The sequence below is a fragment of the Tenacibaculum sp. TC6 genome (assembly GCF_050606265.1).
Lineage (GTDB): Bacteria > Bacteroidota > Bacteroidia > Flavobacteriales > Flavobacteriaceae > Polaribacter.
This window is the reverse complement of sequence record NZ_JBOCUK010000001.1, coordinates 288,358-331,645: the sequence shown is the minus strand read 5'-3', so window position 1 is coordinate 331,645 and position 43,288 is coordinate 288,358. Positions and strand designations below refer to the sequence as shown.

At 31.1% G+C, this 43,288-nt stretch carries 44 protein-coding genes (1 of these 44 cut by a window edge); 19 read left to right on the top strand and 25 right to left on the bottom strand.

Annotated elements, in window-relative coordinates; genetic code table 11:
* Nucleotides 1-151 precede the first annotated feature (151 nt).
* From ACQY1Q_RS01510 to ACQY1Q_RS01500, 3 genes are all read right to left on the bottom strand, one after another.
* A complete protein-coding gene (locus tag ACQY1Q_RS01510) occupies nt 152-421 on the bottom strand; it encodes a hypothetical protein (protein ID WP_431003509.1) in 270 nt (89 codons plus the stop codon).
* Between the two features lie 5 nt (nt 422-426).
* Nucleotides 427-1,008, bottom strand: a complete 582-nt coding sequence (locus ACQY1Q_RS01505; protein ID WP_431003508.1) for a hypothetical protein — start codon at nt 1,006-1,008, stop codon at nt 427-429.
* Between the two features lie 116 nt (nt 1,009-1,124).
* Nucleotides 1,125-1,871, bottom strand: coding sequence for a hypothetical protein (locus ACQY1Q_RS01500; protein WP_431003507.1), 747 nt, complete (start codon nt 1,869-1,871; stop codon nt 1,125-1,127).
* 333 nt (nt 1,872-2,204) lie between these two features.
* On the opposite strand from ACQY1Q_RS01500, the gene ACQY1Q_RS01495 reads away from it, so the two are divergent.
* The 3 genes from ACQY1Q_RS01495 to ACQY1Q_RS01485 all read left to right on the top strand — a co-directional run bounded on the left by ACQY1Q_RS01495 (nt 2,205) and on the right by ACQY1Q_RS01485 (nt 7,136).
* On the top strand, nt 2,205-3,407 hold the full coding sequence (locus ACQY1Q_RS01495) for a DUF4856 domain-containing protein (protein WP_431003506.1): 1,203 nt from the start codon (nt 2,205-2,207) through the stop codon (nt 3,405-3,407).
* 102 nt (nt 3,408-3,509) lie between these two features.
* Nucleotides 3,510-4,616 (top strand): imelysin family protein, encoded by a 1,107-nt coding sequence (locus tag ACQY1Q_RS01490; RefSeq protein WP_431003505.1) that lies wholly within the window; start codon nt 3,510-3,512, stop codon nt 4,614-4,616.
* Nucleotides 4,617-4,709: 93 nt separating this feature from the next.
* Nucleotides 4,710-7,136, top strand: a complete 2,427-nt coding sequence (locus ACQY1Q_RS01485; protein WP_431003504.1) for a TonB-dependent receptor domain-containing protein — start codon at nt 4,710-4,712, stop codon at nt 7,134-7,136.
* A gap of 59 nt (nt 7,137-7,195) precedes the next feature.
* On the opposite strand, the gene ACQY1Q_RS01480 is transcribed toward ACQY1Q_RS01485, so the two are convergent.
* The 3 genes from ACQY1Q_RS01480 to ACQY1Q_RS01470 all read right to left on the bottom strand — a co-directional run bounded on the left by ACQY1Q_RS01480 (nt 7,196) and on the right by ACQY1Q_RS01470 (nt 10,959).
* Nucleotides 7,196-8,254, bottom strand: a complete 1,059-nt coding sequence (locus tag ACQY1Q_RS01480; protein WP_431003503.1) for an imelysin family protein — start codon at nt 8,252-8,254, stop codon at nt 7,196-7,198.
* A 4-nt stretch (nt 8,255-8,258) separates the two neighbouring features.
* Nucleotides 8,259-9,656 (bottom strand): di-heme oxidoredictase family protein, encoded by a 1,398-nt coding sequence (locus ACQY1Q_RS01475; RefSeq protein WP_431003502.1) that lies wholly within the window; start codon nt 9,654-9,656, stop codon nt 8,259-8,261.
* A gap of 82 nt (nt 9,657-9,738) precedes the next feature.
* Nucleotides 9,739-10,959 carry an imelysin family protein gene (locus tag ACQY1Q_RS01470; protein WP_431003501.1) on the bottom strand — a complete coding sequence of 407 codons (1,221 nt, stop codon included), beginning with the start codon at nt 10,957-10,959 and terminating at the stop codon, nt 9,739-9,741.
* Between the two features lie 206 nt (nt 10,960-11,165).
* On the opposite strand from ACQY1Q_RS01470, the gene guaB reads away from it, so the two are divergent.
* Entirely contained in the window at nt 11,166-12,641 is a 1,476-nt protein-coding gene (guaB, locus tag ACQY1Q_RS01465) for an IMP dehydrogenase (RefSeq protein ID WP_431003500.1), read from the top strand.
* 519 nt (nt 12,642-13,160) lie between these two features.
* Nucleotides 13,161-13,577 carry a type II 3-dehydroquinate dehydratase gene (aroQ, locus tag ACQY1Q_RS01460; protein WP_431003499.1) on the top strand — a complete coding sequence of 139 codons (417 nt, stop codon included), beginning with the start codon at nt 13,161-13,163 and terminating at the stop codon, nt 13,575-13,577.
* Here the strand turns inward: aroQ and ACQY1Q_RS01455 are convergent.
* The 3 genes from ACQY1Q_RS01455 to ACQY1Q_RS01445 form a co-directional block, all read right to left on the bottom strand.
* Nucleotides 13,558-14,742, bottom strand: a complete 1,185-nt coding sequence (locus ACQY1Q_RS01455) for a DUF4105 domain-containing protein (RefSeq protein ID WP_431003498.1) — start codon at nt 14,740-14,742, stop codon at nt 13,558-13,560. The two genes, aroQ and ACQY1Q_RS01455, sit on opposite strands and share 20 nt — an antisense overlap.
* Before the next feature lie 2 nt (nt 14,743-14,744).
* Nucleotides 14,745-15,812 carry a PorV/PorQ family protein gene (locus ACQY1Q_RS01450; RefSeq protein ID WP_431003497.1) on the bottom strand — a complete coding sequence of 356 codons (1,068 nt, stop codon included), beginning with the start codon at nt 15,810-15,812 and terminating at the stop codon, nt 14,745-14,747.
* Nucleotides 15,813-15,893: 81 nt separating this feature from the next.
* On the bottom strand, nt 15,894-16,868 hold the full coding sequence (locus tag ACQY1Q_RS01445) for a YheT family hydrolase (protein ID WP_431003496.1): 975 nt from the start codon (nt 16,866-16,868) through the stop codon (nt 15,894-15,896).
* 92 nt (nt 16,869-16,960) lie between these two features.
* Here ACQY1Q_RS01445 and ACQY1Q_RS01440 point away from each other — a divergent pair, with 92 nt between their 5' ends.
* The gene (locus ACQY1Q_RS01440; RefSeq protein WP_431003495.1) at nt 16,961-17,701 is read left to right on the top strand and encodes a CDP-alcohol phosphatidyltransferase family protein; all 741 of its coding nucleotides are present in this window, start codon (nt 16,961-16,963) and stop codon (nt 17,699-17,701) included.
* Between the two features lie 57 nt (nt 17,702-17,758).
* Here ACQY1Q_RS01440 and ACQY1Q_RS01435 read toward each other — a convergent pair whose 3' ends face one another.
* A complete protein-coding gene (locus ACQY1Q_RS01435) occupies nt 17,759-19,045 on the bottom strand; it encodes an exo-beta-N-acetylmuramidase NamZ family protein (RefSeq protein ID WP_431003494.1) in 1,287 nt (428 codons plus the stop codon).
* A 5-nt stretch (nt 19,046-19,050) separates the two neighbouring features.
* Here ACQY1Q_RS01435 and ACQY1Q_RS01430 point away from each other — a divergent pair, with 5 nt between their 5' ends.
* Both ACQY1Q_RS01430 and ACQY1Q_RS01425 read left to right on the top strand, forming a co-directional pair.
* Nucleotides 19,051-20,286 (top strand): ABC transporter permease, encoded by a 1,236-nt coding sequence (locus ACQY1Q_RS01430; protein WP_431003493.1) that lies wholly within the window; start codon nt 19,051-19,053, stop codon nt 20,284-20,286.
* Between the two features lie 49 nt (nt 20,287-20,335).
* The gene (locus ACQY1Q_RS01425; RefSeq protein ID WP_431003492.1) at nt 20,336-21,694 is read left to right on the top strand and encodes a pyridoxal-phosphate dependent enzyme; all 1,359 of its coding nucleotides are present in this window, start codon (nt 20,336-20,338) and stop codon (nt 21,692-21,694) included.
* A gap of 230 nt (nt 21,695-21,924) precedes the next feature.
* Here the strand turns inward: ACQY1Q_RS01425 and lipA are convergent, their stop codons facing one another.
* The 7 genes from lipA to ACQY1Q_RS01390 form a co-directional block, all read right to left on the bottom strand.
* Complete coding sequence (gene lipA, locus ACQY1Q_RS01420; protein WP_431003491.1) at nt 21,925-22,794, bottom strand: lipoyl synthase; 870 nt, start codon at nt 22,792-22,794, stop codon at nt 21,925-21,927.
* A 43-nt stretch (nt 22,795-22,837) separates the two neighbouring features.
* A complete protein-coding gene (locus ACQY1Q_RS01415) occupies nt 22,838-24,055 on the bottom strand; it encodes an Nramp family divalent metal transporter (protein ID WP_431003490.1) in 1,218 nt (405 codons plus the stop codon).
* Between the two features lie 93 nt (nt 24,056-24,148).
* On the bottom strand, nt 24,149-24,712 hold the full coding sequence (locus ACQY1Q_RS01410) for an RNA polymerase sigma factor (protein WP_431003489.1): 564 nt from the start codon (nt 24,710-24,712) through the stop codon (nt 24,149-24,151).
* Nucleotides 24,709-25,809: a glycosyltransferase gene (locus ACQY1Q_RS01405; RefSeq protein ID WP_431003488.1), complete on the bottom strand. Its 1,101-nt coding sequence runs from the start codon at nt 25,807-25,809 to the stop codon at nt 24,709-24,711. Before ACQY1Q_RS01405 ends, ACQY1Q_RS01410 begins: the two co-directional genes overlap by 4 nt.
* Before the next feature lie 16 nt (nt 25,810-25,825).
* Complete coding sequence (locus tag ACQY1Q_RS01400) at nt 25,826-26,029, bottom strand: membrane or secreted protein (RefSeq protein ID WP_431003487.1); 204 nt, start codon at nt 26,027-26,029, stop codon at nt 25,826-25,828.
* 288 nt (nt 26,030-26,317) lie between these two features.
* Nucleotides 26,318-27,325 carry a UDP-N-acetylmuramate dehydrogenase gene (gene murB / locus ACQY1Q_RS01395; RefSeq protein ID WP_431003486.1) on the bottom strand — a complete coding sequence of 336 codons (1,008 nt, stop codon included), beginning with the start codon at nt 27,323-27,325 and terminating at the stop codon, nt 26,318-26,320.
* 1 nt (nt 27,326) lies between these two features.
* Nucleotides 27,327-28,517: a pyridoxal phosphate-dependent aminotransferase gene (locus tag ACQY1Q_RS01390; RefSeq protein ID WP_431003485.1), complete on the bottom strand. Its 1,191-nt coding sequence runs from the start codon at nt 28,515-28,517 to the stop codon at nt 27,327-27,329.
* A 156-nt stretch (nt 28,518-28,673) separates the two neighbouring features.
* On the opposite strand from ACQY1Q_RS01390, the gene ACQY1Q_RS01385 reads away from it, so the two are divergent.
* Nucleotides 28,674-29,999 carry a PDZ domain-containing protein gene (locus ACQY1Q_RS01385; RefSeq protein ID WP_431003484.1) on the top strand — a complete coding sequence of 442 codons (1,326 nt, stop codon included), beginning with the start codon at nt 28,674-28,676 and terminating at the stop codon, nt 29,997-29,999.
* Nucleotides 30,000-30,034: 35 nt separating this feature from the next.
* Here the strand turns inward: ACQY1Q_RS01385 and ACQY1Q_RS01380 are convergent, their stop codons facing one another.
* From ACQY1Q_RS01380 to ACQY1Q_RS01370, 3 genes are all read right to left on the bottom strand, one after another.
* Nucleotides 30,035-30,694 (bottom strand): pyridoxamine 5'-phosphate oxidase family protein, encoded by a 660-nt coding sequence (locus ACQY1Q_RS01380; protein WP_431003483.1) that lies wholly within the window; start codon nt 30,692-30,694, stop codon nt 30,035-30,037.
* A gap of 10 nt (nt 30,695-30,704) precedes the next feature.
* Nucleotides 30,705-31,226, bottom strand: coding sequence for a GNAT family N-acetyltransferase (locus ACQY1Q_RS01375; protein ID WP_431003482.1), 522 nt, complete (start codon nt 31,224-31,226; stop codon nt 30,705-30,707).
* Nucleotides 31,227-31,331: 105 nt separating this feature from the next.
* Nucleotides 31,332-31,850 (bottom strand): DinB family protein, encoded by a 519-nt coding sequence (locus ACQY1Q_RS01370; protein ID WP_431003481.1) that lies wholly within the window; start codon nt 31,848-31,850, stop codon nt 31,332-31,334.
* An 81-nt stretch (nt 31,851-31,931) separates the two neighbouring features.
* Here ACQY1Q_RS01370 and ACQY1Q_RS01365 point away from each other — a divergent pair, with 81 nt between their 5' ends.
* The gene (locus ACQY1Q_RS01365; protein WP_431003480.1) at nt 31,932-33,413 is read left to right on the top strand and encodes a PLP-dependent aminotransferase family protein; all 1,482 of its coding nucleotides are present in this window, start codon (nt 31,932-31,934) and stop codon (nt 33,411-33,413) included.
* A gap of 23 nt (nt 33,414-33,436) precedes the next feature.
* Here ACQY1Q_RS01365 and ACQY1Q_RS01360 read toward each other — a convergent pair whose 3' ends face one another.
* From ACQY1Q_RS01360 to ACQY1Q_RS01340, 5 genes are all read right to left on the bottom strand, one after another.
* A complete protein-coding gene (locus ACQY1Q_RS01360; protein ID WP_431003479.1) occupies nt 33,437-33,628 on the bottom strand; it encodes a hypothetical protein in 192 nt (63 codons plus the stop codon).
* Between the two features lies 1 nt (nt 33,629).
* Nucleotides 33,630-34,004, bottom strand: coding sequence for a hypothetical protein (locus ACQY1Q_RS01355; protein ID WP_431003478.1), 375 nt, complete (start codon nt 34,002-34,004; stop codon nt 33,630-33,632).
* Nucleotides 34,005-34,042: 38 nt separating this feature from the next.
* On the bottom strand, nt 34,043-34,372 hold the full coding sequence (locus ACQY1Q_RS01350; protein ID WP_431003477.1) for a hypothetical protein: 330 nt from the start codon (nt 34,370-34,372) through the stop codon (nt 34,043-34,045).
* 322 nt (nt 34,373-34,694) lie between these two features.
* Nucleotides 34,695-35,540, bottom strand: coding sequence for a peptide chain release factor N(5)-glutamine methyltransferase (prmC, locus tag ACQY1Q_RS01345; RefSeq protein ID WP_431003476.1), 846 nt, complete (start codon nt 35,538-35,540; stop codon nt 34,695-34,697).
* A gap of 18 nt (nt 35,541-35,558) precedes the next feature.
* Nucleotides 35,559-36,050: a GNAT family N-acetyltransferase gene (locus ACQY1Q_RS01340; RefSeq protein WP_431003475.1), complete on the bottom strand. Its 492-nt coding sequence runs from the start codon at nt 36,048-36,050 to the stop codon at nt 35,559-35,561.
* 189 nt (nt 36,051-36,239) lie between these two features.
* Between ACQY1Q_RS01340 and ribD the strand changes: the two genes are divergently transcribed.
* The 9 genes from ribD to rpsA all read left to right on the top strand — a co-directional run.
* Nucleotides 36,240-37,283: a bifunctional diaminohydroxyphosphoribosylaminopyrimidine deaminase/5-amino-6-(5-phosphoribosylamino)uracil reductase RibD gene (gene ribD, locus ACQY1Q_RS01335; protein WP_431003474.1), complete on the top strand. Its 1,044-nt coding sequence runs from the start codon at nt 36,240-36,242 to the stop codon at nt 37,281-37,283.
* Complete coding sequence (locus ACQY1Q_RS01330; RefSeq protein ID WP_431003473.1) at nt 37,276-37,884, top strand: HAD-IA family hydrolase; 609 nt, start codon at nt 37,276-37,278, stop codon at nt 37,882-37,884. The genes ribD and ACQY1Q_RS01330 overlap by 8 nt, the downstream gene beginning before the upstream one ends.
* Nucleotide 37,885: 1 nt before the next feature.
* Nucleotides 37,886-38,746: an EamA family transporter gene (locus ACQY1Q_RS01325; protein ID WP_431003472.1), complete on the top strand. Its 861-nt coding sequence runs from the start codon at nt 37,886-37,888 to the stop codon at nt 38,744-38,746.
* Nucleotides 38,746-39,360 (top strand): IMPACT family protein, encoded by a 615-nt coding sequence (locus ACQY1Q_RS01320; protein WP_431003471.1) that lies wholly within the window; start codon nt 38,746-38,748, stop codon nt 39,358-39,360. The genes ACQY1Q_RS01325 and ACQY1Q_RS01320 overlap by 1 nt, the downstream gene beginning before the upstream one ends.
* A 99-nt stretch (nt 39,361-39,459) precedes the next feature.
* Nucleotides 39,460-41,154 (top strand): TrkH family potassium uptake protein, encoded by a 1,695-nt coding sequence (locus ACQY1Q_RS01315; protein WP_431003514.1) that lies wholly within the window; start codon nt 39,460-39,462, stop codon nt 41,152-41,154.
* A 10-nt stretch (nt 41,155-41,164) separates the two neighbouring features.
* On the top strand, nt 41,165-41,851 hold the full coding sequence (locus tag ACQY1Q_RS01310; RefSeq protein WP_431003470.1) for a potassium channel family protein: 687 nt from the start codon (nt 41,165-41,167) through the stop codon (nt 41,849-41,851).
* A 191-nt stretch (nt 41,852-42,042) separates the two neighbouring features.
* Nucleotides 42,043-42,528 (top strand): hypothetical protein, encoded by a 486-nt coding sequence (locus ACQY1Q_RS01305; protein WP_431003469.1) that lies wholly within the window; start codon nt 42,043-42,045, stop codon nt 42,526-42,528.
* A 12-nt stretch (nt 42,529-42,540) separates the two neighbouring features.
* Nucleotides 42,541-42,927, top strand: a complete 387-nt coding sequence (locus ACQY1Q_RS01300; protein ID WP_431003468.1) for a pYEATS domain-containing protein — start codon at nt 42,541-42,543, stop codon at nt 42,925-42,927.
* Nucleotides 42,928-43,119: 192 nt separating this feature from the next.
* A protein-coding gene (gene rpsA / locus ACQY1Q_RS01295) for a 30S ribosomal protein S1 (RefSeq protein ID WP_431003467.1) crosses the window boundary here: on the top strand, nt 43,120-43,288 show its 5' end (the start). Its footprint extends 1,601 nt past the window's final position; only the first 169 of its 1,770 coding nucleotides appear in the window; its start codon is at nt 43,120-43,122; its stop codon lies beyond the right edge, outside the window.

The following is a 43,288-nucleotide window of genomic DNA, read 5'->3' as shown; positions in this document are numbered from 1 at the left end:
TTGTAATCACATTGTGTGCGCTTTTTCTTGTGTGGACTCGTATTCATAAAATAAGTCTAATTTGTGTCAACTTATTTTAGGACGGGACAATAACACAAAAAAGGTCACTATAAATTAGTGACCTTTTTTTTCTATAAATCAGATTGTATAACTATATTACTTTTGTAGCTAATTGAACTAGAAAATTAATTCCGTTTTTAACAGAATTTATAGCTAAAGCTTTACTGTTGTTACTAATGGTTGCATCATCTATTATTTTAAGCACCTTAATAGCGTTAGCATTTGTTATGTTACTTTGCTTAATAAAAGCGTCAACATCTGAAAGATTTAAGCTAGTTAAACTAGCAAGTTGTGAATTAAATTCAGCATCGGTTTGTTTTGCAGCTTCATTTGCTATTTGATCCCAATCTATTGCACCCATATTTTTTATTTTAATGATTTTTCAAAAGGTTTTAGTTTGTTAAATATATTAGAAGTTTTGCCTAAAAGACTATCTAATTCATTTTCTATTGCATTTAGATTAAATTTATTGTGAGTAATATTATCAACAGATTGAATAATATTTTCTTCCGAGTCATTTACTTTAGTAGCAGAACTTATTAAATTTTGAAGAGAGTTTGAAGCTCTTGTAAACTTTTGATAGTTAGTGTTTAATTGTGAAATAATTTGTTTTTCCTGATTGTCCAATATAGTATTTAATGAATCTTTTTTTGCTTCAATAACGGGAATTATACTTGTAATAATATTACCTAATTCTTTTTTATAATTTATGGTATCGGGTAGTAGCTTTTTATATCTTTCAATTAAACTAGGCGTATACTTATTGGTTATAAATGTATTTAAGCGCTGTTTTCGTTCATTAAAAAGCTGTTGAACTAAGCTAATATTTAAATTATGCATATTGTTAGTTTCTTCAGCCATTTGCTGTGTTAGGATATTTGTAGATTTTGGTATGGTTACACAAGCACTTGTTAACATGCAAAGAAAAAAAAGTTTTATAAATTTCATTTTGTATTATTTTATTAAAAATAAGGGTAGATACTATTTAAAACCGTAGAGAAAACTCTTGTAAATAGAAGTGTTAGTTTTATTTGTACCTACCCATTCCCCTAAAAATATTTTTATTATTTGATAATTGGCGTTGTAAAAAACGATTTAACTCTGTCTATAATTCCTTGTAAAACACTAAAAATAGCATCAGAAGAAAAACCTCCAATTAAAGCCAAAACGCTTTTGCTAAATAAATTAATATCTTGTGGATTACTAGAATAAAAAGAAATAATTTCCGACATAATTAACCCTGCAATAATTCCGAGTAAAATTTGTGCAGTATAAGAAATAAACTCTTCCTCAACCAAAGTGCAATTTTGAATAGAATCAGTTACTTTTTTTAATAAATAAAACAAAACCCCTAATCCTGAAACAGAAGAAAGAAATGTTAGATTTAATAGTAGTGAAAGGCCATTATTATTTAAAATACCTTCACTTAAAGAATGATTATTAACCTTAGGTGACAAACCGGTAATGATAAAAAGAATTAAAAAGATAACAGCAAGTAAGATTAAATTTCTTACTAAAGGTAGTTTATTAAATATAGATCTACCTTTTTCACCATCTCTTAGTTGTTTGGTATACTCAATAGATTTTGGCGTAGCCGGAGCAACATTTTTGGCTAATAAATTATGAGCATTTATTAAATCATCTACACTACTGTTTTGGATTAAGCCATTTACTTCTGTATTAATTATAATACCATTATAAACAGCATACGATAACATGTTGTTAATTTCTTGGCTTAATTCATTAATAACCTCTCCGGAAATTCCATTAGGATTCGAGGTAGTAGTTTTTTGATTGTCAGTTGTTTCCATAGTTTTAAGTTAGTTAGCTTGGTTTTTAAAGCTATTAATATAAGAGTTTTAATGCATAATTTTTTCCTTCTGCGTACTAAAATAGTAGCTAAGTGTAAGTATTTAAATTATGAAATTAGAGGTTTTTATATTGATGTTGAGTATTTAAACAAAATATGGTTTTAGTTGTAATCTATTTTAAATCAGCTTGTAAAAACAAATAAGGATGTAATATGTATGAGGAAATAAATATAAAGGTAATCTTTATTTAAAATAAATCCAGATAAAATTTGTAAATGTATTATACTTGATTACATTTGCAATGAAATTTATTAAAACTAAATCTAAATAAAAATGAAAAGGGTTGTATTATCCATGTTAGCTGTTTCAGCAATATTATTCACTTCATGTTCTGACGATAATGAAAATGTGGAACCAACGGTTGAAGCTCCTGCAACTTATACTTTTGAAAGAGGAGGTAATTCAACAGTAAGTTTTACCGGACAAACGATTAGAATTAAAATGGCTGAAAAGTTAATTACAGCTATGAAAGACAACTCAAAAACAGAAGTTGAGTTAGATTCTATGTTTGCAAGAAAATTAACTACTCATACTTATTTTAACGATCCTATTTTAGACGGATCTGATAAAAATGTTCGTAGTAAAGTTGCTGCATCGTATGACTATTTTAATCAAAACTCAACAGAAGCTAATGAAATTAAAGCTACGTTAGATGGTTATATAGCAAAGCAAGTAAGCGAAGTATTTCCAAACTGGAATGTAGATGCTGTAGCCGGAACAGCCGGAAAAATTCAGCAAGCCGGAGGAGGAACTACTCGTTATGTAAATGCTAAAGGATTAGAATATAACCAAGCATTAGCAAAATCGTTAATCGGAGCTTTAATGATGGATCAAATGCTAAATAATTATTTAAGCACAACAGTTTTAGACGGAGTGAATAACATCAATAGAAAAAATAATGATGCGGATGTTTTAAGCGATGGTAAAAACTATACTGAAATGGAGCACAAATGGGATGAAGCATACGGGTATTTATATGGAAATGAAGCTGACCCTGCATCACCAACTCTTGATGTTGATCCTTTTTTAAGCGAATATGTACTTAAAGTAGATGAAGATGCAGATTTTAAAGGTATTGCAAAAGATATTTTTGAAGCGTTTAAATTAGGTAGAGCAGCTATTGTAGCAAAAGACTATCAATTAAGAGATAAACAAATAGCTATTATAAAAGAAGCAATATCAAAAGTTATTGCCATTAGAGGTGTATTTTATATACAAAAAGGTAAAGATTTAGTTACTTCTGCAGATAAAGCATCAATGTTCCATAGTTTATCTGAAGGATACGGATTTATTTATTCTTTACGTTTTTCACAAAACCCACAAGGAACACCGTATTTATCAACAACAGATATTAAAGGATTCTTAGATACATTAGAGAATGGTAATGGTTTTTGGGATGTGAAAGAAGCGGATTTAGACAATATTTCAACGAAGATAGCAACAGCATTCGGATTTACTGTTAACCAAGTAAAATAAAACGATTTGTTGATTTTAAAACACACCAAAAAGTAGCTGATTTTCGGCTACTTTTTTTATATTTGCAAAAATTTATTTAGAATAAATAGAAATAACAAAAAAATGAAAAGAACTTTGTTTATACTGATGTTAACGGTATTAGTAGGTGCTTGTAGTTCAAATTCTGACACATCCGGTAACACAACTGATGATAACTTTGATAGAAGTAAAATATTAGTTAACGTAGCAGATAATATATTAATTCCGGCATTTAAAAACTTTGAAAATAAACTAACAGTTTTAAAAGAAAAAACAATCGGGTTTACCAATACACCGGAAACGGCAACTTTAAATGAAGCAAGAACTGCATGGAATGAAGCTTACAAAGCTTGGCAACAGGTAGCAATGTTCAATATAGGTAAAGCAGAAGAGTTGGAGTTTACTAACTTTTTTAATATTTACCCTTTAACCTCAGCAGATGTTGAAGCTAATATTACAAACGGTACTTACGATTTAAATCATCCGAATAATCATGATGCGCAAGGATTTCCGGCTTTAGATTATTTGTTTTACGGTGTAGGAAATAACGAAACAGAAATATTGGAAAAATATACCACCAATGCAAATGCGGCAGGTTATAAAAAGTATGTTTCAGAGGTTGTAGCTAAAATGAATGAGGTAACTAAACAAATTATTAACAACTGGGAAAGTGGTTATAGAGATGCATTTGTAAAAAGTACCGGAAATACAGCTACAAGTTCATTCAACAAATTTGTGAATGACTACATTTATTTTTATGAAAGAAGATTAAGAGCAGAAAAAATAGGAATTCCTGCGGGTAACTTTTCTGGGGGTAGTGTTTTACCTGAAAAAGTAGAAGCTTTTTATAAGAAAACAATTTCAAAAGAGTTGACTTTAGAAGCACTAAAGTCTATGAAAAATTTGTTTAACGGTACTCATTATGGCACCGGAGCTACAGGTACTGGTTTTAAAGCTTATTTAGAAGCGTTAAATAAAAGTGATTTAGCCGTAAAAATTAACAATCAATTAGCCACAGCTACAACAGAATTAGAAGGTTTAGATGCCAACTTTTATCAGCAAATACAAACAGATAATGCTAAAATGACGAAAGCTTACGATGAACTTCAAAAAGTAGTTGTTTTATTAAAAGTAAGCATGCTGCAAGCCTTTAATGTTAATGTAGATTATGTAGATGCTGACGGAGATTAGGCTTCTATAAAACAAAATCATAAACTGTCTGTTCCTGCAGACAGTTTTTTTATATAAACCCTCTAAATATTAAGTTGATATAATTCTTACACAATGAAAATAAAAAGCTATAGACTTTGTTTGCTTTTACTAATACTAACTACTTCAGTATTTTCACAATATAAAGTATCGGGTAGTATTACTTCTGAAAATAAAAAAGCATTAAATAAAGTAGAAATTTACGATAATACGGGTGGATTACTAACGCAAACTAATGCAGAAGGAAAATATTCTTTTACTACCGCTAAAAAAGAAATCAATCTGTTATTTTATGTAGATAATTTTCAACTACAGGAAAAGAAGATTACGTTACAAGAAGGAGAAAATAAATTAAACGTAGTACTGCATTCATTCACAGAAGAATTAACAGAAATTGTTATTCAATCACAAAAGAAAAAAGTTTTTGAATTAGCCCGATTAAAAGATGTTGAGCAAACAGCTATTTATGCTGGTAAAAAAACAGAAGTAGTGTTGGTTAATCAAGCAACAGCTAATTTAGCCTCTAACAATGCCCGTCAAATATACAGTCAGGTAGTTGGGTTAAATATTTTTGAAAATGATGATGCCGGCTTACAGTTAAATATCGGAGGAAGAGGATTAGATCCAAACAGAACATCAAACTTTAATACAAGACAAAACGGGTATGATATTAGTGCAGATGTTTTAGGGTATCCGGAAAGTTATTACTCACCACCGGCAGAAGCTATTGATGAAATTCAAATCGTAAGAGGAGCCGCTTCTTTACAATACGGAACCCAATTTGGAGGATTGGTAAATTTTGTATTAAAAAAGCCAAATCCTAATAAAACATTAGAAATTGTAACAAGAAATACGGTAGGCAGCAATGCCCTGTTTACTAATTTTACAAGCGTAAGTGGTACCAAAAATAAGTGGAGTTATTTGGGCTATTACAATTATAAAAGAGGAGATGGTTTTAGACCCAACTCTGAATTTGAGTCCAAAAATGCTTTTTTTCATGTAGGTTATGAATTTTCATCAGAAACTAAAATAGAAGCAGAGCTAACGTATTTAAACTATTTAGCACAACAGGCAGGAGGATTAACAGACGCTATGTTTTATGAAAATCCGTACCAAAGTAATCGTGCCCGAAACTGGTTTGAGATTGACTGGTTATTATACAATGTAAAGTTTTCACATCGTTTTTCTGAAAACACAAATTTTACATTTAACTTTTTTGGATTAGATGCTAAGCGTAAAGCTTTAGGGTTTAGAACCAATAGAGTAAGTCAGGAAGATTCAGGAGAAGAAAGAGACTTAATTACAGGCGATTTTAAAAATTTTGGTTTTGAAGCAAGAGTATTAAGCACGTATAATTTGTTTGGAAAAAAAGCAACGTTCTTACTAGGCGGTAAGTTTTATAAAGCTAATAACACATCTATTCAAGGACCCGGAACTAACGGGAGTGATGCTAATTTTTCATCGGCATTATCACAATACCCTAACTATACTAATCAATCAAACTATAAAAACCCGAACTTAAATATGGCGGTTTTTGGTGAAAATATATTCTATTTAAATGATCAATTATCAATAACCCCGGGGTTTAGACTTGAATATATTAAGACGGAGAGTGATGGGTTTTATAAAAACATCAACCTTGACGGGGCAGGGAACGTTATTTTTAGTGAAACTATAACCAGTAAAGATGACAATACTAGATCATTTGTTTTATTAGGTTTAGGTACTAGTTATAAACCCAATACGTCGTTAGAAATTTATGGTAATGTATCACAAAACTACCGTTCGGTTACGTTTTCAGATTTAAACATTGTGAATCCTTCCTTTCAAATTGCAGACGATTTAGGAGATGAGAAAGGTTTTACAGCAGATTTAGGAGCCAGAGGAAACATACACCGATTACTATCGTATGATGTGGGGGTTTTTGGACTGTTTTATAACCGAAGAATAGGTTTAGTACAAAAAGACTTACCGGATGGAAGAGTTATTCAAGAAAGAAGAAATGTAGGAGATGCCAGAATTTTAGGCGTTGAAAGTTTGCTTGATTTTAATTTGCAAAAGTTGTTTGATTTTTCTGCTGATTATAGTTTAAACTACTTTGTAAATGCATCTTTTATTACCTCTAAATATACCAGATCTGAAATACCGGGAGTTAAAAATAATCGCGTAGAGTTTGTGCCGGATTTGAACTTAAAAACAGGTGTAAGGTTTGGATATGATAACTTTTCTTCAAGCATTCAATATACCTATTTATCAGAGCAATTTACAGACGCTTCAAACTCTAAAGAACCAAGTTTAAGCGGAGTAAACGGAATGATTCCTAGCTATGATATTTTAGATATATCAGCCTCGTATAAATACAAAATATTTAAGTTAGAAGCCGGAGCTAATAACGTATTAAATACTCATTATTTTACCAGAAGAGCTACCGGATATCCTGGACCGGGTATTATACCTTCAGCACCCAGAACGTACTATGTAACTTTAGAAATTAAGTTTTAGTAGAAGAAAAAAATATAAGAAAAACAAAAAACTCGGTTATATAACCGAGTTTTTTGTTTTTAATCACCATCATTGTCTGTAACAGTAATTGTTACGGATAAACTATTAGAAACATCGACCTTAATTAAAATTAAGAGGTTTCGTATATGACTGTACAAGTCTTTAACTTGTTCGTTTTGGTTATAAATAGCTTCTTTTAAAGGAACTATTTTAAAATCACTAATACGTTCTTTAATAGCCTTTATTTCTTTTCGTATTTCCTGATTCAATTCATTGTTTTTGGTTATTGAGAAGATATAATCATCCAATCCATTATCCAACCCAAAATATAGATGCTCAATACTTTTTATATTCTTTTGGATAAGCACTAATGAATAGCTACTTTTTTCCGCTTGTAATAAGGAAGCATCAGCTGTCACTATTTTTTCAATGGCTGCAGGTTGCCCAATTTTAAAGCTTTTAACATCCTCTAGCAAAGCGTATAATTGATTAACTACTTGGTTAATACTTCCGTTTACTCCGGTTGCCTCATTTTCAATAAAAGAGTTTCTGTAATTTTCCCATAGTGAAGTATAGGTAGCTGCTTTAGAAACCAGGTTTTTAGCAAGAGACACTAAATAATCAACTCTTCTCGGGTTGGTAAAGCTTTGTAGAGTAGCTTCCTCAGTACTTTCAAATACTAAATATTCTATAGCACTTAAGCCTCTGCTATTTGTAGGTAAATTATTAATAGCCTCCTCTGTAATACTATTGCTAGAACTAATATAATCTTCAATAGCCGTTTCATTAGCTCCCCAACTGTAAAAAGCAGTCTGAATATTAGTGCTTTTAATCTCACCAAAATTAAACACTTCAATTGAAGAGTAATTTTTTGCAGCGGTTTTCCACGCTGTTTTTACCAAGTCTAAATTTTTCTTGGTAACTGAACTAGATAGTTGAACTATGGTACTATGTAGGTCATTTATACTTTCAGAAAAAGCCTGAGTCGTATTTTTTTCAAGAGTATTAATTACATCTGAACGAAGTTGTTTAACATCGTACGGAGGTTCAGTATCTGTATGATTACTACAAGCTGCCAAAAGCAAGGCAGCCGTAATAGACGTAATTATTTTTTTCATATTCTTATAATGAGTTTATAAATGCTAAAACAGCTGTTCTTTCTTCTTTTTTAAGTTGTTTGTAAGCTTCTTTACTTTTTTCAGCTTCACCACCATGCCATAAAATCGCTTCTTCTACCGTTCTGGCTCTACCATCATGTAATAAAAAAGTATGTCCGTTTACTTCGTGTATTAAACCAATACCCCATAAAGGTTGAGTTCTCCATTCTTTACCGGTAGCTTTAAAATCAGGTCTGTTATCTGCCAAGTCCTCACCCATGTCATGAAGTAAAAAGTCAGAATAAGGCCTAACAGTAATATTTTGCAGGGTAGGATTAAAAGGATAAGTAGTAGAAGTGGTAAAAGTTTCTATATGGCAGCTGGCACATTTTAAATCGTTAAACAATTGCTTACCTTTTAATACATTTTCCTCTTTATAGTTTCTTCGGATAGGTACTGATAATGACGTAGAATAAATCATAATATCATTAAGAGATTCATCGGTTACCTCAGGAGTACCCCCATTTACAGAGTTTTGACAATCTTGTTGTGGTGAAGGGCAGTTTTGATTTGGAAATAAAGAGGTTGTAAGACCCATATCACCGCTAAAAGCTCCTGCTACCTGCTGTTTTAAATTAGGTTGATTGGCTTTCCATCCAAACCTTCCTAACTCGGTTTGTTGTGTTACTACATTCCAAACATAATTTGCTCTTCCTGAAATTCCATCGTTATTCTTATCGGTTTCGTCCTCATTAGCTAATAAATCTTCGTTGCTTATAGCATCAATAAGACCAAGTCCTATTACTTGTTGCCCAACTCTTGGAGAAGTTAAAACTCCTTGTAAAGAACCAAATTGCTCATCTTGTATGGTATAAATAGGTTTACGAAGTTCGTAAGACTCTCCGTCAGCAAAAGTACCGGTAAACGTTTCAAATCGTACCGTAACTTTAGCTTCATAAGGAATACCTAAGTTGGCGTGTTCTTGTATTTGATCTCCATATTCAGGCACCGGATTTGGGCCACCATGTATGCCAACACCTTGCGTGCTGATTCTCATTAAAAAGCCGTTAGAAAATTCCTGACCTTCTTCTAAAGGTTTTCCTCTTCCGTCTCGGTTATGACAGGCACTACATGAACGCGCATTAAATGTAGGTCCCAAACCATCTCTTGCTGTTGTTGAAGCAGGAGCACTTACCCAATTTTGACGGAATAAAGAATTTCCAACAAAAAACAATCGGCTGTGTGCTGTTGATAAATTAGGAACTTGTTGATCAAAAGCATTAGCACCTAAAATAGTAGTGGTTAATTTTCCTGCAGATAACTCTTCACCTTCTTCATAATGATAAATAGGAATGTATTCTTCTTTTTTATTACAGGCAACAAGAAAAAAGACAAGCGTAAAACAAAAAAATATCTTATTCAATTTGTTAGTTTTTAGTACTGAAAAACCAAACCAAAAAACAATAAAGTTTTGGTTTGGCTTAAATTATTGTTACATAAAATTTTTATACAGACGGATCTATATTTTTTCCGGTTATCGACTTTCCGGCTTGTGCTAATTCGTCACCTTGTTTTTCCAGTGATGATACTGCAGACATAATAGGTTTTTGTGTATTATCAATAGTTTCACCCAGTATTTGATAATCGAAAAACTGTGCGTTTGAAATAACACTAACTTTAGTCATAACTGTACCGGAAGTACTTTTTAAAGTAGCACTTTCAGAGGTACTTACTAAAGCTAAAACATCTAATAACGAAGTACCAGAGATAGTAGAACCATCTACTTTTTTATACGTTCCGTTAATAATGTTATTGATAGACTGTGCATTTAAGTAAATATCTCTATGCGTGTTGTCAGAAAAACAAGAATGTTCATCTTCCTGATTTTGATTTTTTACAGCTACAGTCATTCTTTCTCCGGCTAATTCTCCTTTACTTAGTTTGGCAGCACCGGTTAAAATTTTATCAATAGCCTCATTGCTGGCTAAAGCAAGAAATTCTTTTCGATAGGTAGCACCTGATTTCCATTGATTAGCAACAGAAGCTAAATCTTCCACTAAAATTTCAGTAGCCAGTTGTAAATATTGCTTTCTTCTATCAGCATTTGCCGCAGTAGTATAATCTGTATAAGCTCTTTGACCTGCTTTTTTTTCTGAAGGAGCGGTATTATCTTGTCCCCATAATAAAAACTCTATCGCATGATATCCCATGGTAACATTTGATTCGTTATCGTTATATCCTGAAATATTTCGTAGTACTTCTTTAGTAAGCGTAGGATATTTAGCAGTGTTGTTCACTATATTTTGTCGGTCATCAGAAGTTTGTTGTCCTCCGGTACCGGTAGCCACATAATCAATTAAAGCTTCGTCTAAAGGCCAAGCATTAATATAGCCTTCCGGTTCGCCATTATCACCATCTATAGGACCGTTATAAAAGCGAAAAGCTTCTGTTTGACCATAAGGCTCACGGGCAGCCAACCAAGCTTTCTTAGCTTCTTCTAACTTTGCAGCATCAGGTGCGGCAACAAAAGCATTTACAGCGGTTTTTAACTCTTCAGATTTGCTTAAAGCATCATTATAACTAGCTTCAACTATAGCAACGTAGTTATTAACAAATTTACTTTTAGCTACTTCAAGTTCGTTAGTAGGGGTGTTACTTACCTCATCATCTGAACAGCTTATCAACATTAGGGTAGCTAATAAGGATAGGGCAAATGTTTTATTCATTTTTATTTAGATTTAATTTAATTAAAATGCAAATGAAACTACTTTTTACAAAAGATGCAATTTTTATTTAGATTTATTTTAACTAAGTAGTATGGCTTAACCTTAACTTAAACTTAAAGTTCATAATACAAATAATTATGCTATATTTGCACGTAATTAATTTTTAACAACTAAACACTCTGCCTAAGAGTAAATTGATTACATATATGAATGCTCACCAATCAAAATTTGTAGGAGAAGGCTTAACATATGATGATGTTTTACTAGTTCCTGCATATTCGGAAGTACTTCCCAGAGAAGTAAATATTCAAACAAAATTTACCAGAAATATTACAATCAACATTCCTATTGTGTCTGCGGCAATGGATACTGTTACTGAATCGGATATGGCGATAGCTATTGCAAGAGAAGGAGGTATTGGTGTTTTGCATAAAAACATGACAATTGAAGAGCAAGCTCAAGAGGTGAGAAAAGTAAAAAGAGCAGAAAGCGGAATGATAATAGATCCTATTACATTACCACTTACTGCTATAGTATACGATGCAAAAATAGCTATGCGTGATCATAAAATAGGTGGGATTCCTGTAGTAGATGAGAATGATAAGCTAATGGGAATTGTAACTAACAGAGATTTACGTTTTGAAAAAAATAATGAGCGTCCTATTGTTGAAGTGATGACTTCAGAAAACTTAATCACTGTAGCAGAAGGAACTTCTTTAAAAGACGCAGAAGTTATTTTACAAGAAAATAAAATTGAAAAACTACCGGTAATCAATAAAGATGATAAATTGGTAGGGCTTATTACGTTTAGAGATATTACTAAATTAACCTTAAAACCTATTGCTAATAAAGATAAGTACGGTAGATTACGTGTGGCAGCAGCATTAGGGGTTACCGGTGATGTTGTTGAAAGAGCTGAAGCCCTTGTAAATGCAGGAGTAGACGCGGTAATTATTGATACGGCTCACGGACATACTAAAGGGGTAGTAACTGTTCTTAAAAAAGTAAAAGAAAGATTTCCTGAGTTAGATGTTGTAGTTGGAAATATTGCCACTCCTGAAGCTGCTAAATATTTAGTAGAAGCCGGAGCTGATGCTGTAAAAGTAGGAATAGGACCGGGATCTATTTGTACTACACGTGTAGTTGCCGGAGTAGGTTTTCCACAATTTTCAGCAGTATTAGAAGTTGCTGCGGCCATTAAAGGTTCCGGAGTACCGGTGATTGCAGATGGAGGAATTCGTTACACAGGAGATATTCCTAAAGCAGTAGCAGCCGGAGCAGATTGTGTAATGTTAGGTTCGTTATTAGCCGGAACTAAAGAATCACCGGGTGAAACCATTATTTATGAAGGAAGAAAATTTAAGTCATATAGAGGAATGGGGTCTGTAGAAGCTATGAAACAAGGATCTAAAGACCGTTATTTCCAAGATGTTGAAGATGACATTAAGAAGTTAGTTCCGGAAGGAATTGTAGGTAGAGTTCCTTATAAAGGTGAGTTAGTAGAAAGTATTCATCAGTTCATCGGAGGGTTACGTGCCGGAATGGGGTATTGTGGAGCTAAAGATGTAGAAACCTTGAAAAATACAGGTAAGTTTGTTCGAATTACAGCTTCAGGTATCAATGAAAGTCATCCGCATGATGTTGCTATTACTAAAGAAGCACCTAACTATAGCAGAAGATAATTTTATAATGTATAAGCATTAAAACCGTTGATTTTCAACGGTTTTTTTATTTATAGAAGTGTATAAATTCGCATTATTTATAAAATATACACTTGAGCATATACAATTCTATCCTGCAGCATGCCTAATACAATTTGATGTATACAATTTCATCCTGCAGCATGTCTGATGCAATTTAATGTATGCAATTCTATCCTGCAGTATGCCTGATGCAATTTAATGTATACAATTCCATCTTGCAGCATGTCTGATGCAATTTAATGTATACAGTTCCATCCAGCAGCATGCCTAATACAATTTAATGTATAAAGTTCTATTATACGGTATGTTTAATGCAAACTATTGGGGTATGTATTATTAATTTTTACCTATAATAGCATAAGGCTATACATACAGAGCATAGGTTTTTGAGCTTGGAAATAAAAATAAAGAAATGCAGACGAAGAAAATTTATAAAAAATTAAAAAACGTATGAGTACTTCAAAACAATTCCTAACTTTACTTTTTATTAAACAAACAATGAAAAAAATACTAGTAATAAACGGTCCCAATTTAAATTTATTAGGAAAAAGAGAGCCTACCGTATATGGTAATCATAGCTTTGAAAGTTATTTTAATGAGTTAAAAGAAAAGTTTACAACGGTAACTTTGAGCTATTACCAATCAAATATTGAAGGAGAAATTATTGATAAATTACACGAAGTAGGGTTTACCTATGATGGTATTGTGTTAAATGCAGCTGCTTATACACATACCTCAGTTGCTATAGCAGATGCTATTAAAGCTATTGAAACTCCTGTAGTTGAAGTACACATTTCTAATGTATATGCCAGAGAAACGTTTAGACATAAAAGTTTTTTAGCACCTAATGTAAAGGGTATTATTACCGGGTTTGGTTTACAAAGTTATGAGTTGGCTATTCAGAGCTTTTTATAGTTCTTAACAAATACCTATAACGCACTCCTAATAGAACATAAAAAGGAACGAGTGTATAAGGGAATAATTGAACTTTAAACAACCAAATAAAAGGGATTAGTGCTAATAAAACTAACAAAAATTGAACATAAGTATACATCCACTTCGGTGGATTTTTTTTATGCACAAGAAAAACCAGTAGCAGGTTAGGAGCAAAGGCCCATAAAAAGTTAAAATTGTTTGGCGCAGTAGAATGGTTGGTAAAAAACCAAAGAAAAACAATAAGTACCCCAAAAATTCCGGTTACACTAAATAGCAAAGTATCTAACCATCGCGCTCTGAAATGACGTTTGTAATCTTTATAAGTAAGATAACTACCTATAAGTAAGAATATACAAAATACAAGTAGAGGACTTATAACGTCTGAGGTAGGTTTCTTTTCAGGATATTCCAGTAAGGTATTGGTTTTTAACACCAAATTTTCTTCTTTCCCGTTCACAATGATTTTAGAATCGGCTAACGTATAAAAAACATAATCCGGTAAAAACATATATTCGTTTGGAGAGGCTATTTGATCAAGTCTATTACCTAAAGCAATATTAATACCTAAGCTTCCCCAAGTGTTAGGATGAATTTCTTTATTCATTAACTGTCGAATCGATTGCTTTTCCTTAATAAAATCACTTTTAAATACTACAGAATCTCCTAAAATGTCTTTAATAATATCTCTGGGTTTGCTAGAGCAATTATTAAAAAACGGATCGTAAAAATAACTGGCATTTTCGGGAAGTGCATTGTTTTCTAAATAATAGAAAAAGGTATTTCGTTGGGTTTCTGTTAAATTTAAAACTTGTTCTTTTACCCATCTGTAATCTTCATTGTACATCCTAAGAGAAGGAGGGAAAGAGTAACGGGCTAATTTGTATTTCATAAACCCTTTGGTAAAGTTTACATAAAAATTAGCTTCAGAAAAATCAAAAATCCCATAATTGTAGATCAAGTCCATTTGTACCACAGGGTCTTGAATTCTAATAGCTGTATGACCAAATTTTTCATATAAGGCATTTCCCGGGCCGTAAGTAATAACGCTTATCTTAGAATATGTTGAGAGCTGTACATTTTGAGCTAAAATAGCTATTGAATAAAAAGTACTTAACAGCAACGTAAAAAGATATTTTTTTATCATAGTTATTGTCTAAAGAAACGATAGTCAAATTTAACAGAAAAAATATTAGAATACAGTGCATTTCCTACGCTTCCTATGTTGGTTAATGCATAATCTATTTGAATTCCTCTATAACTAAAACCAACACCAAAATTAGGTTGTACAGAGGTAGATTTGCTACCGTCAAATTCTGTGGTACGTTGAATATTACCCACACCTACACGTAGAAAAGCCATTTTTTCAAAATCGAGTTGCAATCCGACAGAAGGATCAATACTTACAAAGTCTGAGGCAATAATATCGTTAGTTTTAGCAAAACGCATGTTCAAATCCACTTCAGCAAGTACCGTAAATGAGCGATTAATATTAAATGCTCTGGCAACTCCTAGTTGAACTTTAGGCTTGGTAATTTCTGTAGTTTCCGGAAGTTCCTGATTTTGTCCGGGAATCGCATTTTTAATTTTTTCAAATTCTACCTCATTAATAGCCCAAGTGTTAAAAGTAGTGGTTATATCACGTACCATTAATCCGAATTTCCAATTATTTCTTTCAAACTGAATTCCGGCATCTAAACCAAATCCCCAAGAAGAAGCAAAATCACCAATAATTCTGCGTACAATTTTAGCATTAACTCCAAACTGAAAACCATCTAAAATCATTTTTCTGGCATATCCGATGTTGAAAGCATAATCGGCAGCAGAAAATAAACTAATTCTATTATAGTCAATATTTCCATCGCTATCAATTAATTCAGTGGTATTCAAAATATCATCAACACCAAATCGAATAATGGCTAAGCCTAAAGCACTCTTTTGGTCAACAGGCATAGCAAAACCGGCAAAATTATAACTGGCAATTCCTGCAAAATATGAGGCGTGCATTAACGAACCTTGATAATCTTCAACAGCCGTTAGTCCGGCCGGGTTCCAATAAATAGAATTTACATCTTTACTGGTAGCCACCACAGATTTACTCATTCCTAAAGCAGCGGCATCAACCCCAATATTTAGAAATTCGTTAGAGTAATTTCTAAACTGAGCTTGTAAATTAACAGATAGCAGGGTAATAATAAATAAAAGACGTGTTTTCAATAGTAAAAGCTGATTGATGTACAAATATCTAAAATACAATGAACATAACTATTATTTTAACAAGTTATTGCTGTCAGACTTTTAGCAAAGCTCGACTTTATCTTTTATAAAATGAATAATCTTTTCTTCAAGCCATGTATTTTCAGCATTTGAAAAAGACGATAAGAAACCTACATGTCCGCCATAATCAGGAGTTAACAGATAAAAGTTAGCAATGTTTTGGGCCTCATCATATGGATAACACTCTTTAGATAAAAAACTATCGTCTAAGGCATTGATTAATAAAGTAGTGTGTTTTATGTTGGGAATGTAAGGCTTAGAACTGGCTTTTATCCAATAATCTTCAGAGCTTTCAAAGCCAAAAACGGGTACTGTATATTGCTTTTCAATATGTCTGAATCGAGTAGCTTTAAGCAGTAATTTTTTATCCAACTGAAACTCCGGAAACTTTTCAGCTTTTTGTAAAAGTTTCGTTTTCATGGTTTTTAAAAACTCAGTTAAGTAAATTTTATTTTTCAGCTTGCATAGTTCAGCTTGAGAAGTAGTTAAATCAATAGGAACAGAAACTGCAACTGCTCCCTTAACTAAGCTGGGTATATTGTTATATTCGCCTAAATATTTAAGCGTTAAATTACCTCCTAAACTGAACCCTACAATAATAATATTTTGGTAATTGTATTGATTATTTAAGTGATTGATTACAAAATCAACATCATCCGTTTTTCCGCTGTGATAAGTACCCAATAACAAATTATCTTCTCCGCTACAGCCTCTTAAATTCATGCAAACGGTATCAAAACCTTCGTCGTTAAGTTTTTTAGAAGTGGTAACCATGTAGCTTGATTGTGAGCTTCCTTCCAGCCCGTGAATCAAGACAACTATTGATGTAGATCCGGTGAAAGAGAAGTCTAAATCTAAAAAATCATGATCCCAAGTAGTAATTCTTTTTCTTTGGTAATTAATCGTATCTTTTACAAACAAAGGTCTGTAAATAGTATTAAAATGCCCAATATTAAAGGGGAATGAAGGAGTAAAAGTGTTTTCTAGTATTGGCATGATATAGCTATTTATACAAATATGATAAAAAAACACGAAATAGTAAAACTGACAAAATGATTTATTATTTTCGCTGTAAATTCTATAATACTATGAATATTAAAAAATACATTCCGAACTTAATTACACTTGGAAACTTATTATGCGGAACAATAGCTGCTATTTTAGCCGTTAAAGGAGATTTTTTTGGAACTGCCATTATGGTAATGGTAGGAATTGGTTTGGATTTTTTAGATGGCTTTGCTGCACGATTGTTAAAAGTGCAAGGAGAGCTAGGAAAACAGTTAGACTCTTTGGCAGATATGGTAACAAGTGGTGTTGTACCGGGAATTGTTATGTTACAACTACTAGTAAATGCTATTGATATTGATGCTGTAGGGTATTTTGGGGTTGATGAATATGGAAGGTCGGGAAGTAATTTACCGTATGTAGGATTAATACTAACGTTGGCTGCCGGTTATCGTTTAGCTAAGTTTAATATTGATGAAAGACAAAGTGATAGCTTTATTGGGTTACCAACACCGGCAATGAGTTTGTTTGTTGTTTCATTACCGCTGATTAATGAGTATGCTCAAAACCAGTTTTTTAGTAGCTTGATTCAAAATAGTTACTTTTTAATAGCAATTATTATAGTATTAAGTTTTTTAATGAATGCAGAAGTGCCTTTATTTTCATTAAAGTTTAAAGACTATTCATTTAAAAAGAATATAGTTAAGTACGTGTTTTTAATCACTTCTATAGCGTTATTGGTTTTCTTCAAAGTTATGGCGATACCAATGATTATATTACTGTATGTTGTAGTTTCGTTACTACAGAATTTAGCGAAAAAGTAAACATATACAGCAAGTAAAATAAACCCCCGAATTAAATGTTTAATTCGGGGGGGTATTTTATGGATAGATTAAATACTTGCTTCTTATTTTTTTGAAATTAGCAAGATCTGCTTCCCAACTTTTTCTAATGGCTTCTTCAGAGAGCTCTTTTTCTATTTGTAGTTGTAATTTTTCAGTACCTGCCAGTTTGGTAAAAAACGGATTAAAGAATTCTTTTTCTTTAGAAAAGTTTTTATGCCCGTGGTAAAAATCAAGCAACCATTTTAACTCAATTTTTGAAAGATGTGATTCTTCACTTAAATCATAACCATAACATACTTTGTTAAGATGTTTTGGGTTTTTAGCTCCTTCATTGGGTTGTGGTGTAAAATTATACGCATGTCTTTTTAATCGGTGAAAAGGACTACCAACTACCTGAAATTGTTGAGAGGTTCCTCTACCTACCGATACATTTGTTCCTTCAAAAAAACACAAGCTAGGATATAAATTAATTGATTGATCATTAGGTAAATTGGGTGATGGTTTAACGGGCAAACTATAACTAGTTTGATGGGTGTAGTTTTCAATAGGAATAACTGTTAAATCACATTGAATCCCGTCTTTTAACCATTTTTCACCGTTAATCATTTTACCATACTCACCAATGGTCATTCCGTAAACAACCGGAACAGGATGCATTCCTACAAAACTTGTATGTTTCATTTCTAATGTAGGTCCGTCTATATAATGAGCATTAGGGTTTGGGCGATCTAAAATTAAAAGGGGAATGTTTGCTTCGGCGCAGGCTTCCATTACATAATGTAGCGTTGAAATATACGTGTAAAAACGAACTCCTACATCCTGAATGTCAAAAACCACTACATCTACATCTTGTAGTTGTTCCGGAAAAGGTTTTTTGTTTTTTCCGTATAACGATATAATAGGCACTCCCGTTTTAGTATCAACCCCGTCAATAACTGTTTCACCTGCATCTGCTTTCCCTCTGAAGCCATGTTCAGGAGCAAAAACTCTTTTTACAGTAATGCCTCTATAATCATGAAGGTAATCAACCAAATGTTTAGTAACCAATTCAGCTCCCATTACATTAGGTGAAATTTCTTTTCTTTGTAATACATGTACAATAGATGTTTGATTGGCAACAATAGCTACATTTTTATTAAGTAGTTGAGAAAGATAGAGTTCAACCCTGTCTGCGCCGGGTTTTACCGTTTTAGTAGCCGCTTTTTCAGGCGTAGCCGTATGATTCTGATTTTCTTTTTGAGGATGTTGTGCACATGAAACAAGTTGAAAACAGATAGTAAAAACCAATAATAAATATGTACTTTTGGAGTACGTTAAAACCATAATCTTTGAATTTCGAATTATTTATAGCCAAGCGAATTATTGCTGGTAAAGGGTATAAAAATAGTATATCGTCGCCAATAATAAAAATTGCAACCATAGCCATAACGTTAGGAATTACAGTTATGTTAATTGCTGTATCTATCGGATCCGGATTTCAAAAGAAAATTCGAGATAAAATGTCAGGTTTTAAAGGACACATTCAAATTGTTAATTATGATAATAATAATTCAGATGTTTCGGTAGTTCCTATAAACAAACATCAAGATTTTTACCCTAAGTTTCATAATGTAGAGGGGATTAAAAATGTGCAGGTTTTTGCTAATAAGTTTGGAGTTTTAAGAACAGAAAATGATTTTGAAGGTGTTATTTTAAAAGGCGTTTCTGATGATTATGACTTTAGCTTTTTTAATGAATATTTAGTAGAAGGTAGATTGCCTGATTTTAGTTTAGACAGAAACAAAGAAATTTTAATATCACAGTCTATAGCGAATAGATTACATCTTAAGATTCATGATACTATTCAGGTAGTGTTTAGTGCCGAAAAAAGAAAAAATCCTTTTGCAATACGTAAACCTATAGTGGTAGGCATTTACAATACAGGTTTTGAACAGTTTGATAAAACCATGCTGATAGGTGATATTAGAGAGGTACAAAGATTGAATAGTTGGGATTCTACAAAAGTTGGCGGTTTTGAAGTGTTATTAGATGATTTTGATGCTTTAAAAGAAAAAGGTGATGAAGTGTACAGATCCATAGGAGCAACGCTAAACAGTGCTACAATAGCAGAAAACTACCCTTTAATTTTTAATTGGCTAGATATTTTAGATAATAACGTATGGGTTATTATTGGTATCATGATTTTAGTAGCAGGAATTAATATGGTTACGGCTTTGTTGGTGTTAATTTTAGAACAAGTACAAATGGTAGGAGTTTTAAAAGCGTTAGGAAGCACGAATTGGAGTATTAGAAAAGTATTTTTGTACAATGCTTCTTACTTAATTTTAAAAGGACTGTTATACGGGAATAGTATTGGTTTGTTGTTTTTATTGGCTCAGAAATATTTTAAACTCATAAAATTAGATCCTGAAAACTACTATGTATCTACCGTTCCGGTATCAATAGATTTTTTATCTATCATCTTATTAAATGTAGGAACTTTGGTTTTATGTTTTCTAATGTTAATTGTTCCTTCTTATATCATAACCAAAATACAACCTTCAAAATCTATTAAGTTTGCTTAAATTCATCATAAGATTTCGTTTCTTTGTAGGACAAAACTGATAACTTATAATGAATTACGCTAAAAATATACTTGAAACTATAGGAAATACTCCTTTGGTAAAGTTAAATTCGGTAACCAAAGAAATTGATGCTTTGGTATTAGCCAAGGTTGAGACTTTTAATCCCGGAAACTCTGTTAAAGACAGAATGGCATTAAAAATGATCGAAGATGCGGAGGCTGACGGACGCTTAAAACCTGGAGGAACTATTATAGAAGGAACCTCAGGAAATACCGGAATGGGATTAGCTTTGGCTGCCATTGTAAAAGGGTATAAATGTATCTTTGTAATTTCAGACAAACAGTCTAAAGAAAAAATGGATATTTTGCGTGCTGTGGGAGCAGAGGTAGTGGTTTGTCCTACCAATGTTGAACCGGATGATCCTAGATCTTACTATTCGGTATCAAAAAGGTTAGGAAAAGAAATTCCTAATTCATGGTATGTAAATCAATATGACAATCCGTCAAATGCCATTGCTCATTACGAGCAAACTGCTCCGGAGATTTGGGAACAAACTGAAGGTAAAATCACACATTTTGTGGTAGGAGTGGGTACAGGAGGTACTATTTCAGGAACGGCTAAGTATTTAAAAGAGAAAAATCCGAACATAAAAATTTGGGGTATAGATACGTACGGTTCTGTATTTAAAAAGTACCATGAAACCGGTGTTTTTGATGAAAACGAGATCTATCCGTATATCACAGAGGGTATTGGTGAAGATATTTTACCTAAAAATGTAGATTTTAGTTTAATTGACGGATTTACCAAAGTAACTGATAAAGATGCAGCAGTATATACACGTAAAATAGCTAAAGAGGAAGGAATTTTTGTAGGGAACTCTGCCGGAGCAGCTATAAAAGGATTGTTACAGTTAAAAGACGAGTTTAAACCGGATGACGTTGTTGTGGTGTTATTTCACGATCATGGAAGCAGATACGTTGGAAAAATGTTTAATGATGATTGGATGCGTGACAGAGGTTTTTTAGAGGAAGAAATTACAACAGCTGAAGATTTAGTAAAGTCGCATATTGATAAGCCTTTAATTACAGTACAAACTGAAGAATTAGTATCACATGCCATTGAAAGAATGAGAACTTTTAAAATTTCTCAAATTCCGGTAAGAGATATACATGGTTTTGTAGGCTCTGTAGATGAATCAACTCTATTGCATAGTTATTTAGAAGATAAAAACATTGCTGAAAAACCTATTAAAGATATTATGGGAGCTAAGTATCCTGTTGTAGAAAAAACTACTTCTATCGATAAAGTTTCTAAGCTAATCACTAAAGAGAATCAAGCAGTATTGGTTGATTTAGGTGATAGTACATATCATATTATTACCAAGTACGATATTATTAGTGCTATTTAATTTTAAACGCACACCATAGTATAAAACCAAAAACCCGCTCTAGAGCGGGTTTTTGTTAATCAACTAATTCAAATAATTTACACAATGAAAACAAAACTTATTGTTTACACAATACTAGTTTCAAATTCTGTGCCAAAATTATGAATATTTAAAATATAAATTGTTGATTTTTGTTTATTTTACAATTAATTAACACTTGATTGTTAAAAGGTTAATAAAAGTATAAAATTTTAGCTGGCATGTTTGTGTGCTTTGTATGATGAACGTACTAAAGCCCCGCTTTCAACATACATAAAGCCCATTTCTAAACCAAGCGTTTCATATTTTTTAAACTGATCCGGTGTTATAAATTGTTTAACAGGTAAATGGTTTTTAGTAGGTTGTAAGTATTGACCAATGGTAATAATATCTAAACCAACAGCTCTTAAGTCTTTCATAGTTTGAATTACTTCTTCTTCTGTTTCACCAAGTCCTAACATAATTCCTGATTTGGTTCTCATACCGTTATCTTTCAGGTATTTTAAAACCCCTAAACTTCTATCGTATTTAGCTTGAATACGAACTTCACGAGTTAAACGTTTTACCGTTTCCATGTTATGAGAAACTACTTCAGGGTGTACTTCAATAATTCTGTCTAACAATTTTTCATTTCCTTGAAAGTCCGGAATTAACGTTTCTAAAGTAGTATTAGGATTTGCTCTTCGTATAGCTTCTACAGTTTCAGCCCAAATAATAGAACCGCCATCTTTTAAATCATCTCTATCTACAGAGGTAATTACAGCATGTTTAATATTCATTAATTTTATTGAGCGAGCAACTTTTTCAGGTTCGTCCCATTCAACGGTTTCCGGTCTTCCGGTTTTAACTCCGCAAAACCCACAAGAACGAGTACAGATATTTCCTAAAATCATAAATGTAGCCGTTCCTTCACCCCAACATTCTCCCATATTAGGACAGCTACCACTGGTACAAATGGTATTTAACTTGTATTTATCAACTAACCCTCTTAACTCGGTATACTTTTTACCTACCGGTAACTTAACACGTAGCCATTTAGGTTTCTTTGGTCTTTCAGGTAAAACTACAGATTCGTTTGCCATTTTTAGTAACTAAATTGAAATAGCAAATTTACGAAGAAAAGATTTAGAAATTAAGTAAAAACCATATACTAAACAGAATTAAGAAGGCAATTCCGGCTAAACTTAGTAATTTAAGTCCTTTACCGGGCCTGTATTTTTCAGGAGTGTGTTTACCGGTAATTAAAATATAATTTAAAATGGCGTAAAAAGGAGCTGTTAAAAAAGATAGAATGGTGGCTATTTTTATAAGGAAGCCCATATCTGATAAGAAGTATTTTAAAATGATATAAGTACCTACGGCTAAAATTAATAACCATAACCAGTATGAAAGTTTTATTTTTCTATTTAAAAGTAATGAAGAGGTTTTTTCCATAGCTCTGGGAGAAGCATCAAGGGTGGTTAGCGTTGTGCTAAACATAGTGGTAAAAGCCGCAATGCCAATAAAAATATGAGCATATTCTCCTAAGTTTTTTGTGTATAATGTAATCAATTGAGAAGCAAAAACGGTTCCTTTACTGGAAAACGTTTGTCCGGATTTATACATTACCATGGCTCCTAAAATAACAAAGCAAACTCCTAAAAAGAGAGTTCCTATATAACCTACGTTAAAATCAAAGATTGCTTGTTTAGGCTTTATTTTTTCAAAGGTAGTTTTGTTTTTTTCTACAGACCATAATGAATGCCAAATAGAAATATCAAGAGGAGCAGGCATCCAGCCTAAAAAGGCTATTAAAAAAGTAATTTCTGCAGCTCCTGAAGGAATAATTTGAGTAAATGTAAATCCTTTATTAGTGTTAAAAATAGCTACAAGTACCGTGATAACCGTACTTACCGTTAAAATAATAACAATGTATTTCATTAGATTATCAAGTACTTTATACTTCCCAAAAAGTAAAATACCAAAACTTATCAGCGTTATAATTCCCGACCATATGACTAAGTCATTAGTAAATCCAAACAAGTGTGAAGCTAAGCCAGCTGTAACTATGGTAACAGCCGCTTGTATGGTAAACATAGTAGCAAAATTTAGAATATAATAACTGATTAACACTCCTTTTCCAAGTCTTTTATATCCATCGAGCAAAGTTTCACCGGTAGCTGTGGCATACCTGGGACCGTACTGAAAAAAAGGATATTTGAAGAGGTGTACTAAAACCAATGCCCAAAGCAATCCAAATCCGAATTCGGCACCGGCACGCGTAGATTGAACTAAATGAGAAACACCAATGGCTGCACCTGCAAACAGTAAACCGGGTCCGATAGAAGAAAATGCTTTTTTCATGATTTTAATAAGGGGATTGAAAAATCACGATAAATTTAAATAAAAAAAATAATTATTGTTAAAAATATGTGCTAGGTTATGTTTTATTTCTTTTTAAGAACCATTAATTATTTCCGCTAAAAGTTTTTTAGCTCGTAATAGCTTCACTTTAACATTGTTTACAGGCTCATTAATTTGTTGGGCTATTTCTTTATAACTTAACTCCTGAAAATAACGCAAGTTTATAACTTCTTGGTATTTGGGTTTAAGTTGTTTTATATCACGAAGTAATTTGGCTAAATTTTGTTCTGTAATAATAATATCTTCCGGTGAAGGAGAATCATCAATAACATAAAAAGCTTCTTCTTCTTTTTCTTTGATTGTTTTTAAAGATATTGAGGTGTTTTTCTTCCGAAGAAAATCAATATATACATTTTTAGAGATAGCGATGAGCCAAGTATTAAATTGGAAGTCTTCATTAAAGGTATCTATTTTTTCAAAAGCCTTAGAAAAAGTTTGAATCGTAATATCTTCAGCGTCATTATCGTTTTCAGTCTTTTTAAGTTGAAAGTAATACACACTTCCCCAAAAATGATCTAATAAAAAGTTAAACGATATTTGATTTCCTTTTTTAGCTCCCTGTATATGTTGTAGTATGATTTCTGAATCTATTTTCAAAGTGTAGGTTTAGAAATTGTATTCGAAATACGGGTATAAATTACAAAAAAAACATAACAGATATCTAAAATTGGTAAAAAATAAAGTAATTGAGGCTCTTTTAATCTGCTGATGGCTTTACCTGCTAATATATATTGAAAAATAAAATAAAATACAACAACAGGAAGCGTTATGGTCCAATTAAAAAAGCTAAGAATAACCGCTAAAAAAATAAAAAGTATTTTAGAAAGGTTAAATATTGATAGTACTATTTTATTTTTTGTAGTATACAATGAAAACAGTTTAGCTTGTGTTTTTTGTTGAGAAACAAATTCGTGTAAGCCTACAATTTTTTTACGAGTAACAAAACTATTAGGTGAAATAAGTACTGCTGTGTTTTCGGAAGTTGCTGCATCTTTTAAGAATAAATCACTTTCTCCTGAAGAAAGTTTTAAGTGATTAATAAAACCTTTTACATTAAAAAAAAGCTCTTTAGAATACGCAAAATTACCTTGATGTGCTTTATAAGGACTGCCTAAATTAGCAAGAGTAAATGTTTTTAAAGCGTTTAAGGTGTGTACAAAACGAATAAAAAGATTACTGGCAGAATATTTTTTTCCTATTAATTTTTGATACCCTATAACAATAGTTTTTTTGTTGGTAAACTTTTGCGAAATTTCTTCAATCCAATAATTAGAAAAAGGTTTTGCATTTATATCAGCAAAAATAAGATGCTTATTAGCAGAGGCTTTAATAGCCAATGTTAAAGCATATTTTTTATTATCCCAAAATGTTTCCTGGTTTTCAACATTAACAATTTTTATGTTCGAATGTTTCTGTTGAAAATTAGTCATGATTTCTAAACTAGCATCGTAAGAAGCGTGATTAACCAGAACAATTTCAAAATTGCTATATTTTTGATTAATAATAGCCGGAAGGTTTTGTACTAATTCATCAGCATTATTTTTGATGTAAACAATTACCGAAATACCTTTACTTTCTTTAGTTTCTTCTTTAAGAAGTTTACTTTTAAATGGTAATAAAGAGAATAATAAATAGTATATAAATTGAATAACCGTAACCGCTACAAAAATGTAGAAAAGCACAGTAATAAGCATATAAGGTTTTTAAAAATTAATTATGTTGAGGCTCACTACAAGAGTCAAATTGATCCGGAGTTTTTCCGCAAAATCCACAAGGCTCTCCGGATTTGTTTAACATTGGGTTTTGACTAGCGCAAGTTCCCCCAAATTCTCCATCTTTTTTAGCCCAAATTTTTATAGCAATTCCTGCAAAGGCAAGTGCTAACAACCCAATTGTAACAAAAACTAATTTCATGCTTACCAAATTAAAATGCAAAGATACTAAAACTAAAAATTAGGAAAATTAAATAGTGTTAAAAATGATTGCCTTTATAATGATACAGGTGTATATCATTAGGAATCAATTGTTTTTAATTTAAGAAGTGACTTTATTATAAGAGTGGTGTCTTAATAAACGTATTAATCCCTTAAAATGAATATAAATGAAATTGTTAACTTCTATTTTCACATTCATCTTTTTACCTTTTCAAAATAAAGTAGTTTTAATTCCTGTTAAGGTTGAAGATAAGAAACGAAGAATGTTTTAAATAACATTTACTTCTATTTCTAATGGTATTGAAAACTTATCTAAAATTGTTTTTTGGATAAGTTTTGCTAGTTGGTATATTTCTTCACCCGTAGCTCCTCCGTAGTTTACTAATACTAAAGCTTGTTTATTGTGCACTCCGTAATTGCCTATGCGCTTTCCTTTAAAACCACTTTGCTCAATTAACCATCCTGCAGGAACTTTAACTTCTGTTTCTGAAATACCATAACAAGGAATGGTAGGGAATTTTTCTAAAAGAGTTTCATAGTGTTTTTTAGAAATTACCGGGTTTTTAAAAAAGCTTCCGCTGTTTCCAATCTCCTTAGGGTCGGGTAGTTTAGATTGACGAATGGCAATAACAATATCAGAAATATCTTTTATAGTAGGTGTTATAATTTTTTTAGCTTCTAATTCTTTTTCTATAGCTCCGTAGGTAGTATTAAGGTTGTGGATATTTTTAGTAAGCTTAAAGCTTACTGAAGTAATAATATATTTTCCTTTAGCTTGATTTTTAAAAATAGAATTTCGATACCCAAACTCACATTCTTCATTAGTAAAAGATACTAATTTTCCGGTCTTTATTTCAACAGCATTTACTTTAGTAATTACATCTTTAACTTCCACACCATAAGCACCTATGTTTTGAATAGGACAGGTGCCTACATTTCCGGGAATTAAAGAAAGGTTTTCAATACCTCCATAGTTTAAAGAAATACACCACAAAACAAACTCATGCCAATTTTCACCGGCATTAACTGTTAAGTCTACAAACCTTTCTTCTTCGTTATCTATAGAAATGCCTTTTAAATTAAGATGAACAACTAAAGCTTCAATATCTCTAGTTAATAGCATATTACTACCACCGCTAATAACAAAAAGCTCTTGTTCTTGTTTTAAAAGTTGCTGTAAGTTATATAGAAAGTCAATAGAAATAAAACGTTTGGCATTAACATCAATGCCAAACGTATTATAATCTTTTAAGGATATATTATGTTGTATTTCCAAATTAGCTATTATATTGCTCTAAAGCGATTTTTAAAATTTCTACACAACGTTTTAAATCTTCTTTGTTTAAAACATAGGCAATACGAACTTGGTTTTTTCCTTCTCCTTCAGTAGAATAAAACCCTTCTGCAGGAGCAACCATAACCGTTTCATTATTGTGTTGGAAATTTTCTAAAATCCACTGAGCAAAATCTTCTGAACTTTCTACCGGTAATTCAGCAATACAGTAAAAAGCTCCTTTAGGGTTCGCAACTTTTACGCCTTCTACTTTTTGTAATTCAGAAATTAAAGTGTTACGTCTTTCTTGGTATTCTTCAATAACTTCATCAAAATAACTTTGAGGAGTTTCTAATGCTGCTTCACTTGCTAATAAAGCATAGGTTGGCGGGCTTAAACGCGCCTGAGCAAATTTTAAAGCAGTATTGATAAACTCTTTATTTTTTGAAACAATACAACCAATTCTAGCTCCACACATACTATAACGTTTAGATACAGAGTCAATCATAATTGCATGTTGCTCTAAACCTTCTAAAGACATTACAGAGTTGTGTTTTTCTCCGTCATACGTAAATTCACGGTAAACTTCATCTGCAATTAAAAACAAATCGTGTTTTAAAACAATTTGTTTTAATTTTTCTATTTCTTCTTTACTATATAAATAACCTGTCGGATTTCCGGGGTTACAGATTAATATAGCTTTGGTTTTTGGAGTAATTAATTTTTCAAAATCTTCAATGGCAGGTAATGCAAAATTGTCTTCAATTTTAGAAATTACAGGAACAACTTTAACACCTGATGCTGTTGAGAATCCATTATAATTTGCATAAAAAGGTTCAGGAATAATAATTTCATCACCCGGATCAGTAATACTTCCTATAGTAAATAGTAAAGCTTCAGAACCTCCGGTGGTTGCAATAATATCACTGGCAGTTACATGGATATCATTTTTTACATAGTAGTTTGCTAACTTTTCTCTGTATTCTTCTGAACCTTCAGAACGTGCATATGACAATACTTCTATAGCATTGTTTTTTACAGCATCTAAAGCAACTTGAGGAGTTTTAATATCTGGTTGACCTATGTTTAGGTGATAAACTTTTGTTCCGTTTTTTTTAGCAGCCTCAGCGTAAGGAACCAATTTTCTGATTGGTGATTGAGGCATAGAATTTCCTTTAATAGAAATAGATGGCATTTTAAAATAAAATTAGTTGTTTACGAGGCAAATTTGCAAAATTATTTTGATAAAGTAAGAGTGTTTGAGGTGAAAAAATATGGTTAAAAATATCCTAAAATTTGTTAAATGTAAAAATATGATTGTATATTTAATTTATCCCTAAATTTTTGGCCCTTGAATAGAATATTACTTTTTATTTCGTTGTTTTTTATCACATTTTTGCAATCGCAATCAAAATTTCAGTTTTTTAGAAATTCTGAAAAAGAGGAGGTAGGATTTAAATTAATTAATAATTTGATTGTTTTTCCTCTTTCCATCAATGGAAAAGAACTTTCCTTTATTTTAGATACCGGAGTACGAAAAACCATTCTGTTTAATTTAACTAATAAAGAAAATTTAGTTCTTAATAATACTGAAAAAGTTTTTATAAGAGGGTTAGGGATCGGAAACCCGGTAGAGGCTATATTATCTAAAAGAAATGAAATTCGAATAAAAAATATTTTTGGAACAAATCAAGAGGTGTATGTGATTTTAGATGACGCCTTTAAATTGTCTTCAAAAATGGGAACGACTATACACGGAATAACAGGATATGATTTATTAAAAGACGTTATAGTAAAGGTTAATTACGAAACAAAGAAGTTAACTTTTTATAAACCGGAAACATATCAAGAACCTAAATGTAGGTCGTGTGAAAAATTAGATATTGAATTATATAATAACAAGCCGTATATAAATTTACAAATAAGAACAGAAAAAACTTCTGAAGAAATTCCGGTTAAGATGTTGATTGACTCAGGGGGAAGTGATGCATTATGGCTTTTTGAAGGAACAGAAAAAGATATTAAATGTCCTGAAAAATATTTTATTGATATTTTAGGTGAAGGATTAAGCGGTACTATTTATGGGAAAAGAAGTAGGGTTGAAAATGTAGCGATTGGTAAGTATATGGTTGAAAAGCCAACGGCCTCTTTTTTAGATTCTTTATCTACATTTAATGCAAGAAAATATAAAAAAAGAAATGGAAGTATTGGAGGGGGTATATTAAAACGGTTTAAAGTATGGATAGACTACCCAAATAAGAGATTAATATTAAAAAAAGCAACCTCTTTGAAAAAAGGGTTTTACTATAATATGAGCGGTTTACATGTGGTATATAATGGATTAGAATTAATAAAAGAAGAAATGAATATACCTAGAAAGAGTCATTACGGTGATGATGTTTCTTCTAATAATGTTATTTCATTTGTTACCAGTTATACATATAAATTTAAACCTTCATACAAGGTAGAAAGGGTAGTTGAAGATTCTCCAGCAGATAAAGCAGGAATAGAAGTAGGAGATATTATAAAAAAGATAAACGGAAAGAATGCTCATGAGTATACTTTAGAACATATAACGGATTTATTTCAAACAAAACCTAATAAAAAAATAACTTTAGTTGTAGAAAGAGGAGTAGTGGAGTTAAAATACAAGTTTAAGTTAGAGCAGAGAATATAATCATGTACATACTAAAGCATGTACATGACTTATGCTTATTTGTGTTTTTCGTAATATTCTAAAACATGGTTGGGTATTTCAATGTTTTTATCCATCTTTTCATCGGGTACAGGCATTTCGGCAATTTGTTTTATAGGAATTATACCTGCCCAAATAGGAAGTGATTCATCTTCAGGTTCATCGTTAACACCTACGTTTCTTACTTTGGCTGAGGCTGTTTGAATTGTAATTTCAATGACTAAAGTTTGGTTAAATTCTTTTTCATTCATTTCTCTTACATATTCCCATCTATCGTTCATCATAAAATCCATAACACATTTGAGAGCCATTTCTTTTTCCTTAGGATCATCTACCTTTTTTACAGTCCCAAATAAAGTAGCAGACCTATAATTAACGGAGTGATGAAAACCAGAACGAGCTAAAATTAAAGCGTCTAAGTGGGTAACCGTCATACTGGCACTTTTTTGTTCAAGTAAAGATAGTAACATACGATTTCCGGTAGAGCCATGTAAGTATATTTTATCGTTAGTTCTACCATAAGCCATTGGAATAGCAATAGCATTTCCTTCAAATATGTAACTTACATATCCGATAAAACCTGCATCAAGAATTGAATTGATTTCATCTATATTATATACAGCTCTTTTGTTTCCTCTTTTAACTCGATTTAGTTTTGATTTAGTATATTCTTCCATATTTTTTATTTTAAGAGTTGATTTTCTTTGAAAAAACTAGATTTTCAAAAGCTTTACCATTTACCATAAATTCATAATCTCCAACAATTTCAAATCCAAGTTTTTTATAAAATTGAATTGCATTTTCATTTTTGATATAGGTAGTTAACCAAAGTTGTTTAAAACCTAATTCTTTAGAATTATTAAACACAGTAGTATATAATTCATATCCTACTTTTTTACCTAAAAATTCTTGCAATACATAAATTCTTTCTAACCTACATTGCTTCTTTGAATCAACTTGAATATTGTTAGTATTTAAAACTAATTTTGCATACCCCACAGGAAGTTTGTCTACATAAGCTATCCAGTAAAGGTTATTTGAATTTTGTAGTTCTTTTTTAGTTTTTTCAATAGAAAAAGCCTCATTATTATACTTGAATAAATCTTCTTTGTTATTAATAAAATGACCGTGTGACTCTGAATAAGTAAGTCTACCTAACAAAGCCAAAATTTCTGTATCTTTTAAAGAAGCCGGTACGATTGTAATCATTACATTATCTATTTTCTGGAGAAATATTTTTAAATTTTTCTATTACTTGTTTTTCTCTTCTATATTTCTTTTCGCAAAGCTCACAATTAGGTCTTATTTCTAACATTACAGGTAGCGCTCTTTAATGATATTACTATGCCAAATACTATGACCTAATAAAATAAAAGCACAAGCTCTTGCTGAAATAGGAGAATTACTAGCTACTCCCATATTACTAAGGTATTTTGTAGGTACACTCTTTACAAGGTTTAACGTATATAACCTAGTAATAGTAAACTCTTGTAACAGTTCATCAATAGATTTACTATTGGCTTCTGAAGAAAAAATAAAGTCATCTTGTTCAAATCCCATTAAAGCAGTTTTATCAGCACGAGCTATTCGTAAAAAACGATACATGAAAATACGTTCAGTATCAATTATATGTTGTAAAACCTCTTTAATAGTCCATTTTTCAGGTTGGTATCGGTACTCTAATTTTTCTTTGGGTATAGAAGAAAAGAAATCAATTACAAACTTCTTATCGTTTTCTAATCCTTGTAGTAACTCTGTTTCATCTGAAACTAAATTTATATACCTGCCAAAATATTCATTATACTCTGAAGGTTGTATATCTTTTTTTGTCATGTTGTTAATGTTTTGCATTTCAAATGTATTACATTTAAGGACTATTATTTTAGTCCAGAATAAATAAAAAAAGTAGTCCAGATGTTTCCGTATAAAACAAGTTTTAAGCTGCAAAAGAATACAACACAACCCTTGTATTTACAACTAGCAAATCAGTTTATTTTTTATATCCGAGAGGGAAAATTACCAGCTAAAACTAAATTATTGGGTTCTAGAATGTTATCAGAATTATTAAGTATTCATAGAAAAACAGTAGTTTCTTGTTATGAAGAATTAGAATTACAAGGTTGGGTAGAAAGCATTCCCAAAAAAGGAACCTTTGTTAAAGGGGATTTACCTTTGTTAAGACAAAAAGATTTTAATTGTTTTGAGGAAGAAAAGGATACTTCAGCAAATACAGGTTTTTCATTTTATAAAAATGAAGTATTCTTAACCAAAGAGACTGTTAAAAATCATGATTGGACAGTAATAAATGATGGAATTTCTGATACAAGATTAACGCCAACTGTTGAAATAGGTAGAATTTACAGAAAAATTTGTAGCAAAAAAGATATATATAAGCATATGTCTTATACATCTACTTATGGTCATGAAAAGCTGAGAGAGGTTTTGGTAGATTATTTAAATTCAACACGCGGATTAAAAATAACCAAAGATAATTTACTGATTACAAGGGGTAGTCAAATGGGTATATGGTTAAGTGCGCAACTATTGTTGAAAGAGAAAGATATAATTGTTGTTGGAGTAACAAACTATTCCTCTGCAGATATAACATTTTTACAAACAAAAGCAACATTGTTACGAATACCGGTAGATAAAGAAGGTATATGTACAAATGAGTTAGAAAACATTTGTAAAACAAGTTTAATAAAAGCGGTGTATATAACTTCTCACCATCATCATCCAACAACGGTAACCTTATCTGCAGAAAGAAGAATTCATTTATTAAATTTGGCAAGAACCTATAATTTTGCTGTTATTGAAGATGATTATGATTATGATTTTAATTATAACCATGCACCTATTTTACCGTTGGCGAGTCATGATAAGGGTAAAAATGTTATATACATAGGTTCTGTATGTAAAACGGTTTCACCGGTATTTAGAATAGGATATTTAATTGCTTCGCAGGAGTTTGTAAAAGAAGCTTCAACATATAGAGGATATGTAGATAGGCAAGGAGACGCGCTTTTAGAGTTAACTTTTGCAGAATTTATAAAATCGGGAGATTTAGACAGGCATATAAGAAAGGTGCTTAAAATTTATGAACAGAGACGAAATCTGTTTTGTAAGCTTTTATCAAATGAATTATCTGAATATTTAGTGTTTGAAGTTCCTAAAGGAGGAATGGCTATTTGGGTTACGCTAAAACAACCATATAGTTGGGAAAAAGCTGAAAAAGAAGCTTTAAAATATAAGTTAGTGTTAGGTGATTGGAAACGATATGATTTAGCTGAACAACAACATAATTCTATTCGTATAGGCTTTGCCAGTTATAATGATGAAGAAATATATGAACTCATCAACAAACTAAAGTCAGCATTAAAAAATAGTAAAAAATAAAAGCGCCTATAAGCGCTTTTATTTTAAAACAGGTCTTTCACTAAATCATTCATGCTGTCATATTCTTTAAACAAGAATCCAAAAAAGTCACCGCTATTTTTACCTTTTGACTTTAATGAGCCTTCAGAAAATCGATATTTTCTAAAAGTTTTCAGCCTCTTATTTAGGTGTTTTCTTAGTGTTTTATCTATGGGTAAATGATTTGTGTTTTCCATTTTATAAAGCTTTATTTAATTCAGCTTTGTATTTGTTTAATAAGGCTTTAGTTATACCTAAATTAGCTTCTTTAGAATCTACTGCTAAATACACAAAATAAGTTCCGCTTGGAGCGATATTGATAATATGTATTTGACTAGATAAAGTAATGGTAATATCTTGAATTTCTTCATTTAAACCTAAAGCATCAATAGCTTTTAATTTAGCTTTAACTACTTCTAGGTTGTATGCTGAAGCAATATTTGGATCAAAATCAGGGTTGTTTGTAAAAGATTCGTAAGCTTCACCTGAACTAACATCAGTTATTGAAACTGCGATAAAACCGGGAACGTTACTTTTTAAATTTTCGATAAGGTCATTTAAAATTTCTTTCATTGTAAAAAAATTAAAGTTAATAAATATATTCTGCTATGTTATTGAGGAATTATTTTTTTAAGTGTAAGTTTTATAATAGCTAACTTTGAAATATCTTCTGCTAATAAACAAACAATATGATCATCATCATACTTGTTTATAACGGATACTCCTTCATCAGAAGCTAATACTAATTGATTTAGCGTTTTAGAATTTAACGCATCTTGAAAAAACTCACTTGACATGGTAACTATTACTGCAGCCATGGCTGCAATATTATTTTCATTAGAAATGTTGTGAGAGTCTAATACATGACCCTCAGCATTAAAAACGAGCCCTGAATCAGCTTTAGACTCTTCAATTAATGTTTTTAAATTTACTTTTCCCATTAAGGTTAAGACGTTTTATAGTAGGTTTAATACTTTCTTTTTAATTAGTGTATAGGTTAAGACACACTTTTTTTCAAGGGGTCACAAAAATAATACTTTTTTTCATGTTACTTACTGAATTAACAGTGTTTAACATTTGTTGGTAAATGTGTATTGTGTTGTTTTTTAAGTGGTTGTGTTTTTGTTTTGTGCTTTTTACAAAATAATTATTTTTTACGTTTTTTTTAAATTAAGGTCGCTAAGAAATTCAAGGGCTTACATATAAGTTTGTAAAAAATCTGATTTTAATTTAGTAGAACACCTTTAAAATAGTAAACTAATTTTAAATTTTAGCCTTAATCATTCTGTCATTTCCAAATAGATCTTTACGAAGTTCTACAGAAGAGAAATTTTTATTTTTAAGCAGGTCAATCATTTCTTTTCCTAAATATTGATTAATTTCAAAAAATAGAAGACCGTCATCATTTAAATGCTTTTTTGCTAAATCAGCAATTTTATCGTAGAAAACTAAAGGATTATTATCGTCAACAAATAGAGCTAAATGAGGCTCATTTTGCAAAACATTATTTTTAATTTCTAATTTTTCTAAATTTCGAACATAAGGAGGGTTAGAAACAATAATGTCATACTTTTGAGGAAGTATTTCTAGACTAAGAATGTCTAATTGTAGGAAGTTAATTTTAGTGGCATTTAAAAGAGCGTTTTCTTTGGCAACTTTTAAGGCTTCTTCAGAAACATCTATAGCATAAATAGTTGCGTGAGGTAAGTTTTTTCCTAAACTAATAGGAATGCAACCAGTACCCGTTCCTATATCTAAAATACTTGAAACGGTTGTTTTTTGAGCCTCTTGTATAATCCACTCAACCAACTCTTCAGTTTCAGGTCTTGGTATTAATGTGTGTTTGTTAACATTAAAAGGCAAACCATAAAATTCTGTTTTTCCTAATATATACTGAATAGGTTCTTCTTGTTTAAGACGTATTAAAGCATTGGTAAAGAGAAGCTTTTTTTCTTCTAAAATTTCAAAGTCAGATTGTAAAACATAATCAATTCTTTGAAAGTTTAAATACTCTTCTAACAGATAAAAGAAAAAAGTATCTATTTCATTTAATGGATATATAGTTTGTAATTCAGAAGTAAAAAAAGTTTTAAACTCTTTAATAGTCATTAGAAGGTATTTTTCCGGTTATAGTTCTTTAATCATCCAAACATTACAAGAGTAGTGACCTGTATTTCCCATAGGTCCATCTAAACTTTTAAATCCGTTTTTTTTATATAAAGCTCTGGCTGCATCCATATAAGGCATAGTTTCTAAGTAGCATTGTTCAAATCCTAAAGCTTTGGCTTTATTTAAACAATGATTAATTAATTCATTACCTAAACCTTTTCCTCTGGTTATGGGCAGGAAATACATTTTTTGTAACTCACATACGTTTCCATTGTAATTATCAAGAGGGGCAAAACCAGCACCACCGACTATTTTACCTTCAAATTCAATAACGAAATACTTAGCTCGTTCTTTTTGATAAGTTTCAAACATCTGATCTGTAGCTTTATCTTCATAGGCTGTTCCTACTTTTGGAACACCAAACTCAATTAAAACATTACGAATTAGTAGAGCAACCTCTTGATTATCTTCAGGTTTAATTTCTCTAATGATAAAATCAGACAGAGTCATAGGAATATAGTATTTTTGTAAGAGCAAATTACCTAAAAACAAAAAGAAAATAAAAAAATATCAAGTTTTTATTTATGAGTAAAAAATAAAAACAGATTAATACGAAAAAAATAGATTAATTAACTGATGTATGTAAATGCAGTTTGATTGATTTTAAGGAGGTAATTGAGCTACTAAAACTTAAAATAATTGAGTCATAATCACGAAAAGTATATAAAACGTTGTTTACAACTAGCTAAAAATGGTATTGGAACCACTAGGCCTAATCCCTCAGTTGGGGCAGTAGTAGTATACAATGATACAATAATAGGCGAGGGCTATACAAGTCCTTATGGAGGTCCGCATGCTGAAGTAAATGCAATTAACTCTGTACAAAAACCGGAATTACTTGAAGTATCTACCATATATGTAACTATGGAGCCATGTTCACATTATGGTAAAACCCCTCCTTGCGCTGATTTAATTGTGACAAAAAAAATACCTAATGTGGTTATTGGTTGTGTAGATACCAATTCTTTAGTATCCGGTAAAGGAATAGAAAGATTGCAAAAAGCCGGATGTAATGTTATAGTAGGTGTTTTAGAAAAAGAATGTTTACAACATCATAAACGTTTTTTTTCAGTACAAGAAAAAAAACGACCTTACATTATTTTAAAATGGGCAGAAACCGTAAATGGTTATATTGCGCCTTCTACCAAAGAGGAATTGAAGCCTGTTTGGATTTCAAATGTTTATTCTCAGCAACTTGCACATAAATGGAGAAGTGAAGAACATGCTATTTTGGTAGGAACCAATACAGCATTACATGATAATCCTAGCCTTAATGTACGTAGCTGGACAGGCAATAACCCTGTAAGAGTTTTGTTGGATAGAAAACTTCGTGTTTCTAAAACATTTAACATACTGGATAATAGTATACAAACAATTGTGTTTACCGAAGTAAAAGAATTTGAAAATAAGGAGCTTATAGCTTATGAAACCATAAATTTTAAAGAGCAAGTAGCTAAACAAATTTGTGAGATTTTAATGAAACACAAAATACAATCGGTACTTATTGAAGGAGGACGACAAACATTACAAACATTTATAGATGAAAATCTCTGGGATGAAGCAAGAGTTTTTGTAGGACAAAGCCATTTTGATGAAGGAGTAAAAAGCCCCGATTTGTCAGCAAAACAAATAGTAGAAGAAAAAATAGATAACGATATATTAAGAATATATACTAATGATTAAAAATATCATTTTTGATTTTGGAGATGTGTTTATCAATTTAGATAAGCAAGCAACCTATAAAGAATTAGCCAAATTAGGCGTTACAGAAGTAACTGAGGAAATGATGGAAATGTATTATCGCTATGAAACAGGTGCGATAACGACGAATGAATTTGTTGATTTTTTTCATAATAAATTTGCAATTCCTAAAGAAGATTTAAAAAGAGCTTGGAATGCTATTTTACTGGATTTTCCAGATCATAGATTTAACTTTATAAAAAAACTGGCAGATAAAAAAGAATACAGATTGTTTTTATTAAGCAATACGAACGATTTGCATATATCATGGATTCAAAACGATTGGGGAGAAGAGTTGTATGCTATATTTAAAGATTGTTTTGAGCAATTCTATTTGTCGCATGAAATCAACTTGAGAAAACCTAACCGTACCATTTATGATTTTGTTTTAGAAGAGAATACATTAATTCCAGAAGAAACTATTTTTATTGATGATACTTTTGAAAATACAGAAGCAGCAAAGAAATTAGGAATAAAAGTATGGAATATAGATCCGGAAAAAGAAGATGTAGTTAATTTGTTTAATAGAGAAGAGTTTTTATAAAATGATGTACTTGTTATTGAGTGTTGTTTTCTCAACATCATTGTTTGTTATTTTTAAGTATTTTGATTTATACAAAGTAAATACCTTGCAAGCTATTGTAGTTAACTATATGGTAGCTTTTGTTTTAGGAATGTTTTCTGCTAACGCTTTTGGCAGTATAACCGAAGTTACTAACCAATTATGGTTTTACGGTGCTATGTTTTTAGGATTATTATTTGTAACTATTTTTCTTGTAATGGCCATAACAGCTCAAAAGAACGGAGTTTCGGTAGCTTCTATTGCAGGTAAAATGTCAGTAGTGGTTCCTATTGTTTTTGGTATAATTTTGTATAATGAGAGTGTCACTTTTTTAAAAATAATCGGAATTGGTATTGCATTAGTGGCAGTGTACATGTCTTCTGTAAAAGAAGAAAGTAAAGGAGATAACCAAGGATTGCTTTATCCGGTATTGTTATTTTTAGGATCCGGGGTAATCGATACGACTTTGAAATATGTTGAAACAAATTTTGTTTCAGAAAATGATGTAGATTTCTTCTCCGGAAGTCTATTTGGTTTTGCAGCATTTTTTGGAGTTCTCATTTTACTGGTAAAGCAAATTATAACGAAAGAAAAACTAGAGTTAAAAAGTTTATTGGCCGGTATTGTATTAGGGATTCCTAATTATTATTCTATTGTGTTTTTAATTAAAGCGTTGCAAAATGATAATTTTGAAAGTTCCACTTTGTTTACTGTAAATAATGTAGGGATTGTAATTGTTTCTACATTGGTTGGTTTTTTAGTGTTCAAAGAAAATTTTAGTATTAAAAATAAAATTGGAGTGGCTTTGGCTATATCCGGAATTATATTAGTAACTATAGCTTAATGGATGAAGTAAAAGATACATATAAAACCATAACAAAACCATCCGAAGAAACGCTATTTAAAGATAGAAACAGTAAATTTTACGGATATGCTTTTCCGGTTTCTTCAGAAGATGACATTAAAGAATGTCTAGAGCAACTAAGAAAAATACATCATACCGCTCGTCACCATTGCTATGCTTGGCAACTGGGAACAGAAACACTTCGATTTAGAGCAAATGATGATGGTGAACCAAATAACTCGGCAGGACAGCCTATTTACGGACAAATTCAAGCTTTTGATGTGACTAATGTTTTAGTTGTTTCTGTACGTTATTTTGGTGGAACAAAACTAGGAGTAGGAGGTTTAATTAATGCCTATAAAAACTCTGCTCAACTAGCACTAGAGGCTTCGGAAATAATAGAGAAAACAATAGATAAACAATTTAAAATAACGTTTGGTTATGATATGATGAATAAAGTGATGCGTATTATAAAAGAACGTAATATAGAAATTGTGAGTCAAAAGTTGGAATTGGAATGTGAATATCTAATCACAGTTCGTAAAAATGAAGCAGAAGCTGTTTATACTATTTTTGATACGTTATTTAAAGTAGAAATAAAAGAAGTAGAATAACCAATAAATTTAAATATATTAAAGTTGATCTTTTCTAAAATAAATATTACCAGTATTAAAAAGTTATACCAAGTAGCTTTTACTTCATCTGTAATAGGAATGCTCTTATTTATTGTTGATTTTGGTTTTGATAAATCAACACAAGTACAAAAAATATTTAATGTTTTTTACTTTATTATTATAGGTCTAGGAATCACGTCTACTATACTGAGGTATATTGAAAGATTAAAACAAATAAAAAGACGTGTTATAATTTTTGATATTCTTACAATTTTAATAACACTTACCATTCTATATACTCATTTTTTAGGAGAAGATGCCCATAGACATATTTCGTTCTTATATAATGATAACTGGGTAAAGTTTGCTATAATACTAACATTTATAAGAGAATTTTCAGAACAAGGAGTCAGCTATAAAAGAACACTTTTAAATCCGGCTCAATTATTTATTATAAGTTTTTTTAGTATAATTATCATAGGTACCTTATTGCTAATGTTGCCTAACGCAACCTATACAGGTATTTCTTTTTTGGATGCTTTATTTACTTCTACCAGTGCTGTATGTGTAACAGGGTTAATTGTAGTGGATACCGGAAGCTATTTTACAACTTTCGGGCAGTCAATTATTTTGTTTTTAATTCAAGCAGGAGGTATCGGAATTTTATCTGTAGCCAGTTACTTTAGTTATTTTTTTAAAGGAGGAACCAGTTATGAAAGTCAATTAACGTTGAGTGATATGACAGGTTCTAATAAACTTAGCGAAGTTTTTTCTACCTTAAAACGTATTTTAGTCATAACATTTTCAATAGAATTATTAACGGCTATACTAATTTATTTTAGCCTAGATAAAAATATGTTTCGTTCATTTTTTGAACAATTCTTTTTCTCTGTATTTCATTCTGTGTCGGCCTTTTGTAATGCGGGTTTTTCAACTTTACCCAATAGTTTATACGAAACAGGATTTAAAAATAATTATGTATTACAAGCAATTATTATAGCTGCATTTGTATTAGGAGGATTAGGTTTTCCAATTGTAGTAAATATTATAAAATATCTTAAATATTTCTTTTTAAAGAAATTTTTCTATTTGAGAGGAAAACAACAAACACATAAACCGTGGGTACTAACTTTAAATAGCCGTATTACTTTGGTAACTACATCAACATTAACTTTTATAGGAACGTTAGTTTTTTACTGTAATGAATATAATAATACCTTAGGAGAGCATGAAGGAGTAGGTAAATTTATTACCGCGTTATTTGGAGCCACAACACCAAGAACAGCCGGGTTTAATAATATTGATATGGGAGCATTACATTTCTCAACAGTAATGATGATGTTTTTATTGATGTGGATTGGAGCTTCTCCGGCTTCAACAGGAGGAGGAATAAAGACCAATACTTTTGCTATAGCAACACTTAACTTTATTAGTTTAGCAAAAGGTAAATCTAAAATAGAAGTTTACAGAAGAGAAATTGCCGATGTATCTGTAAGAAGAGCTTTTGCAGTAATATCATTATCATTAGTTGTTATAGGATCCGGAATTATAATAGTATCTGTTTTTGATAGTGATAAAAAATTATTAGATATCGCTTTTGAGTGTTTTTCTGCTTACAGTACTGTAGGATTAAGTTTAGGTATTACAGCCAAATTAAGTGCATTTAGTAAATTAGTAATTATCGCAATAATGTTCATAGGAAGAGTAAGCATGTTAACATTGCTTATTGCACTTTTTAAGAAAGTGAAACATAAAAACTATAAATATCCTGTGGAAGAAATAACGATAAATTAAAAAGAAAAAAATGAAATATATTATCATAGGACTAGGAAGTTTTGGAGCTTCTTTAGCCGAAAAACTTACAGAGCAAGGAAATGAAGTTATAGGAATTGACACCAATATGAATAAAGTTGATAACTATAAAGAACGCATTTCACATACTATTTGCATGGATGCTACTGATGAGTTTACAGTTTCCGGCTTACCACTGAGAGATACAGATATGGTAGTAATAGCTATTGGAGAAAATAAAGGAGCTAATGTAATGGCTACAGCACTATTTAAAAACTTTCAGGTAAAAAGGTTGGTAAGTAGAGCAATAGATAGCCTACATGAAAAAGTATTACGAGCTATAGGTGTAGATGAAATAGTGCATCCTGAGGCAGAATCAGCAGAAAGATGGGCTAAAAAACTCTGTTTAAAAGGAGTGGTAGACTCTTTTGAGTTAAGTGATAACTATAGTATTATAGAAGTTAAAGTACCTAAGAGGTATGATGGTGTGGCTATTAGTGATGCTAAAATAAGAGAGAATTATAATTTATTAGTGTTAACCACTATTGGAAGTAGTGTTGAAAAGAGTTTTGTAGGAAGAACAATAAACGTAACAAAAGTTAAAGGAGTTGCAAGCCCGCAAGATGTATTAAATAAAGATGATATTTTGGTGGTGTATGGCTCTAATAATGATATAAAAAGATTTTTAAAAGACGATTAAAAGAATTCTTAATTAAGAAATATATACTTATTTTAAGTGTTTAAATAAATAGGTGTGTAAAAAACTCATCCTTCCAGTCTCGTTAAATTAAAAGTAATATAACTTGAAAAATATTTCAAATTAAAGTAACTTAGCTAAGTTTCACATTTTTAAGTGTAATACTTTTAAAAAATTAACCAAACTGAAAATAGATGGAAGAAATTTTAACCTTTTTATCAACATATTCCAGTGGAATTTTGGTACTTATACTTACCCTTTTTTCTTTAATTTTAATGATTAATTGGTTGGCTGTAATTTTTAATTGGGGAAAATATAAAAGCCCACCTCTGTATAGTAAAAACTCCGGTAACTTAGCTTACATGGTTACCCAATTTTTTGCAAACCTTATCAATGACTTTAAACATTTTTTGGCGTTAATTATTGTGTTGATTTTTGCCGGATTGATAGTCTTTTCTATGGCAACAACCGATGATTTTAATAATAAAATGAAGGCATTGCAATTGGTTATAGCTTCTTTAGGGGGAATTGTAGGAACGGTGATTGGGTATTATTTTGGAGAATCAGCAGCCAAAAGTAATTCACCAATTACAACAGCTCAAACTAACGAAGTTCAAGGGTTAGGAATAGATGGAGAAATTGAACCTGCTCCAAGTATTGAAATAAATGATAATGAATAAGCTCCCGAATACATGAGGCAAAAAACATACGATTTACGAGTAAAAGATTCTTTATTTAACCCAGACGAGAGATCAATAAAAGGGATAGATGTAGCTTATTATAAAAAACAAAATAAAGAAGGTATAACATATTATAAAGTTCATTTATACATAGATGGAATGGATTTAGCTTTTGTAAAAAAAGTAACATACATTTTACATAAATCATTTAAAAATCCTGTAAGAACCATTGAAAGAAGACCTGATAATCCGCATTGTAAATTAATTTTATGGACTTGGGGCTTGTTTGAAATTAGAGTAGAAATAGAAGATATTAATGGTCAAAAAACAGAGTTAGAACATTATTTAAGTTACGGAAAGGAAATTAAAGAAGGAAATATTAAATGGACTCAAGCTTAAAAAGCTGATTAACATAACTTATTAAAAACCAAAACATTTTAGGTTATCTAAATAATTATTTGTACATTTGCACGCCTTTTTACGAGAACAGATTTATAAAAGGTCTTATGTAAAATTAATAAGTTTAATATCTCTTGGCGTTGGTGTCGTTAAAAATCTGGCTAACAAAAAGATACAAAATTAATTTCAGACATGTCTGAAGAAACAAAAAATACAGCAGAAGCTGTAAACCCAACAGAATTTTTAGCAAGCTTTGACTGGCACAAATACGAAGAAGGTATTGAAGCAGTAGATGAGGTTAAGTTAAAAGAATTTGAAACGGCTTTAGAAGGTACAGTAGGATTCGTTAATGAGCGTGACG

Bases quoted from the DNA above. Each gene is read 5' to 3' on its own strand.
- ACQY1Q_RS01315 (WP_431003514.1), top strand. From the start codon at position 39,460: ATGCTCTTATTTATTGTTGATTTTGGTTTTGATAAATCAACACAAGTA.
- ACQY1Q_RS01435 (WP_431003494.1), bottom strand. From the start codon at position 19,045: ATGGTTTTAACGTACTCCAAAAGTACATATTTATTATTGGTTTTTACT.
- ACQY1Q_RS01405 (WP_431003488.1), bottom strand. From the start codon at position 25,809: ATGCTTATTACTGTGCTTTTCTACATTTTTGTAGCGGTTACGGTTATT.
- ACQY1Q_RS01485 (WP_431003504.1), top strand. From the start codon at position 4,710: ATGAAAATAAAAAGCTATAGACTTTGTTTGCTTTTACTAATACTAACT.
- ACQY1Q_RS01510 (WP_431003509.1), bottom strand. From the start codon at position 421: ATGGGTGCAATAGATTGGGATCAAATAGCAAATGAAGCTGCAAAACAA.
- ACQY1Q_RS01300 (WP_431003468.1), top strand. From the start codon at position 42,541: ATGAGGCAAAAAACATACGATTTACGAGTAAAAGATTCTTTATTTAAC.
- ACQY1Q_RS01400 (WP_431003487.1), bottom strand. From the start codon at position 26,029: ATGAAATTAGTTTTTGTTACAATTGGGTTGTTAGCACTTGCCTTTGCA.
- ACQY1Q_RS01370 (WP_431003481.1), bottom strand. From the start codon at position 31,850: ATGACAAAAAAAGATATACAACCTTCAGAGTATAATGAATATTTTGGC.
- ACQY1Q_RS01415 (WP_431003490.1), bottom strand. From the start codon at position 24,055: ATGAAAAAAGCATTTTCTTCTATCGGACCCGGTTTACTGTTTGCAGGT.
- ACQY1Q_RS01490 (WP_431003505.1), top strand. From the start codon at position 3,510: ATGAAAAGAACTTTGTTTATACTGATGTTAACGGTATTAGTAGGTGCT.
- ACQY1Q_RS01350 (WP_431003477.1), bottom strand. From the start codon at position 34,372: ATGGGAAAAGTAAATTTAAAAACATTAATTGAAGAGTCTAAAGCTGAT.
- ACQY1Q_RS01325 (WP_431003472.1), top strand. From the start codon at position 37,886: ATGATGTACTTGTTATTGAGTGTTGTTTTCTCAACATCATTGTTTGTT.
- ACQY1Q_RS01425 (WP_431003492.1), top strand. From the start codon at position 20,336: ATGAATTACGCTAAAAATATACTTGAAACTATAGGAAATACTCCTTTG.
- ACQY1Q_RS01455 (WP_431003498.1), bottom strand. From the start codon at position 14,742: ATGATAAAAAAATATCTTTTTACGTTGCTGTTAAGTACTTTTTATTCA.
- ACQY1Q_RS01365 (WP_431003480.1), top strand. From the start codon at position 31,932: ATGTTTCCGTATAAAACAAGTTTTAAGCTGCAAAAGAATACAACACAA.
- ACQY1Q_RS01445 (WP_431003496.1), bottom strand. From the start codon at position 16,868: ATGCCAATACTAGAAAACACTTTTACTCCTTCATTCCCCTTTAATATT.
- ACQY1Q_RS01380 (WP_431003483.1), bottom strand. From the start codon at position 30,694: ATGGAAGAATATACTAAATCAAAACTAAATCGAGTTAAAAGAGGAAAC.
- ACQY1Q_RS01390 (WP_431003485.1), bottom strand. From the start codon at position 28,517: ATGCCATCTATTTCTATTAAAGGAAATTCTATGCCTCAATCACCAATC.
- ACQY1Q_RS01500 (WP_431003507.1), bottom strand. From the start codon at position 1,871: ATGGAAACAACTGACAATCAAAAAACTACTACCTCGAATCCTAATGGA.
- ACQY1Q_RS01495 (WP_431003506.1), top strand. From the start codon at position 2,205: ATGAAAAGGGTTGTATTATCCATGTTAGCTGTTTCAGCAATATTATTC.
- ACQY1Q_RS01305 (WP_431003469.1), top strand. From the start codon at position 42,043: ATGGAAGAAATTTTAACCTTTTTATCAACATATTCCAGTGGAATTTTG.
- guaB (WP_431003500.1), top strand. From the start codon at position 11,166: ATGAATGCTCACCAATCAAAATTTGTAGGAGAAGGCTTAACATATGAT.
- ACQY1Q_RS01355 (WP_431003478.1), bottom strand. From the start codon at position 34,004: ATGAAAGAAATTTTAAATGACCTTATCGAAAATTTAAAAAGTAACGTT.
- ACQY1Q_RS01360 (WP_431003479.1), bottom strand. From the start codon at position 33,628: ATGGAAAACACAAATCATTTACCCATAGATAAAACACTAAGAAAACAC.
- ACQY1Q_RS01330 (WP_431003473.1), top strand. From the start codon at position 37,276: ATGATTAAAAATATCATTTTTGATTTTGGAGATGTGTTTATCAATTTA.
- ACQY1Q_RS01310 (WP_431003470.1), top strand. From the start codon at position 41,165: ATGAAATATATTATCATAGGACTAGGAAGTTTTGGAGCTTCTTTAGCC.
- ACQY1Q_RS01470 (WP_431003501.1), bottom strand. From the start codon at position 10,959: ATGAATAAAACATTTGCCCTATCCTTATTAGCTACCCTAATGTTGATA.
- ACQY1Q_RS01480 (WP_431003503.1), bottom strand. From the start codon at position 8,254: ATGAAAAAAATAATTACGTCTATTACGGCTGCCTTGCTTTTGGCAGCT.
- ACQY1Q_RS01440 (WP_431003495.1), top strand. From the start codon at position 16,961: ATGAATATTAAAAAATACATTCCGAACTTAATTACACTTGGAAACTTA.
- aroQ (WP_431003499.1), top strand. From the start codon at position 13,161: ATGAAAAAAATACTAGTAATAAACGGTCCCAATTTAAATTTATTAGGA.
- ACQY1Q_RS01375 (WP_431003482.1), bottom strand. From the start codon at position 31,226: ATGATTACAATCGTACCGGCTTCTTTAAAAGATACAGAAATTTTGGCT.
- ACQY1Q_RS01505 (WP_431003508.1), bottom strand. From the start codon at position 1,008: ATGAAATTTATAAAACTTTTTTTTCTTTGCATGTTAACAAGTGCTTGT.
- ACQY1Q_RS01340 (WP_431003475.1), bottom strand. From the start codon at position 36,050: ATGACTCTGTCTGATTTTATCATTAGAGAAATTAAACCTGAAGATAAT.
- prmC (WP_431003476.1), bottom strand. From the start codon at position 35,540: ATGACTATTAAAGAGTTTAAAACTTTTTTTACTTCTGAATTACAAACT.
- lipA (WP_431003491.1), bottom strand. From the start codon at position 22,794: ATGGCAAACGAATCTGTAGTTTTACCTGAAAGACCAAAGAAACCTAAA.
- ACQY1Q_RS01320 (WP_431003471.1), top strand. From the start codon at position 38,746: ATGGATGAAGTAAAAGATACATATAAAACCATAACAAAACCATCCGAA.